Origin of the sequence: Paenibacillus sp. CF384, assembly GCF_900106745.1 — a bacterium.
In the GTDB taxonomy this organism is placed as follows: domain Bacteria; phylum Bacillota; class Bacilli; order Paenibacillales; family Paenibacillaceae; genus Paenibacillus_Z.
The window spans coordinates 288,358-346,028 of record NZ_FNNV01000001.1 but is presented as its reverse complement, the minus strand read 5'-3'; the positions used below and the strand labels follow the sequence as shown (position 1 = coordinate 346,028).

Genomic DNA, 57,671 nt, shown 5'->3' with positions numbered 1-57,671 from the left:
GCTTGGCATATTTGATGACCATCTCTTGTATGGCCCGCTTCGTCATGCGAGAGCCTTCCTTCTTGCCATTGGGAATGGCGAGGAATAGCGCTTTCTCCCGTTTCGGTGCTTTGTACTGCGAATCCCGCTGAGACATATACAGCTGAAGGTCACGCATCGCCTCCTGGCGGAAATAAACAGGCGTCTTAAACGTGTCATCATTCTTACCTTTACGATACACGTAGAGCAGCCGCTTCTTTAAGTCAATATCGTCGACGTTCATATTGAACACCTCAGATACGCGCAGTCCGGAGTTGAGGATGAGACTCACAATAGAAGTATCGCGAGTGCGGTTGTTCGTATACGAGTAAAGGGCTTGTTTGTTCGTGGCGATCTCCATACCGTAATCCTCATTGATGTAGCGGATAAACTCATCAATCTCCTGCTCCTGCAGCAGCTTGCCTTCGAGCTTAGCTGCAGTATCCTTCGGTTTCGATGTTCGTTTGATCGATACCTTCGCCATCACGTTGCGTTTCAACAGCGGATAGAATTGCTCATCCTCGGCAATTTGGCTCAAATAATGAAAGAGCGAGCGAAGGGAGGAAAGCTTGCGGGATATGGTCGTTCTGCTGTTGGCTTGCTGCTGGCGGGTAGCCAGGAACATTTTGAAATGATCGATACTGTCCATATGCAGTCGTTCCAGCTCAATCAACTCTACATCGCGCAGCGTCGGTCCGGCAGCCAATCCTTCTGCGAGCAACCAGGATAGAAACGCATCATAATCCCGCACATATTCAAGCAGCGAAGAGGGCGAGAGGTCAGGAAGTTTATAGTTAATGAATTTCTCGATATACCAGGGCATTGATGGCGTTCTGCGGTCAAGCTCCTGCCGATCTTTGATTTTGATAATATTCATGCGCAGCCACCTCCATTATTTCTCATTTTAAAGCAGTAGGGGGTCAAAGTAAACCGCGCATTGGAACGAATGTTCGCACTAGGCGAAAGCGGAAATTAACAAAGTGCTATTGACGAATCAGTTCATTGCTTATATAGTTAGTTGCATGAGTAACTAACCAATGTGGTGGTGTAGCGATGAGTATCAAAATCGATGACAGCCGTCCCATATTCGTCCAGATTGCAGAACGAATTGAGGATGACATTATAGGAGGCGGAATGCCGGAGGAATCACAAGTGCCTTCGACGAATCAGTTTGCCGCCTTCTACGGTATTAATCCGGCCACAGCAGCTAAAGGCGTGAATCTGCTTGTCGATGAAGAGATTCTATATAAGAAACGGGGAATTGGCATGTTTGTCGCAACCGGCGCTAAAGCGAAGCTGATGGAGAAGCGGAAAGAGCAATTTTTCGAGCAATACGTCGTCACGATGATTCAAGAAGCAGAGAAGCTTGGGATTACGATCGAACAATTAACGGATATGATCCGCAGGAGAGGATGAGTTTGACTTATGAAGACCGTTATTGAAGCGAAGCACTTAACGAAGATGTTCGGGAACGACAAAGCAATCGATGATATCAGCTTCCGTATTGAAGAGAACAAGATCTACGGGCTGCTTGGACGCAACGGTGCAGGCAAAACAACCATCATGCATATGATAACCGCGCAATTGTTCCAAACAAGCGGTGAGCTTAAAGTGTTCGGTGAAGAGCCGTACGAGAACAATCGCGTGCTGCGTCAAATTTGTTTTATCAAAGAGAGCCAGAAGTACCCGGATAACTTCAAAGTGGTGGATGTATTAGAGACCGCTGCTTTATTTTTCCCCCAATGGGATGGCGCCTATGCTCGTGAATTGGTTGCGGATTTCAAGCTTCCCATGAAGCGCAGAGTGAAGAAATTATCCCGGGGCATGCTGTCTTCCGTCGGTATTATTGTTGGCCTTGCCAGCCGCGCGCCGATCACGATATTCGATGAGCCTTACTTGGGACTGGATGCTGTTGCACGGACGATATTCTACGATCGGCTGATGGAGGACTATGCGCTCCATCCGCGTACAATCATTCTGTCGACACATCTCATTGATGAAGTCAGCCGATTGCTGGAGCACATCATTGTCATTAATGAAGGTAAATTGATGCTCAATGAGGAAGCCGATTCGCTTCGTGGCCGTGCTTATACGGTTACTGGTCCAGCAGCCAAAATCGAATCCTTCTCCTCTAACAAGAAGGTTATTCACAGTGAGGGGATGGGCGGATATCGCTCAGCGACGATCTATGGCAGCTTAGTGGCAAGTGATCAGAAGGCCGCAGAATCACTGGGATTAGACATATCAACGGTAACGATCCAACAGTTAATTGTCTACCTGACGAGCAATCAAACGCGTAAAGAGGTGAAGCTAGGATGAACATGGTACAAAACGTTGTCAAAATGTATGCAAGAGACAAATGGGGCTGGTTTATTCTGCCTTGGGTCATTCTGTTGTCCAGCTTTTTTGTAAACCTGTTTATTGCCGCTTTCCTTCCTGTGGATGAGCAGATCGTCACCGGCGGACTGATATCGATCTTTATCTATATGATGGTGATTGGCATTGTTTCGTTGTCACAAACGTTCCCGTTCGCACTGGGACTAAGTGTCAGAAGACGGGATTTCTTCTTAGGTTCGATGCTTATGATTTCCTTGCTTAGCGCTGCGATTTCTGTCATCTTATGCGTGCTTTCTTATATTGAAGGAAGTGTGATTGAGGGCTGGGGAGTCCAGTTGTCTTTCTTCCATCTGCCCTACGTTTCGGACGGTAATGTCCTTGCGCAGTTTGTAATCTTCTTCTCGTGTATGATCTCGCTATATATGACAGGTTTTCTATGTGCCAGCGTTCATCGTCGTTACGGACGAAATGGGATGTACGTATTCTCAATTGTTGCGGTTCTTGTGATGACCGTCATTCTTTATATCATTAAATATTTAGGTTGGTGGTCTGCGATCTTCGATTTCCTCGGTGACCATTCTGCAGTTCAGTTCGCCGTTATGCTCTTACCACTTGCGATTTGCTTGTCATTCGCGTCGTACTTGCTGCTGCGAAGAGCCACAGTGTGAACAAGTCTTCGGTTCTAATTCGCATAGGATGAGAGATTTTTAAGTTCATTAGAATTTCCCCTTAATCCGTATGGCAGGCGTTGATTCATGTTACAATCAGCCTCATACCAAAAGATATGGAGGGGTTTCTACACCATGGTAAGTCACAAAAGAATCGCGGCAGCGCTAGTGTTCTTCGTGCTTCTATCGGGAGGCTCGTTGTACAGCACCCAAGCACATGCTGCAGCAGCACCAACACTTAAAGCAGGAAGTCAGGGCGGAGATGTATCGGATCTACAGTTCCGATTGCAGTCACTCGGCTACTACAAAGACAAAATCACGACCACATACGGCATGTCGACACGTAATGCAGTTTCAAACTTTCAGCGTGCTAACGGCTTAACTCATGATGGTATTGCCGGTCCCCGAACATGGGCAAAGCTGAAGAAGCTTTCGGTTAACAAGCCAGAGCTATCCAAGCTTGCCCGTATTATTTACTCGGAAGCGCGTGGTGAGGTGTATAAAGGTCAGGTTGCTGTAGGCGCAGTCGTCATGAATCGGTTGAAATCGCCGCTGTTTCCGAAGAACTTAACCGAAGTGATCATGCAGCCCTATGCCTTCACTGCTGTAGCAGACGGTCAGTACTGGCTGCTGCCGAACAATACCGCATTCCTAGCCGCTAAGGACGCAGTTCGAGGATGGGATCCGACAAAAGAAGCGCTGTATTACTACAATCCGATTACTGCCAAATCGAAATGGATTCTCACCCGTAAAGTGACAACGAAGATTGGAAGCCATGTTTTCGCGATTTAATCGAAGCCAAACCGCCCTATGCAGGCGGTTTTTTTATGCCAATTTATCTGCAACAAATGATGAAGATCTACCGTCAGAAGGGTAGATGAAAACGACGGAGTCGCAAATGCGCCATTTCCATACAGTTAACGACAGTAAATGAAATTTATTCCTAAACGGCCCCCGTAAACATACCCATGGCGACGAAATGTATCTGTAGTGAGCGTTTTCACTAATTTATGGTGTAGGGAGAGAGGATCATGAAGAAGTGGACAGTAATCATGCTTGTCCTTTCCATGTGTCTACTTGGCAGCAGCACCGCACTCGCACATGGGAATAGCCACGGAAGTGGCAACGATAGTCGCCAGCAGCAACTGCAGTCTTGTAAAGATGCTGTAAATCGCCTGAATGCCGTACTGGTTAAAGTAAAGAATGAGCGCACACGTGCAATTCTCAAACGAATGATTGCAAACTTCAAAGCGGAATGTGAGTCTGGTACTAATGGCGACAGCACGTATCAGAAAGACCTTGCGAAAGTGAATGCTGACAAGAACGCGCTGTCTATTCAATTCATTGGCAATGACAATGCTAAATCCGTAACATTACCTATCATTCTTAGTTCCAAAGGTAAGAACGGTTCTGCTATAACTTGGACTTCCAGCAATCCTTCAATCTTAGCGAGTAATGGATTACTGCTTAATCGTCCTGATTACAATGATGTTGCAATCGATATGACGGCAACTATTCGCTATGGTAACGCTCAAACAACCAAGACGTTCCGAATCATTATCAAATCTACTGCACCGGTAATGTCCGATATCGATCGAGTGAAGAAGGATTATGCCGCATTGTCGATCGTATTCGGCGGTTCTGACACCATCGATAGTGTTACACAACCGTTCAAAGAGCTTCCGAGTAAAGGTGTAAACGGCTCAACAGTGACTTGGGAATCGACGATGCCTTCCGTTATTTCCAATGACGGTAAGAGAGTAGTTCGACCACCGACAGGCTCTGGCAGCACAATAGTCATATTTACGGCACAAATCAGATCCGGAAGCTATAAAGAAACGAAGGTATTCATCGTCAAGGTCAAAGAACAAATGCCTGATGCACAACGAGTTGCGGCGGATAAAGCAGCGCTTCAAATTGATTTTGGCGGATCAGACTCTGCTGGCCGTGTAACCCGTCCGGTCGATGCATTTCCAGCTTACGGCGTGAACGGTTCTTCGATTAAATGGATGTCGAGTTCAACTGCCGTATTGTCCGATGACGGCAAAACGCTTCACCGTCCAGCGGCGAGTACAGGTGATACCTTCGTTCTTGTGTCAGCCGTAATCACAAGCGGATCGGCAGTCGATGTGAAACAGTTTACGTTGACCGTGAAGGCTGAGTATACGAGTACGGAGAAGGTCGCTGCAGATAAAGCTGATCTGGCGATTACTTATAAAGATTCCGACAATGCCGGCTATGTCACGAAGCCGCTCGGACTTCCTTCTAAGGGCTACTACGGCAGCTCTGTCATTTGGTATTCGAGCAACACCGCGGTGTTGTCAGACAACGGAACGGTTCTGCACCGTCCCGCACATGGTCAAGGTGATATTTCCGTGAATTTGACCGCTTTTGTAAGCCATAACGGCATTGGCGATGTGAAAGTGTTCACGGTAACGGTGAAGCAGCAATAATAAGGGGAGACTTTCGAAAGGATCCTCTTGAACCTATTGAACTCTTGACCGACTGGCGCTATGATTAACGAAGCTGAATGAGGATATGGACATCTCTTTGCAGCTCGAATGATGGCAATTCAATATCGGACAATTCGGGAGAGTTCATTAATGGGGATTAATTATTGTTTAACTTGTGGAGCTCCGCTTGAAGTCAGAGATGTAGATGGTACGCCTCGGAAAGCATGCACGGCTGAGGATTGCAATTTCGTGCATTGGGGTAATTACAGTGTCGGTGTCGGCGCCTTGGTTGTGCGAAGCGAGAAGGTACTTCTTGTTCGCCGAGCTCAAGAACCGGGCAAAGGGTATTGGACGAATCCCGGCGGCTACATTGAACAGCATGAGCTCATTCATGAAACGATTAAGCGCGAAGTAATGGAAGAAGCCGGCGTTGAGGCAGAGGTTCGCAATATCGTTGCCGTCCGCGATCATCCAAGAAACATTCATAATGTCTATCTTGCATTTGCAATGGATTATATATCCGGCGAGCCGGTTCCGGATGGTGTCGAAGTTGATGCTGCAGGCTTCTACAGCTTGCAAGAGATGGAAACGATGAATGTGGCTGGGTTCACGAAGTGGTTGGTCGATGTAGCGCTGCATGGTCAAGGCGAAGGTTTGAAGGAAGACAAAGAACCGATCGTGCAATTCGATGGTTATGGGTTGTTCCGAGTCTAGATCGATTTGGTTAGTAGGAATGAAAAAGAGCCTGATAAGAGGAGATGCGGACCGATTCCGTATACCATCTTAACGGGCTCTTTCTTTGGTTAACTGAGGACGCGTCTTGCCGTAACGAAAGATTTCTTCCAATAGCCTGTCGACATATCGGAGATCTTCACACTTTTACCGGCACTATGCAAAATCTTATTATCTCCGGCATAGATTGCAACATGGCTAATACCGATTCCATTGGTGTTGAAGAAGACCAGGTCTCCTACACTTAAGTAGCCTTTGCTTATCTTCTTGCCCTTCGCTGATTGATCGGAAGATGAGCGTGGAAGAGAAATATCGAAATTATCATATACATATTGGGTAAACGACGAGCAATCGAATGCATTAGTCATATAAGGGATCGCACCGTATAGATAAGGAGTACCTATGTATTTCTCACCATAAGTGATCAATTCCTTCGACTTCTCCGTTGCAGCGCTTGCTTGTGTTGCCGTGCTTAGTGAAAGTGCAGTAAATCCAACCGTGGCGCAAAGGCTCACACTTAGGATGCTCTTGAGTAAACGTTTGTTAGTTGCTATCATCTGTTTATTCCCTCCAGCTCTTCAAGGTGCCATTTGTCTTTACACACTATAACACATTCCAAAACACCCTTTTTGCACCATTAGGAGTCAACTGTGAGTGTTTTAAAGCGATATCCGTCTTTATGAGAATTACGTGAGAAATTTCTCATGTTTGAAGGCGGATAAATGAGAACGGCGTCGTTTGGAATGAAAGCCTGGCTTTGATATGATAGAAACAGAGTAAAATCGACATTGTGAAAGGGGATTCCTGGACATGGCAGATCAAGTGAATACAACGAATAACGAATCTTCGAGCAATATGGAACAAGCAACCTTCGCTGGTGGCTGTTTCTGGTGTATGGTGACTCCTTTCGAGGAGCAGCCCGGAATTATCAGCGTGATTTCCGGTTATATGGGCGGTCATACGGAGAACCCAACCTATGAAGAAGTGTGTTCCGAAACGACCGGACACGCTGAAGTGGTTCAAATTACATTCGATCCCTCCATATTTCCCTATGAGAAATTGCTTGATGTGTATTGGAGACAAATCGACCCGACAGATGCCGGTGGTCAATTCCATGACCGCGGTAATTCGTACCGGACGGCGATCTTCTATCATAGTGAAGAGCAGCGCGTGATTGCGGAGCGATCCAAGAGTGAACTCGGACAAAGTGGTCGCTTCGATAAGCCGATTGCAACCGAAATCGTTGCAGCAACGCCATTTTATCCGGCTGAGGACTATCACCAAGGCTACCATCACAAGAATCCGCTTCGTTATCGGTTGTACCGTGAAGGTTCCGGCCGTGATTCGTTCATTAAGAACGCCTGGAATACGAAGGCCGATCGTGAAGCAAGACGCGAGAAGCTGACGCCGATTCAGTATGAAGTCACTCAGAATAACGGGACTGAAGCGCCTTTCGAGAATGAATATTGGGATTTTAACGGAGAAGGAATTTACGTGGATATCGTATCCGGAGAACCGCTGTTCAGTTCGGCGGATAAATTCGATGCGCACTGCGGATGGCCTAGCTTTACCAAACCGCTTGTAGGCGGCAATGTGAAAGAAAAGCAGGATTTGAGCCACCGCATGATTCGTACGGAAGTACGAAGCGTGAATGCGGATTCGCATTTGGGTCATGTGTTTAATGATGGACCAGGACCAACCAAGCTGCGTTATTGCATCAACTCTGCGTCGCTGCGTTTCATTCCGAAGGAAGATATGGAGCAAGAGGGTTATGGGTATTTGCTGAATTCGGTGTAAGTGGACTTGAATTGGAGTCAGCATGGTTTACATAACTATAGTTAAGTAAACCAAGTTGTGGTTGTGTCGCTGAAATGAAAAACTCTCGTTCGATTGAACGAGAGTTTTTTTGTTTGATTGTTATGAAGCTCGCTTCTTTCTCGACTTGGGTTCCGTTAAGAAAAATAGGAAGGCCAAGAAAGGAAATGCTCCACCTACACATGTACTCCATACCCAACCGCCATGAGCGTAAGATAATCCGCCTAAGAATGATCCGAACGCTCCGCCAATGAAGAAAATAGCCATAAACAATCCGTTCAGCCTACCGCGTGCTTCATTTCCGAGTGAATAAATGATCCTCTGACTGGTTACCAGATTAGCGGAAACGGCCATATCCAGCGTAATCGCCACTAGGAATAGCAACCCGAGCGATAGATGCGATTTGTCATGAACAATAGCAATGAGCAGGAAAGACGCGATCGCAGTTATGATGGCGGATGCGGTAATGATTTTGGTAAAACCTTTGTCTGCCCATCTGCCACCAATTGGTGCGGCTATAGCTCCGGCCACTCCAACTAAGGCAAATAATGCGATCCCTCGTTGAGACATTTCATACTCATCGACTAATCGGAGTGGAACGGTGGTCCAGAATAAGCTGAATGATCCGAACAGACATGCCTGGTAGAAGGCACGACGACGTAGAATCGGGTAAATTTTTAATAAACCAATTAAGGAACCAACGAGTTGGAAATAGCTTAATTTGCTTTCCGGGTACCTCGTTGGCAGCGCTCGTGTCAGCATAAGAGCTAATAACGCCATGAGAATAGCTGATAATACGAATATCGTCCGCCATCCCCAAAGTCCAGCAACAAGACTGGAAATCGGACGGGCTAGCATTATTCCAAGCAGAAGTCCGCTCATGACGTTCCCGACAACGCGGCCGCGCTGCTGTTCACTTGACATAGACGCAGCTAGAGGGACTAGAATTTGCGCTACTACAGAACCGGATCCGATCAACAAGGCAGCTGTCAGGAAGATTACTGCTCCGGGAGATACAGCAGCCAGAATTAATGCCAAGACAACAACGAAGAGTAAACTCACGATGAGCCGGCGATTCTCAAGCCTATCGCTGAGCGGAACAATGAAGAGCAGACCGGTCACATAACCGATTTGCGTTAAAGTTACGATTAAACCGGCAACACCTGGCGCTAGACCGAGCGCCTTGCTAATGGGACCAACCAGTGTCTGCGAATAATAAAGATTAGCTACGACTAAACCGCAAGCGACAGCCAAGATAACCATCATCGCTGTTGTGATATTGTTTTGTTGCTTTGAAGCAGCCTTGCTACTCATGTTAATGGATGTTCCTCTCTATAATTTGTATTAAGTGAACGGAGCGTTTACTTAATGAATATGTGGTAATCAATATATACTGAACGCTGCGTTTTGTAAATACGTCGATTTCCTATATACTGAAGGCAAAGGAATGAAAGAAGGAATTGAATTGGCACAAAAAGGGCGCCCCAGAAATGTAAAGCTGCAGCAATCCATATTAGCTGTTGCTTATGAGCTGCTGCTCGAATGCGGTTATGAGGCTGTGACAGTCGAGAAAATCGCAAAGCAGGCAGGCGTAAGCAAAGCGACCATCTACAAATGGTGGCCGAACAAAGCAGCTGTCGTGGCGGACGGTTTCTTCGAAGCAGCAGCCAATCAGATGCCGATACCGGATACAGGTTCTGTTATGGAAGATATTAGAATCCATGCAAGCAATTTGGCTTTATTTATGGAAAGTAAAGAAGGAAACATCATCACAGAATTGATCGGCCAAGGCCAAATGGATGAATCGTTGATGCAAATATACCGAGAGTATTATGTAAAACCAAGACGCATGGAATCTGCGATGATTTTGACCAGAGGCATTAGTCGCGGCGAACTCAGTCATGAACTGGATGTGAATTCCAGTATTGATTTGATTTACGGGCCGTTATTTTATCGTTTGTTAGTTTCAGGTGAATTATTTACAGCGGACAAAATTAACGGACTTATCTGGATGGCGTTCAATGGATTGAGGAATTTTGGATCCGGGGAAAGTAAAACTGTAACTGAAATTAGAAACTTAGAAAGTGAAGAGAAAAAATAGATCTAAAGAAATAAGACACAAAGAATAATCCAAGCCAAAAGCATAGCCAAAAAGGCCGCGGAAAAGCCCTGGGGCTTTTTCTACTATAGTACTACTTCACAAAACCCGTATTTTATACAGATGTCAGCGCCGCATACACTTCATTAACATACTTTGCCTATAGACCACTTGAAATGCTTCTTTATCTCCATTGCACATCAATAGTTAGTGTAAATCGAGATACAGAAAGGCATAATAAAGGAAATCTCAGCGTGCGTAGGTGAAAACGATGACAGCAATTTCTAAAGAAGCTTTAATGCAGCGCCTCTCCCTATTGGAGGACGCGGAGATAATTGATCGAGAGACTCCCGACGGACTTCGTTTGACATTTATTTATCTTGGAACCTTAATCGATCAAGAGCGTCTTAACGAATCGATTGAGCCTATCGTTCGATCATTCCAAAGTTCGGTGGAAAAAAGCCTGACCACCGTCAAAATTAATCGATTATCCAATTTGGAGCAAACCCTCCAGTATCTCATGAAGGGATCAGTGCTAGTTCACGACCCATCCAGCGGGCGATGGCACGCTATTATGCTCCCAAACTTGCTCAGTCGGGCCATTGAAACCTCAGAGACGGAAACAATAATGTTCGGCCCGAAAGACAGTTTCAGCGAGCAGCTGGAGCAAAACATCTTGCTGATTAGAAGAAGGATTCCTTTAACAGCGCTTAAAACAGAGAGATACACCGTCGGCTCCTTAACCCAAACAACCGTAGTCCTTATGTACATCGACGGGTTGATCAATCCAGAGTTTGTTGCGGTAGCGAAAAAAAAGCTTTCCAGCATCGACTTCGATATGTTTTTGGACTCTTCACATGTTGCAGCGTTTATGGAAGACCATTATCATAGCATCTTTCCTCAATATCTTCAGACCGATCGACCAGATTCCTGCGCGTATGCACTAGGCATCGGGAAATTGGTCATTTTAGTCAATAACACTCCTTTTGCTTTGGTCGCTCCGATTACGTTGTTTCATTTGTTTCAGTCGCCGGAGGATTATATAAACCGCTGGTTGGTGGCTAGCTTCTTGAGACCGTTACGCTATCTCAGTTTCCTTCTTTCCATTACGCTAATTCCACTTTACGTGGCATTAACGACTCATCATTATCAAATGCTCCCCCTCCAAATTTTATATGTAATCATCGAGTCTCGTAGCAAATTGCCACTATCCCCCTTCTGGGAAGCGTTTATTATTCTTGTTACGCTAGAAATTATCAAGGAAGCCAGCCTAAGAATGCCGACCAAAACGAGTCAAAACTTGGGGGTTATTGGTGGAATCGTTATAGGACAAGCTGCGGTAGCAGCCGGATTCGCAAGCAAAGTGCTAATCGTATTGGCAGGCATTTCGGCGATTTCCACTTTTCTCGTTCCAAACTATCTGGTCACCAAATCCAGTTTGCTGCTTCAATTCATATTCTTGATTCTCGCGACCTATTTGGGCGTTCCCGGTATCTTGCTTGGACTCGTCGCCATGTTTGCCCATCTGAACGGGCTTACGTCTTTGAACCAGCCCTACTTGGCGCCTGTATCTCCGTTTTATTGGAGAGATTGGGTCGATCTCTTCGTCCGAGGTCCGTTACACGCTATGCGCAATCGTCCTGAAGCATTGCGTCCTTTGAACAAGTATCGTATGAACCGAAGGAGTAAATGAACCCATGCAAGCTCTATCGCTGTTTCGAAAAACTTCACATCAAGAAAGCGGTTTTTACGCGCTCTTCCTCACCAATAGGATTCAAATGCTTTATTACATGATTGTCATGCCCTCAGCCCTTGTTCAACCGTATATGTTGTTGGCGATTGTAGCAATGGGCATAGCCTCACAATTTTGCTTATATATGCTGTCCAAGTGGTTCGGGGCCCCCTGCTCTGCCCAAGGGTACCAGGGTTTTGAACGATTATTCGGAAAAACAGGCATCAAAATATTAGCTTTGGCAAGCTTGCCGCTCCTTTTGCTCAAGATCTCTTTCATTTCAGTCAGTTATGCCGATATCATGCACCAATTTGTTTTTCCTTCTATGGACCGAGAATGGCACATTGTGTTTCCTTTTATCCTTAGCTGCTATTTGGCGCTGTTTGGAATGGAAAACATGGTACGGTTCGTAACGGTCGTGTTCTTTGGAACGATTTGGATCTTCTTTTTGTATATTCCGTATTTTTTGGTGCAATCCAATTCGATTCACGATCTATACCCTCTCATTCCGATTGGACCAGAGCCGTTTGCATGGAAATCCCTGCTGCTCGTTTTTTCGTCGTTCTCCGGACCTGAATATTTAATCGCTATTTCATACTGGCTAAATCCGCAACGGAAAATGCTAAAATATTTGACGATCGCTAACTCCATCTCGGTCGGCGAGTATCTCTTTATTTCCATTGCGTCCTTGCTCTTCTACGGCTCCAAATACTTGCCAACCATCCAATATCCGAACGTGGAGATGGGGCGATATCTGCAATCTCCTATATTCGAAAGGGTCGATATTATCCTGATCTCTGCATATATGTTCAGCTTCCTTTACTCGATCGCCTTGTTCGTGTTAATGATATATGGCGCATATCGTTTGCTAGGCAAGACGAAGACAAACACAACGCGTATCGGGCTGATCGTTAGCGGCTGTGCGGCGATGGCCGTCACTCTTACGATCAGTAAATGGTTTTGGGAGCCCGGGCTCGAACAGGACTTTTGGCTCGACCTGCAGATGTGGGCAAGTTCCGCCTCTTACTTGTTAGTGCCTCTTCTCGTCTGGATCGCGTTCAAGCGCAAAACTAGGACAACGTCATGAAATGTATCCTTCGAACAACGATTGTACTACTATCGACTTCTATGTTAATACTCGTGAGCGGTTGCGACCTCTTACCGGAAAACAATATGATTGAAGAAATCACGCCGATCATTTTCTGGTCCGTTCAGGGTGGAGGAGAAGAAGACGGAAAGATAACAATCAGCACGCTCGTCCCTCCTCTTATCAAGGAGAAGAAGCGAGTCCTTACCCTTAAGGTCTCGCTATTGAATGAAGGCAATAAGGGGTTTAATTTGACCTATTATAACGAACTGAAAGCCGGTCAAATCCGCTTGCTGTTCGTGGACGAAGCTTATGCGAAACGGGGATTAACCCGTCTGATCAATACCGTTCTGACCGATCCAAACATTTCGCAACGGCTGTACTTAGTCATTACGAAAGGCAACTTTAATGAATTCCTCGCCAAGCACTTAGGTGAAACAGATAATATCGATTATTACCTTTATCGCATGTTCAAACATTACGAGAAGAAAAAACAAGGCGAAATTACAGTCGTCAATTTGCACCAGTTTATGAAAATGCTGTACTCCCAGGTTTCCGATCCCCAGCTGCCCGTATTTCGCGCGGAAGGCGAACAGTTCTTGTACGAAGGCACAGCATTTTTCGACCGGGACAGTATGGTTCAGAAGATACGTGGAAAGGACGATCAAATCATCCAATTGTTGTATAGGGACAGATTCGTACGATATTTAGTTCTTCCTGACCTCGCGGTTACGCTAGGGCATATTCGCGCGCATACCCGTAAGAAACTAACCCCGGATTTATCATCCCTGTCCATCGAAATCGACGTGAAGGGAAGAATTGATGAATTGGATTCGCTCGCAAGAATCGAAGATAACTTCCAATACGCCGCTCTCACACAAAAAATCGAACGGTACTTGGAGGAGAATGTCATCCGTTTGCTATCCCAAATGCAAAAATTGCAGATAGACCCCCTTCAAATCGGGGCGTTGACTGCTAAACCGTTCTCCAAACCAATAACCAGAGATTCTTGGGATCGGCATTGGTCTACTATGAAGATTCATGTAAAAGTGCGGCTACATTTGGAGCCTCTGACGAAGGTGAAATAGGAAGTTGGAATCTTGTTCAAAGACTGTTGCTGTCTTATTGACTTCAGAGGGAGATCACAATAGTTTCAAATTCTAATCCCTTTTGAGGAATGACGAGTAGATGGGTAAAATCACATCAACAATGGTTCCTTCGTTGACCGTGCTTTCGATGTGAATACTCCCTCCATGTTCGTGGACAATCTTGTTGCTGAGCATTAGACCTAATCCAGTCCCCTTTTCTTTGGAACTATAAAAGGGTTCTCCAATGGATTTAATTCGTTCCGCCGAAATGCCAATTCCATGGTCTATAAATCGAAATTTGATATACTCTGAATTGTGGGATAGAATCTGTGTTTTGATGATTCCGCCGTTTGGCATAGCGTCAACCGCATTCTGGAGAATGTTAATAAACACTTGCTTGATTTGATTCTCATCGCAGTAGATACGTGGTACTTCCGAGTCGTGTTCTTCAATAATATCAATCTTGTTTAATATGGATTGTGTACTCAATATCAACACCGCCTGTTGTAAAACAACCTCCGCATCAACTTCCTTCAATTTCGGAGCTTGAGGTTTGGCAAGTGTTAAAAATCCCCATAATATAGCTTCCAATCTCCGAACCTCAGAGAGAATCAATTCAATATACTCGGGTTTTTCGTTACCTCGGTGTAACAGCTGGGCGATTCCCTTGCTCGAAGTTAGAGGATTTCTAAACTCATGTGCAACTCCTGCTGCCATTTGACCTACTATCGAAAGCTTTTCAGTTCGTAGAAGGAGTTCTTCTGCCTTCTTTCGTTCCGAAATATCACGAGACCCGTACACGCATTGCACTACTTTGCGATCTTCATCAAATATAGGAGTGCCCCTGGTCTCGATATATACCCAACTGCCATCCGTCTCCAAGCTGTCGTCGTCCGCTTCAATTCCCGGAATTCTAACCGTCGTCGCCTTGTCGCTCGCTGGTGCAGGCATTCGGAATGCACTTCCGGACGGGGTGAAAGGCTTATCGTTGCTGCTGCCCCCGGCACATCTCGTCATCGCCGAGTTAAACCGGTCGCCAGTTCTTTCTCTGCCAGGTCTCTATGCGGCTTGCGGCTATTGTCTCTTATACGGAATCGCTGCGTGCACGATATTCGTTTTCCTATATAAGCGCAAAGGCTTGCTCTTGTAACAAGGATGAGCGGCCTTCCTTCGCGGCTAAGACATCAAGTTCTTGTCATTTTCGGACATGGGATTAAGTTCTTGTCATTAGGTTTTGACAAGAACTTGATCCCATAAATACAAAAAGCCGCGATATACGCGGCCTTTAATGAGATAATGTTCTTGTCTTCCGACAGAGATAATGTTCTTGTCTCCCGACATTACCATAAAAAACTTCCTCCTATTTTATAGTTCAGTTCTAAATCAGACCGCCAAAGGACAGCTAAATGCTGCCCTTTGGCGGTCTGATTATTTCACCAAGCAGTCGCACCACCGTCGACGGCGTAGTTAACTCCAGTGATGTAAGCGGCTCGCTCAGAAGCGAGGAATACCGCGAGTTCTACAAGCTCCTCAGGTTGTCCGAACCGCTTAAGAAGCGTCTTCTTCGTAACGGCGTCCCGCGCCTCCTGATTGTCGCCTAGATCGCGGTCACTAGCCGGAGTGAGAAAAGGTCCGGGACTGATGGCCACCGCTCGGATTCCATGTCGTGCGCCTTCCAAGGCTAACTGCCGGGTCATGGCAATAACGCCACCTTTCGCAGCTGCATGCCCCACCATCGGAGGAATATCGCCGGCGATCATGCCGGAAATGGAAGCGACGTTTAGAATGACGCCGCCGCCTCTTTTCACCAAATGCGGCCAGGCGTATTTCGATACGAAAAAGGGAATATCGAGTTCTCCGGCAATCGTCCTCCGCCAATCCTCGATCGAGAAGTCCGGCATCGGTCCGAATTTCTGTATAGCCGCATTATTGTAGACCACATCGAGTCCGCCGTAAGCAAGAGCGGCTTCTTCGACCAGCTTCCTTGCTTGTTCGTGATCGGTGAGGTCGATCGGTGCGATACCTGTCATTTCGCCTCCGGCGCTTCGCACGAGTTCGACAGTCTCGTTATTTGCCTCTACGTTTATATCACTGCCGACTACTTTCGCGCCTTCGCGGGCGAAAGTCAAAGCCGCGACGCGCCCCAGTCCTCCCGCGGTTCCCGTTATCAGTACAACTTTATTTTCAAGAATTTTCATGATTTATCCTCCTGGTATTTGAATGTTCCTTGCCTACAGGACGAGGGAATATGCCTATATTCGCTCACTAAATATCCTATTGTTAGATATTCTAATAATAGTTTATTTATTTGTCAATCTGTTTGCAAAGAACTTAATCGCATAAATAAAAAAAACCGCGATTTTCGCGGCTTTTAAAGAGATCTTGTTATTGTAATCGATATTCACTAAAGCTTGAATCTGAGCAAATGATCAGTCAAATGTTCTCGCTTTAAGATTTCAATCTGCTTGTTACCTATCAGGTCGTAATGTGGATATTCATCACGAAGATGTATGTAATTTGGATTTAAACCATTCGACAAGCACCATTCCTTCAAACGTTCCAGATCAGAACAGCCCACCTTAGTGATCGTCTTCACTCCTGGAAAGCGAGGTTCTACCCAATAATGTGTCAAAAAGGAAATTTCTCCCTGAGAGCATTTGCTCTTCCATTCATTCAGTTCTTGTCTGGATATTCCGAAAGCCATGTCTTATATCTCCTATTCGGTGCAAACGTCCTGGAGCATAATTACACCAATAATATTCACAGCTCCCTGTCTCCTTATAATATACATTAGTATGAAAATTTTTCTTAAAAATATCAGGCCAGTTCAGTTTGTTGTGGTCACATTTTGCAAGGTGATCAAACTATCCTTCCCGCCCAAAATCAACCGCCGAAATAGAAAAAAGGAAGCGGCATCTGCGCTTCCTTCTCTCCTTGCCAAGCTGCTTATTCGGTTAGCCCTAAATCCAAGCTCGCATTCAGCGCACGCAGGATGAGTACAACAGCCTCTTCGCGCGTTGCATTCGCGTTCGGTGCAAAGGTATGTTCCCCTCTGCCTTTCACGACGCCTGCTTCAGTCAATGCATCAATCGCATTAGCTGCCCAATGATTATTCAAATCGGTAAACGTGCTGGTATGAGTGGCTTTGCCAAAGTCGATGACCTTAGCAAGAATCGTTACCATTTCTGCACGCGTAATCTGCTGGTTCAGCTTAAAGGTGCCGTCCCCGTAGCCTTTAATGAAGCCCAAGGCTTCCAGTGCGCTGATCGCGCCATGTGCCCAGTGGTCGTCTGTCACATCTGTGAACGAGACCTTGGCCGATCCAGTCAGGCCAAACGCATTCGCAAGCATCGAAGCAAATTCGGCGCGCGTCACGTTCTTCTTCGGCAGGAACGAGCCGTCCGCATAACCTTGGACAAACCCGGCTTTCGAAGCCAATTCGATGGACGAAGCGCTCCAAGAAGTAGACTGAACGTCGCTGAACGTAACGGACGTCGCATCGGCCTTTGCTTTGCCGATCCGATCTTTCACCGCCGCACCATCCACGGAAGCGTTCAATACAGGCGTTTCTGGCGTAGGCGTAACCGGAGTCGGATCCGTTATTGGAGGCGACGGCGGCGTTACAATCGGGCCCGAACCGCCCGAATTAGCTTGCGTAACCGTAATCGTCAGGTATTCATTGAAGCCCCAATAGTAAACGCGCAGCTTCGCCGTACCCGGCTTAACGGCGGTTACGAGACCATCTTTGCTGACGGTAACCACGTCCGGATTTTTCGATTCGAACATCGCGAGATCCGTCACAACAGGTTCGCTTAGATCGCTCATCGTTGCCGTTGCCTTCAACTGTTGCGTTCCGCCGACCGTCATCGATTTCAAGTCAGGCGTAATAGTCAAGCCCGTAGCCACAGGCGTCGCTTCCGAATACGTCGCGATTACCGGTATTCTAACTCCGATGCCCTTGTACTGGCCTACGACGTTTGTTCCGCCTTTACGGTTCGTCCGCGTAATTTTGCCGTCTTCCGTAAGATCGGCAATCGTCGGCTCGCCGCTGAACCACGTCAGATCCGCATTGTTCAGTGTCTGAACGGTCGCGTCACTATATATGGCTTTGACCACCGGAACAACCGGCTGATCGTCGGCATCATCGAACACGTAAAACGTTGGATCTGCGACAAGCGTCATGATTTTCGGCTTAATCGGGTTCTTTGTCACCGTCACGTCGAATGCGATCGTATGGCCGAAGTACTCCCCACTCACCCGCGTTATACCCTCTTTCGTCCCAGCGACAAAACGAACATAAGGCTGCTCGTTGTAAACGGCGACTAGATCAGGATCATCGATCTGCCAATCGATGAACCCGGATAGAGGGTCGGTATACGATTGCCCGTCTTTATCCGTATACGTTTCATTCAAGCCGACGAGCGAGGAACCTTGCGGATGAACGTCGACAGAATAGACGCCAGCCGCTTCGTCCACATCGGCTGCGATGCCTTCCAGGTTCACAACCTCGAAGTGAAGTGTACGCTTATAGGTCACACCGTAACGCTCGTATGTGAACACAGCATCCGTCTCCCCGGTTCCTACGGCCTCAAAGCCGTAGTCCATGTTGACGTTCACGACGCCCGGCTGCGAGAATGTCCACGCTCCGTCATCCACTGGGGAGGTATCACCCGTCGTATCCAAAGCGAATGGCTTCAGCTCGTATGGCGATTGTCCGTTGTACAATCTGAAGGACGCGCCGTCAAAATACCACGAATAGTCGGAAGTCCGGAAGCCGATGTCGAGCACGTCGGGCTGATCCGGCTGCTCGCTAACGGACACGTTCACGATCGTCGGCGTAAAATCGCCGTATCCGACGGTAAGCGTCGTTCTGCCAAACTTCTGATAGCCCGGATCTGGATTAACGTCACCCGTCGATTTTCCGAGGATGCTGACTGCGCCGTTATCCTTCACCACGTCGGCAATTTCGGTATCATAGACCGACCATGCTGCTTGGTCACTCACGTCCTCTGTCGTGCCGTCACTCTTGACAGCGAGCAGCTGGACGGGGTATTTAGCCCCTTTTTGCACCAAAATCTTTGTGGTCGACAGAAGCAGCGCGTCAACCGTCGGTTCCGCTGCCGCGCCTTCGTCTGCCACTCTGACGTTGGAGGAGTAGTCGCCTTCCTTAACGGTGACGCGAACTGCGATGACTGCGCCGTCCAGTACCAGATGCACGCGGGTAGAGCCCGGAGCCACCGGCGTCAAGACGCCGTCCTTAACCGTAACCACGCCGGCATCTTGCGTTGACCACTTGCCTTGCGCGGTTACGTCCGCACTCGTGCCGTCACTGTAGTCAGCCTGGACGGTAACCGGGCGAGGGCCAGCTGTAACATCCAGCGTTATTTTCGGGTCACTTACAGTAATACCGGTAATCTGCTTCGGTGTCTCTGCAACCGGCGGCAATCCCTCGGAAGCAGCAACCTCAATCGTGACCGATTGCTTCTGTCCGCCGTACGACACCTCGATAACTGCCGTTCCTTTGCCGACTGCTGTGATCTCTCCCTTGCGGTTAACGGAGACCACCTGCAGGTTGGTCGAGCGATAGACAGCTGCCTGTGTTTTATTCAGCGTCTCGCCGCCGGACATGACGGCTTCGACTGACAACGCTTCATGCTTGCCGAGCTGCAAGTTCAGCGATTCTGGCGTAACGGAAAGGGAGACCGTCGTCTTCGGATCTGCTTGCTTCACGATAACTGGTATAATGGCAACTTCATTCTTGTAGAGTGCGCCGAGAACGGCCGAGCCGACGGATTCAGCAACGATCGTACCGTTGTCGCTGTGGTACGCTACCGATGCATCGGAAGCGAGCCAATCGCTGTCGGCGATTTTGGACGTGACGTCTTCAACTGTACCGTCATTGTAAATGGCTTTGATGATTGGCGCTTGAACAGGTTTGCCATCCTTAATTTCCACTAAAGTCGGCTCAGCTACCAAATTCAGCACCTCGTTTGCAGCTGCGGCCTTCGTCACCGTCACGTTGAACGTGAACGGTTCGAACGCTAAATAATGGCCCGTAATTGTTGTCGTGCCTTCCTTGCCGCCTGCAAAGATACGGCCGGAGTCGTTGATGGTCACGATGGATTTATCCGCGACATTCCATTCGATATCACCCGTGACGTCATCTTCGTTATAGTTTTGGCCAGTCCGAGGATCCTCGGAGTAGACGCCCATGATCGTAATTTCCTGATAGCTTCGCGGCGGGAGTGAAATAGGTGTGTCCAGCTCCAGCTGCGCCATCATGTCCGGCGTATAGCGCTCCAGCTTGAACGGTCCGCCGACGAACACCTGCACGGAATTGACAAGCAGGCCGTCGTCATAGCCTTCTTCGCCTTCCGTGCCGGACGGCGCCGTATACTTATATTCGAAGTAAATATAGGCCATGCCTTTGCCGACCGGCGTAATGACACCGTTCTGGTCGACAGTGGCTATGGATTCATTAGACGAATACCATTTGCCAAGATTCGTCACCTCGTAAAGATCCTGATCGGAATATTCTAGGTCCGCATAGATTTGATGTGGCGCGTCGGTCTCCATGATCTTCAAGACGCTTTCCGACATCATAAGACCGAACAACTGAAACGGAATCGGATCCTTCTGAACGGTTACCGAGATCGACAGTGTCGGCATGCTGCCGTATTTTACACGGATGAACGTCGAAGCCCCGCCCTTGATGCCCTTGATCATGCCGTGCGAAACGGTCGCAACCGCGGCATCGTCCGTGCTCCAGACGGCATCGGCCGTAATATCCCGCGTCGACCCGTCCGTGAACGTCCCATGCAGATGAAGCGGATAGTTCGTATCCGCCTCGACGAACACGTTCAGCGTGGATAGCAGGTATGTGACAAGCGTCGGCTCCGAAGGCTCTGCCGCTTCCGGCGCTCCGGCGCCTGCGGTGATCGTAACAGGAACGTTGACGACGGCGTCGCCGAGATTGAGGCGCACTTCCGTCGTTCCGGCCGCTTTGGCCGTAATGACGCCCCGGTCGACGACAGCGACGGATGGATTCATGGACATCCAAGCGCCTTGCGTCGTCACGTCTTTCGCCGAACCGTCCTTATACTTCGCTTCGACCGTCACCGTATGGCTTCCCTCCGACAAGGCGAAGGCTACCTTCGACTCGCTTGGCGTCAGCGTGTCGAACTGCGCGGACGCGGCATCCTGAACGGCCGGTTGTTCATGCGCGGTTCCCGGCTCGACGCCGATACTCTTGCTTGGCGAGGCAAAAGCCATGCTGCCGAACAACGAACCAATGAGTACTGTTAATGCGAGCGATAATGATAGAGTTTTTCTGACAACCTTCCGACAATGCATGATCTTCCTCCTAAATCAATTTTATATGTAACCCTTTTCAAAGAAAGGTTCATATACATTTAAAAAGTTGTTTTCTATCTACTAGAAGGTAGATCAATAATTGAACATGATATAAAACACTTAATTTTCTGATATATTGTCAGGTACATGATACCCGAACATTTTCGATTTATCAATCATCTCTTAGCTGAAACTTATCATTTAACTGCCATAGAACTAGGTTTTACGCTCCTTTAGGTATTTTGATGCAACAACGTGTCATTATTTGTCACATAAAGACGTCAGGTTATTTACCTGCACTTATAACAGAAAAGAGACAAAGGGGAATCCCCTTGCCTCTTACGTGTTACTATCCAGCTTTAAATAATGTTCTTGTCACTTTATTTTTATTTTATGAAAACGATCCTTATTGTGGTAATGTACCCGCTAGTTTAGGCCGAATCGTAAGGAGACCCGTCAGTCGAGGTAGACCGGCTTCCCGGTTTCGGCGGAGATATAGACCGCCTCCAGAATTGCCGAAACAACCATCGCCTCTCTGGGCTTCACGAGTGGCTCCTCATCGTTCACTATGCAGTTGATCCACTGCTTGGCTTCGTACTCGAAATCCGTCAGATTCTCGCCTCTGAAGCGTTCCCTTGCCTTGGGATCTACGTCGATGACGTTCAGGAACAGGCTGCCGTCCCGCTCGCCATTGATTCGCAGGCCCCCGTTAAAGTCCGCTCCACCCTTCGTGCCGCACAAATACGACCCTTCCGGCTTGGCGACATTAAGCGCCCAACTGGTTTCAATCGAAACGACGGCGCCGTTCTTGAATTTCACATAGCCGAAGGCCGAATCTTCCACTTCGAATTCATTCGGATCCCAGGAGCCCCACTCATTCGCTGCGTTCTCCGCATGTTTTAATTTATGGAAGACACTGCCTACGACACTTTCCGGCTCGTAATTGTTCATCAGCCAAAGGATGAGATCCAGAGAATGGGTGCCAATGTCGATCATCGGTCCTCCGCCCTGCTTCTCTTTATCCAGAAACACACCCCATGTGGGGACGCCCCTCCGTCTGGTAGCGACTGCTTTGGCAAAATAGATTTCGCCAAGTTCGTCGTTCTCGATCATTTTCTTCAGCAGCTGGGACTGAGCCTTGCTCCGGTTTTGGTAGCCTACAGTCAATTTTTTCCCTGTCCGGACATGTGCGTCGTACATGGCTTTTGCTTCGGCTCCGGTCTTTGCCATCGGTTTCTCGCACATGACATGTTTTCCAGCCTCCAATGCCGCTATTGAAATCTCAGCATGGGAGATGTTCGGTGTCAGAACATGAATGACTTCGATTTCTGGCATGGCGAGCAGCTGCTTGTAATCCGTGAATACCATGGCATCAGGCGCGCCGTACTTCTCGGCGGCTTCACGCGCGCGTTCCTCTATCAGATCGCAGAACGCAACCATCTCTGCCTGTTCCACTTTGTTCAGGCTCGGCATATGCTTGCCGTTCGCGATCATGCCGCATCCGATGATTCCTATCTTGACGGTCCGCATTGCTTACATCCCTCCCGTCTGTTTGAACTCTACTGTTCGTCGTTCGCGATGCGCAATATAGGCCGTTTCCAGCAGCTCCGTCAGCTTCGTGCCGTCCTCCAGGCCAAAAGGCATCGGACCGTCATTCATGACGCCGTTTACCCATTGCGTCAACGGCAGTGGCTGAGCTTCGGGCATCCGGTAAGGTGCAATCCAGCCCTGCAGCGGTGAATCGGCATACTTGGATGCGACTTGCACGCTGTCTCCTGAGATGATAAGTGTTCCTTCCGTTCCGTAGAGTTCGAAAGCCGGCGGCGTCCGGTAAGTAACCAGACTCGTTTCCAAAAGCGCGACAGCATTGTTAGCGAATTCAATCGAGCATTGCGCGTTGTCTTCCACTGCCCTGCCCGTGAAATGGTTGAACATGGACGTGATGCGCTTCGGCTGGCCGAGTAGCCAGCTGGCCAGGTACATCGGGTGGCAGCCGAGATCCATCATGGCGCCTCCGCCTGCAAGTTTCTCATCATACCAGTAGTCGGGCAGCCAATTACGGAGCGCGCCGTCATGTCCGTTCCGAATGCGCAATAGCGTGATCGCGCCTAACAGGCCGTCGTCCAGCAGCTGTTTGGCGAACAGATGATGCGGTCTCGTCCGGGCGGGGAAGGAAATGCAGAACTTGACGCCAGCCTGCCGGACGGCTGCGGAGATAAGATCGCATTCCGTTACGGTAAGCGCCATTGCTTTCTCGGTGAAAATATGCTTGCCCGCGTTTGCGGCGGCAATCATCACTTCGGCGTGCATGCTAGTTGGGGCGTTGACGACTACGGCGTCCACATCCTCCCGGCGTAGCAGCGCGTCCAAGTCGGTCTCGAGCATGGCTCCGAGCTCATCCGCCCAGGCGATACCGCGTTCCTTGTTCTCATCCCATACGGCCTTTATGTTAACGTTTCCAAGTGATTGCAGGTGCTTGGCGTACCCATCGGCATGAACATGCCATTTGCTGAGCATAGCAACATTTAGCATTCGAGAATCCCTCCAACTCCATAATATGAAACGGCGGCTCGTTGCTTATTCGATTTTGGATATATGCGTCTTGCAAAGGTTAGGAAGTGCGGGCAGTCATACAGTGGAAGCGGGCGATTAATTGTTGCATTCAGGTTAGTAGTGGGAAATTCAACATGGAGAAATCATTCAGTGGATTATACGCTTCAACGCCGAACAGACTATCGGGCTCGGAATCAAAAGAGTCAGCGTGGACTTGTGGTACAGCACCTCACTCTGTGCAGCTAGATCACCTCCAATGTGTTCGTTCAACGAGAATATATCATACATATTAAATATGAAACAATATTACATATGGACAGAAATACCATAAGATCACGACGAAAGTCTGCTCTTATCCGTATCTCGCCGAGCAAACCGACCTGAATGTCAGGGCTCTCGATCCAAGTATCATTGACGGCTATCAGACCTGGCATTACTTTGAGGGCAATAATACGGGAGTAAAATTGGGAGATAGCGATAGTAGCCATTAGTATCGTATGAACAATATTTCTGTCGTTCTTCAATCATGCAAAAGCATCCCTCCTCATACCTTTCTATATACCCAAAGGAGGTAACGGGATGAACGAGAATAATGACCATCGCCCGAATAACAGGCCGGGCAAGACTCCGCCTGCCCAGCACTCTCAAACGGTCGGCGAACGAGGCCCCGTCCTCGAACAGGACAGCTTGCTGCATGAAACGCTGGAGACATTCGTGTATTCGACCTTACTGGAAAGGCCCGTGCATGTCAAAGGCTGCGGTGCGTTTGGCTACTTTCAGACGACACATGCCATGTCGGCGCACACGAAGCTTTGTTTTCTGCAGCAGCCGGGGCAGCAAGTCCCTGTCACGGTGAGATTTTCGCTGGCCGTCAGCAACAAAGGCACACCGGATACGTCCCGAAACATACGTGGCTTCGCCACTAAGTTCTATACGGATCATGGCGTGTTCGATTTGGTCTTCAATCATATCCCCGTGTTCCTAGTCAGGGATGCCGTCCGTTTCCCGGAAGCGGTTAAAGCGCTCTCGCCATCTCCCATCAACAACCTGATTAACCCCGAAATTTTCTGGAACTTCATCGCCCGGGCGCCGGAAGCGACCCATCTTATCCTCTGGCTCTTCTCCGACGCGGGTACGGTCAAGAGTCTGCGCCATATTCCGGGCCACAGCGTCAATACATACGTCTGGGTCAACGCGCAAGGTTTCCGAAGCTACGTCAAATATCATTGGCTGCCTCTCGCCGGCACACAGTATATTGACAGCAGGGAAGCAGCCCGGCTCGCAGGCGAGAATCCGGATTATGCCGCGCAAGACTTGTATGACACGCTGCACGCTGGCAAGACGGTTGAATACGGGCTCTACGTGCAACTGATGAACCCCCAAGACGAGGTCACCCTCCCTTATGATCCGCTAGACGATACGAAGCTATGGGATGAACGGCAGTACCCGCTCCTCCCGGTCGGGAAGCTGGTCTTGAACCGCAATCCGAGCAATTATAAGGAGCAAGTGGAGAAACTCGCGTTCTCCCCATCCAACCTGCTGGAAGGCGCAGAACTATCCGACGATAAAATGCTGCAAGGCCGCGCCAATATTTACACAGATTCGCAGCGGCGGCGGCTTGGACCGGACTTCCGGAGTATTCCGATTAATCATCAGTTGAACTGGACGCCTGAATCGCAGATCACCAGCGGCAACGGGAGATTTGTTGAAGGACGCCTGATGCGATCCCATATCCCGAAGCAGGATGATTTTACGCAGGCCGGTCAGTATTATAGGGCACTTCCGCCAATTCAGCAGGAGCATCTCGTCGATAACCTGAGTGCCAATCTGGCTGCTGTCTCTCCCGGCACGCAAACAGTTGTTCTCGGCTACCTCACCCAAGCAGATGTCGGGCTCGGTCAGCGGGTCGCCCGCAAGATTCAGGCACAACCTAAGGGCTAGAGCCGCCTGTAAGTTACTTCAATAAAACAAGGAGCAGTTGCCGATGGCAAACTGCTTCTTGTTCGTTTAACTATCATTCTACTTTTGGCTAACTCAGGTTCAGAATATCTGTGGCAAATCGCTCTGTTTTATTACATTTCGCTTTTGTGTACAATAAGGATGAATGTTGAATCCGTACTCGATAGGCGGACATTTGTAGACTCATCAAAGGATCCCCCATTCGATTGTTATGATTAGGAAGGAGAATTGACAATGAAACAGGAACAAATGAATCGCATTCAAACCGGAAGTGGTTTTATCGCTGCACTTGACCAAAGTGGAGGAAGCACGCCGAAGGCGCTGTTGGAGTACGGCATACAAGAAAACAGCTACTCAAATAACGAAGACATGTTTAAATTGGTTCACGAAATGAGGACTCGAATCATCACAAGCCCGGCGTTTAGCTCGGAATTCATCCTTGGCGCGATTTTATTCGAGAATACTATGAATCGTACCATTGAGAATCAATTCACCGCAGATTATCTTTGGGAGAAAAAAGGCATCGTGCCTTTCTTGAAGATCGATGATGGCCTTGCCGAGTCCCATGACGGCGTCCAACTCATGAAGCCTATTCATGATTTGAACGGTCGTCTAGCTCGGGCGAACGAAAAACAAATTTTCGGAACGAAGATGAGATCCGTAATTAAAGAAGCAAACCAAGAAGGGATTAGGAAAGTCGTCGAGCAGCAATTCGATATTGGAAAGCAAATTCTATCGGCAGGACTCGTCCCCATTATCGAACCTGAGGTCGATATCCGAAGTGCAGACAAAGAGAAATCGGAACAACTGCTCAAAGAGGAGATCCTTAAACAGTTAGCGGCCCTAGATAAAGACGCAAGAGTCATGCTCAAGCTTTCCATCCCGTCTGAAGATAATTTGTATAGTGATTTAATGAACGATCCCCATATTGTGAGGGTTGTAGCTTTGTCAGGCGGGTATGATCGAAACTTAGCGAATGAAAAACTAGCACGGAATCATGGTTTAATTGCCAGTTTCTCGCGTGCCTTGGCTGAAGGGTTATCGGCTCAGCAAACAGATACCGAATTTAATGCTAAGCTATCGAATACCATTTCGTCGATCTACCAAGCGTCCATTACCTGATACTCACTCCAAATAAAAACACGCCACTAATGGCGTGTTTTTCATTTCTCCCCTTCTACTCCATCCACTGTGCTATATAACATAGTCATTTACCCGAGAAACGAATATTCGGGTACGAGGATGAAGCGGTTCGTGGAATAACTGCTGCGGAGGGCCTTGCTCAACAATCTTGCCATCTTCCATAAACAGAACTGTATCCGCAACGTTCTCCGCAAATTTCATCTCATGAGTGACAATGACCATCGTCATCCCTTCTGCAGCTAATTGTTTAATGACTTGGAGAACTTCTCCCACGAGCTCGGGGTCTAAAGCTGATGTAGGTTCATCAAATAGTAACAGCTGTGGATCCATAGCCAATGCTCTTGCGATCGCAATTCGCTGTTTCTGTCCACCTGAGAGTTCACTTGGATAGAAGTTCGCCTTATCCGCTAATCCAACTTTCATCAGAAGCTGTTCCGCCTTAGCTATGGCTTCCGATTTGTTGGTTTTCTTGACAACAACCGGCGCTTCAATAATATTCTGCATCACCGTCAGATGAGGGAACAGCTCGAAGGACTGGAATACCATCCCTGTTTTCTGCCGAAGTGCGATGAGGTCAGTCGATGAAGGCTTTCGCTTGCTGTTGAATTGCAACTCCCTGTCTCCAAGCGTCACACTGCCCGTTTCAGGAATTTCCAAGGCATTTATGCAACGAAGTAGCGTTGTTTTACCTGAGCCTGATGGACCAATAATAGTAAGTACTTTCCCTTGTTCCAAATCAAGGTTGAAGGGGTGCAATATGGTCTGCTTGCCGAATTTTTTGGTAAGATTACGTATACTAAGCAAAGGAATCAAGCCCTTTCATGACGAAAACTAGCCTCTAGTCTTGCTTGCAAGAAGGATAACCCACTACAGAAAAGCAAGTAGATCGCTCCTACTTCGCAATACAACACAAGCGGTTCATAATACAAGGCCGTAATCTGTTGTGACTTCTGAAACATCTCCGGCACGGTAACTACAGCAGCCAGTGAAGTATCTTTGACCAAGCTTATGAACGAATTAAATAAAGGAGGGGTTGCTACTTTAAGTGCCTGAGGAACAATAATTCTGCGAAGCGTCTGGGCTTTATTCATGCCAAGTGAAGATGCTGCTTCCCATTGCCCTTTAGGGATGGACTGAATGGCTGCGCGAACAATTTCGGAACCGTAAGCTCCGATGCTAAGCGAGAAACTTATCACGGCTGCCGGAAAAGGATCCAATAGAATGCCAGCGCTCGGCAACCCATAAAAAATGATGAATAATTGAACAATTAACGGCGTACCTCGAATCAACCACACATAAAACCGCGCGGGAAACACTAAAGCCTTTACCCCGGATATACGAGCCAATGCCGTTGCGAATGCAAGCACTATACCGAAGGCAAACGATAGTAAAGTGAGCGGAACAGTAAAAGAAACCCCTGCTTTCAACAGGGGGAGAAAGGATTCTATTATTATGTGAACGATTCTCTCATTCATGCGATGACTTCCTTATTCATTTATTTATTTAGACACGTCTTGGCCAAAATACTTCATCGAAATTGCCTCATATGACCCGTCACTATGCATATCATCCAATGCTTTATTCACAGCATCCACCAGCTCTGTGTTTCCTTTGTTAAACAAAGCGGCGCTGTAAGAAACGTCATCTGCTTCGGCTACGACTTTAACCGGGGCATCGGGCTTTTGTTTCTTGAAATCCAGGAATGATAGCTTATCATTAATGGTTGCATCCACGCGTTTGGATCCGATCAAATCAATCGATTGATTAAATCCGTCGACTTGTACGATTTCCGCCCCGAACGACTTTGCAAGATCCGCTAGATTCGAAGTTAAGGATTGGGCAGACTTTTTCCCTTTCAAATCCTCAAGCTTCTGGATTTCGTTGTTATCACTTGCAACAATAAGCACGGAACGTGATGCAATATAATCCTTCGAGAAATCGTATTTCTCTTTCCGATCATCTTTGATAGTGACTTCGTTAAATACAGCATCGAAACGCTTACTGTCTAAGCCTGCAAACATACCATCCCATTTTGTTTCAATGAACTCCGCTTTCACGCCAATTCTTTTCGCAACCTCTTCGGCAATCTCCACGTCGAAACCAGTTAATTTGCCGTCTTTGTCATGGTATGTAAAAGGAGCATAGGTCCCCTCGGTTCCAATTTTAATAATCCCAGCCTCTTTAATTTGATCGAATGAGTTCGCTTTGCTCCCGCATGCTGTCAGCGTAAGAGAGAATGTTAGAGCAATTGCAGCCACAACTAGATTAGACTTTTTCATGATGAAATCCCCTTTAACTAACTAATTTAATAAAACTATTAGTATCATAATTTGCACCAACCACGTTGTCAAACCTATTCTTACCAGTTTAGTCGGAATTAAAGAAATCCAACATGCATTCGACTAATGTATCCCGTTTGTTGAATGCCAATGTGCTGGTTGCTTAAGCAACGGAGGTACCTTAGTCCGTGAATCTCCCTTAGCTGCGTTAAGTTGGGCTTGAGTAAGAAAGATACTCTTTGAAAGGTCAGCACCTCTGAGGTTTGCATCCCGAAAATCTGCACCGATAAAATCAGTTCCTCCAAGATCGACCCCACTAAGGTCAGCAGCAATAAGGTATGCTCCTCTTAAGTTGGCTCCTCTAAGGTCCATCTTTCTGAGGTCAGTACCAATAAGGTCGGCACCACGACCAATGGTCTTCCGAGTCTTTTGTCCTGAACGGACCTTCTGTTTGTTACGTGCTTCATATCGAACTAGTTCACTGACCTTTAAAAGTAGAGTATTTACGGAAGCCTGATGTGCCCCAACGTCCAGTTCCAGAAGTGAGTCAGGTTTGAGGTATGTAAGCCGTTCCGTCTCTTCAAGCTTAGAACGGAGTTCACCTAGAATAGACTGTGCCGGTGGTAACGTGAGCGTTTCAGTCAGATACCAAAGTAATTCATGAAGCTTCATCATGATTATGAACACTTTGAACATTCGATTTGCAGAATCAGGGGATTTCCGCCAATCTTGTCCATCAAAGCTGATTTGGGATACCTTTTGTCCCGCGCCAAAGCATTCAAAAGCTATACAGCCTTTAAGTCCTCGTTTGCCGAGGCTTTCATGTATACCACAGCGATAGTTTGATTTTAGATTGATGCAGGGCTCGCCTGCCTTTTTGTCGGTTGGGAAGCCTTCCGATGCTGAGAAACTTAATGCGATACAGCACAGTCCAAAACATTCATCGCAGTTAGCTCGAAGGTTATCGCTACTCACGTCATTTAACGAATTTGGTAGATTAGACAATACGCGCACTTCCTTAGGTTCCGGATTACTTACTTTCGCTTCTCTTGACGATTAAAGTTATGATAGATGTTCGCATACGCTCCGACTATTGTTTATGACTTTTATTTCGCACCAGCACTCCGTAAATCGGCTTCGATTTCGGTATACCCTTTCTTCTGTGACCAAGACAACGGAGTTGCCCATGTCGCGCCAGCTTTGTTCGGATCTGCACCTCTCGCTAGGAGCAGCGCAACTATTTCCCTCTGGCCCCATCTAGCGGCAAAGCCTAAAGGAGTCGAACGATAATCCTCATCAATAGCGTTGATATCAGCACCATAATCAAGCAGCAGCCTCGCCTTCTCCAAGTCCCCCTCCTGTGACATCTCGTGCAAGAGCGTGATGCGCTGCCAATTCATATGATCGGGATTCATTCCGCAATATAAAAGCAATGCGCCAAACTCGTAGTGTTTGAAATAGTAGGCACGGCCCCACTTGGAGACGTCAGGAACTCGTGCGCCATAACGAATCAGAAGCTGCAGCATCTCTCGATGACCGTTGTTAGCCGGTACGCTTAGAATGCCCTCTCCCCAAAAAGCGTTAGCTTGTTTGGCTAAATCTGGCTGTTCCTTCAGCAGCAATTCAACGTCTAGGATTTCATTATCAGCTACTAACCTTTCGAAGAGTTCTAGGTCTCCGTTATTCTCTTCTGCACCATATTTGAGGAGAAGGTCCTTCAACTTTGGTAATTGTTGTGCGTGGTGAAGGGCACTCCCACTAGACTCTGGTGCGGTATTGGGATTTGCGCCGTACTCAAGGAGCAGCTTGGCCATTTCATATTCATTCTGATAAACGGCGAACCAAAGCGCCTGCCCTAACGGCGCACCTTCTTCCGGAAGGGACGGGTCGGCTCCTTGCTCAAGAAGCAGCCTCGCCATTGGAAGATCATTTCTGCGCGCGGCAGCAGAGATCGGGCGTCTGTGCGATGTATCTTCGAAGTTTGCAAGAGCGGGATTATGAATGAGAACTTCTCGAATATAGGCATCATCACCAAGTTCCGCTGCTAGATAGATGTTGTATAAGGCCCCTCTTTCAAGCAACATCTGTACAAGACTTCCAACTAGATGAGGTGATTTGCCGCGTGGATTAAGCGCGCAGGTAATCGGTCGATTTCCATCGGCTCGGACTGCATCTATTGGTGCGCCAGCATCAAGAAGCAGCAGCATGATTGGACCATGACCGCCCTCAGCAGCTTGGTGAAGAGCCGTATCGCCGGTTTCGTTAGAAGCCCACGCCAGTCCGGGATTGCGCTCAAGTTCCGCCTGAATCTGAAGCAAATCCCCGTTCCGAGCAGCGTCCAAAATGGCGGTCATGTTAGCTGAGACAGTATATCGGAGTGACAGCTTCTCCAACAGAAGCTTCGCAATCTCATGATGACCGCGATTTTGCGCCATGGTCAGAAGCGATTCCTGAAATGGATAACTGCGGTAAGCAATATCTGCTCCCATTTCCAGTAGGTAACGAACCATTATCAGATGACCTTCACGGACGGCAAAGTGAATGGGCGGCGTGTAGTTGTATTCACAACGAATCAACGATGGGCGACGGGATACTAAAGACTTTACGCGCTCGAGATCCCCATCCTTGCATGCTTCGAACATGCTCCAAACGTCATCGTCTTGTAAGTCGGCAGGTCTGATCATATCGTGTATGCACACCTCTCCTGTAAACTAGTCGTGAAAGCCTACGGTAGTACGCGGATCCCAAATTTCTAAAGTCAGCCCCTCTTGTGATAAAACATATCTTCTATTACATTTACCTGCTATTGAATCATAATCTCGCGCAGCTGCACATGCACGGCTACCGTGTCTCGCAAGGCTTCGCCGCTAATCCATGCGCTTACTTGCATACCGACTTTGAGGTCCGCAGGAATAAGTCCTGTTTCATGAGACGCTGAATGAACATACAGATCATCATCTGGCGTGCCTAACCAGACGGATAAATCCGCTTCATCTGTACCAGCTTTATCCGGTCGGATTGTGATTCTACCAGATTTATCGATTGACGTAATCGTACCTATAACTTCAGGCTGCTCGTTTCGGACTTCATCTATGATACGAAGTGGGAATGAACGCCCTACTAACTCGTAGATGGACTGTCTTAACACTTCGATCGCTTCATTCGTAATTGGTTGACGATTCCAAGCAATGTTGCGCACCGTAAGCACCATCTCCTGAGCATTTATACTTACATCGACTGGATGCAATCTGAAGTCCGTAAACATATCCTGTCTTCCATAAAACTTCGCTACAGCCTGGCTTAATTTCGATTGCAGCGCATAACCGGTCGGATAAACTGGCTCGGTTTGAAAGTTCGGTGTAGCATGAACGAGTACATATGCAGCTTCGAAGGGCACGTCTGTAACGACAGTCCGAGTAAACTCGCCAATAGCTGCAAGCTCCTTGATGGAAGTGGCTGTTTTACCGTTCTTGTCTACAGCAATGATGCGCAGCGTTATCGATGACGGCCGTTCGCCATATCCTTCTTCTCGCTCGAATGTGAAGCTCAGACGGTTGGCGGAAGCACCTAAACCTAGCCGTATCCAGCGTTGGGTCAAAGCCGTCGGGATGAGCGGGTATGGCGCGTCCGACATGATTGGAGCGTACTCGGGCTGATGGACATCACGAATATTCACTTGCGACAAAAGCCGATCAAAGGTAGGATCCATAATCGCCAGAGCAGTGTGATTTCTACCGACAGTCCTTGTTTCGTACGAGTAGGAATATCGCAGGCCACTAATTATAGGCGTTGCAGGGACATACAGCTCCCCCGCCCGGTATTCAGGTGCCACTGGAAGCCCGTAGCCCATATCGCCTCCATAGATGGCACTCGCGATACCGTCTCTCAATCCGCCAACTTCATCCACCGAAGCGATAGGTCGGATCTTATAAGAACTCTTCATAATGGTCTTGTTCTGCTGAACGACCGGATAGGTTCGTTCCGTCACAATTGCGCCAATCGTGTCTGCAAATGTATGCAGCGGCACCATCAGCTTGTTATTTTTCAAGTAAGGGGCTTTATCGCCGGGAAATAACACGAATTGGTCATTCATCAGCAAGGGAATTACCTGTTTTCCAGCTTGTGTTTGCGCCTCCGAATCTGCACGCACAGCCGGCGCGACTGTCAAAATGCTTCCAACCATGATTACGATGAAACTTGTATATGTCTTCTTAAACTTGGCGATCAATGACAACAACACCTTTCTTCATGTATGATCTGCGAAATAGGCATAATTGAGTTTCTAATTATTGTATATCTTTCAGACGACGAAATCTTCCAAAAGTTGCTAATCCCACCAAATAAAAATGGGCTCTCGGATTGCTCCGAGAACCCTTCCCCTCTAGTACTTTAAAATTTGGTTTTGACAAGTTCCGAGTTCTCAAGTCCATTTATTTCGTAGATCTTCAGCCTCTCTAACCATTCTCTGAATCAGCTCAGAGACTTTCGGAATATCTTGAATCAGACCAACGGCTTGTCCTGCCCATCCAAAACCCTCTTCTTGAATGCCATCATAAATCCAGCGCTTGTTCGCTTCTCCACTAATATAGGGCATCAGCGCTTCACGGTCATTCGTCTCACGTTCAAGCTCCATAATCTTGTCAATCAAAGGGCTTCGAAGCACTCTTGCAGGAAAACCGATTGAGCGCTTGATGACAACGGTATCCGACGAAGACGCCTTTACTAAAGCATTTTTATAGGAAGGAGACGCAAAAATACATTCCTGAGTAGCAATAAAACGCGTCCCCATTGCGATTCCCTCCGCACCTAATGCATGGGAAGCCATCCAGCCCCGCCCATCGCTAATCCCGCCTGAAGCGACAACGGGGATGCGGACAGCATCCACGACCTGCGGAACAAGAACCATCGTTCCCACTTCGTCACGTCCTAAATGCCCTCCTCCCTCATGCCCAACAACGATTACTGCGGATGCGCCAAGCTGCTCGGCTTTTTGAGCTTGTGTTCGAGACGAGACTAGCACCAGCGTTGGTAGATTTGCTGACTGCAGTAAGGGCATGAATGGCGCAGGATTTCCACCAGTGAGGGAAACAGCTGAAACCTTTTCCTCTAAAGCGATACGAAGCCGTTCCTCAATATCACCTCGGTGCATCCCGATAGCAAAGTTGATACCAAAAGGTTTGTCTGTCAGCTTGCGAGTACGTCTGATTTCATGGCGCAGCGCATTGGCATCTGGAAGGCTCATGGCTGTAATCTGGCCGAATCCGCCGGCATTGGAGACAGCAGCCGCTAGATCGGAATAGGCCAAATAAGCAAGTCCCCCTTGAATAATCGGATACTCTATTTGAAGCAGTTCAGTCAAACGTGTATGCCACTTCATTGTAACTTCTCTCCCGAGTCGTAGTGAAAGCATTTATTGCTTCTTTTCCCGCTGCTTCCATGCTGCAAAGAAAGCATCTGCTCCGTTAACGGACATACCGGGCTCGGGCTTATGCCAATGGGTTATTTGAGAACCGTTCACACCAAAGACTTCACCGGTCAGATCCGGATCTCGCTGTTTCAGGAGCAAACCTACGAACTGTGCGACATCATCCGCTTCTCCAACCTGCCAGAATGCAGGTAGCGTTTCGTTGCGTTTCGCGTATTTTTCTTTTAAATATTCAATAACAGGTCGTGTCATATCCGTTAAGGCAGCAGGAGCAATAGCATTGATCCTGATTTGATTGCGACGCAGTTCGGCTGCGAGTGTCCATACCATCCCTAGCAATCCGGCTTTTGCCGAGCTGTAATTGACCTGACCTACGGAGCCCATTAACCCTGCTGTTGAAGTCATGAGAAGAATGTCGCCGCCATGAGAAGTCATTAAGGGGAGGACTCGCTGAATACAGTAGAAAGCCCCGTTCAAATGAACATCCAGAACCGAGTTCCATTCTAGATCTGTCATCTGCTCGCATTTACGATCATGCAAATGACCGGCATTATGAATGAATACATGAATTGCACCATAACGCGCCTCTACGGCCTGAACCATCGCCGTCACCGCCGATGGATCCGCAACATTCGCGCAATACCCTTCGGCTGTGCCGCCTTCGAGACGAATGGTTTCCACAACGGCGTCAATCCGCTCTTCATGCAAACCATTAACAGCCACCTGATAGCCATTTCGCCCGAGCTCCAATGCGATGCTGCGGCCAATCCCCCTGCTTGCTCCGGTAATGAGTGCCGTTCTCACAGTGATCAGACTCCCTCCTTAACGATGAACACGCCTTTTGCGATGACTTCTCCATCTTCATCTTCTTCCAGAATCGTTACTTGAATTCTATCGTTGCATACTTCATAGACAAAGTAAGCCGAAGCATTTTGAACGAGCGGCTTGTGAAACTTCATGCTATAGGACTGAATCCAATGTGTCCGATGCTCAGCCAAATAAATAGATTGTGCCATCCCCATAAGATACATCCCATGAGCAATAGGAGCTTGATACCCGGCTTGTCTCGCAGCTTCATCCTGAAGGTGTATAGGCGCATGATCCCCGGTAAGATCCGCATATTCCCGAATGGCTGCTGCAGTTATCTGTTTTCTCATCCTATGTTGCCAACGGAAATTAATACAGTTTCCGCAGTCATGATAGGTTGGCCAACGTATGTACAGGTTAGGGAATGGGTATATAAAATCAACTTGCCTCGACGCCCAATTTTGTTCTCTACCTTGGTTAAAGATAGCAGGCAATCCAAATCCATTCCTGCGGTCAACGGCGCCTTATAAGTAAATTGTTGTTTTCCATGAATCAGCGACTCGGGCATGTCCAGCCAAGGGGCGTCTATTTGTTTCCAGAACATGATCGGCATCGTTGACGGTGCGATCAAAGCGCCGTCAATCCGCTGCAAAGGTGCTCCAATTCCATTGGCATATTGGACGATAGAGTCCTCAGCAAGATGAACTTGGAATCGAACGCTATTCATACAACCCCCTCCACTAGGACAGCAAGCCCCATTCCTCCGCCAATTCCCAATGTAGCGATCCCTCGCCTAAAGGGATTCTGCAACATCTCAGCATATAGGCGTGACATCAGAATGGCGCCGGATGCTCCATATGGATGTCCGAACGCCAATGCACCGCCCCCAGGATTAACCTTCTCCTGTGGAATTTGCAACTCCTCCAGCGATGCCAGAACCTGGGAAGCAAAAGCTTCATTAAATTCCATCCTGTCTATATCGGATATTCGGAGTAGCTGGCGGCTTAACAGCTTATTTACAGCAGAAACAGGACCTATTCCCAAATAATGAGGATCAACTCCGGAAGTTTGCGCATCTACGAAACGTAGTACAGGATTCAGTTTTAGCTGCTCACACTTCTCACGTGACATGAGCAGCACAAGTGCAGCCCCATCATTGATGGGACACGCATTGCCGGCCGTTACGGTGCCTTGTTCCATAAAGACAGGCTCTAACTTTTGCAGCTTCTTGATGCTAGTATCCGGCCTTGGACATTCATCTACTGTGACCCATTGACCGTTTACTTGAAGAGGCACGATCTCCTGCCGATACCTGCCTGTTTGTTGTGCGTTGACGGCCTTTTGATGACTTCTCAAGGCGTACAAGTCTTGTTCTTCTCTGGATATGTTGTATTTCCGAGCAACATTCTCTGCTGCCACACCCATATCAGGATCACCGTATGCGCTTGAGGTGAACGGAGCTCGTGTATAAAATCGAGGTGTACCTGCCAGATTCTCTGGTTTAAACATTTTCCAAGGTGCCCGGCTTGTGCTCTCAACTCCTCCGGCCAGGTACACCTCCCCGGCCCCGCTCTGAATGAAACGGGCAGCCAGATGAATCGCTTCTAATCCCGATCCGCACTGGCGGTCAATGGTTAGACCCGGCACGGTAACGGGAAGCCCAGCTTCTAAGGCAGCCACCCGCGCAATATTTCCCCCGGGTCCTACGACATTACCGATGATGACATCATCAATCCACTCCGGAGGCAATTGTGCCTCCGAAACGATATAACGAATTAATGGCGCAAGCAGCAGCTCAGGTTCAAACGTGCTTAATTGACCGCCGATTTTGCCGATAGGGGTACGTTTGGCCATGACCATTACAACCTCTGTCATTCCACCACTTCTTTCACATATTCTTTCATCTGCTGACGCGCAATCTTTCCGCTGCTGGTATAGATGAACTGATCCACGGTGATAAGCCGTTTGGGGGCCTTGTAGCTTGCCAAATATTTACGGCAGTATTCCTTCACTTCATTCAGACTCAAGCATTGATCTCCGTGCCATTGAACAATTGCGGTTACCTTCTCTCCCCATCGCTCATCTGGCATTCCCAATACCATAACCTTCTGAATGGCGGGAAGCTGCTGCATAACCGTTTCCACTTCTTCGGGAAATACATTCAATCCGCCGGTTACCATCCTATTCATGGAACGTCCGACCAAGTATAAATACCCGTCGTTATCGGCTGACATGTAATCCCCGGTCTTAAGCCACCCCTCTTGAAATACTGCTGACGTCTCTTCACTTAATTGATAATACCCTGTGAATGTCATGCTGCTTCGAACGTAAAGCTGCCCGACTTCTCCGGCAACAACCTCCTGACCCTTCTCATCGCGAATGGATATTTCAACATCAGAAAAAGGCCGTCCCACCGAACCAGGTTTCCGTGCCTCATATATGTCTATATAGCTGATATAGCTCGCCTCTGAAGAACCATAGTATTCATACAGCTTGGCCTGACCGCCGAACACTTCCTGGCATTGTCGCTTCGACTGCTCCGACCACTTTCCTCCTGAACTGATCAGGGCTTGAATAGACGCTTTACGGGGATTCACCTGCTGGAGCAGCGATTCAATCATTGTAGGTACGACAAACAAAATCATTCCGGGAACAGCCTTACATACCTCCATCACCGTATTCGCATGAAATTGCTGTACGAGATGAAAAGTCGCGCCAAAGTACAGACTTTGTAGCAAGGCAAACAACGACAATGAGTGTACAAAGGGACCTGGTGCCATACAATGCCTGATATCGAGTTGGAAGGCTTCCCTCGTGGCTTCGAAGCTTGTTATCCAGGAAATCGGGGTTCGCATGAAGCCCTTCGGAATTCCCGTGGTTCCTGAAGTAAATCCGATAAACAGCAATTCATTGTTCGGGTTTATTTCAGATTTTGGAGGGAATGAGGCCACCCATTGCTCATAAGCAACTGCATTCTCTTGCGTTAAGACAATGATTTCAACTTGCCCAATTAAGCCGATTGGCAAATCAATATGATGAGCATACAATTCCTCCGCAAAAATAATCCCCGGCTCACATTGAGCTAAAACAGCATGTATTTCAACAGAACTCCACTTTGGATCCAAAGGCACAGGCACATACCCAGCGTAGATGGCTCCTAGAAAAATCTCCACAAACTCGACCCGATTGCTGATCAAGATCGCTACCCTCCGATGGATATGACCACGTTGCTTCAGACCGTTAGCAATTCGCTGAACCCGCTCCACCAATGAAGAATAAGTAAGACTGTTCCGACTGTCGGTGATGGCGACCCGATTTGGCATTTGTGAAGAATGATTTAGTAGAACACGTAGTAGATTCACTTGAAAATCACCTGCCTATAGAAATTTTCCATTGTTGCTGTAATAGTGTTAAAATCACTGATGTATTGTTAACTATAACAACCAAACTAGGTTAACATATAACCACGAACATTCTATCAGCCATCAAATAATCTGTAAAGTCCTATTCGGAAAATCAGGACTAATTACGTTTAATAGAATCGGCAAAGAACGTGGTCCCATAAATGCAAAAAAGCCGCGATATACGCGACTTTTAATGAGATATTATTCTTGTCACCGGACATAACTGAGGTTCTCCTAGACTAACTCAAGTAACGATTTCGGATGACCCCCATGTGATGAAGCTCGTGTCCTGCTATGCCGTAAGCAAGTGCACGTACCGAAATGCTTACGTCGTTGGCTTTGCCCATGCTAGACCACGCCTCCGTCGGTAACCCGCGCAGAAGTGTGAGCGTCGATTGCCGTACGGCCCGGTAGTCTTCGGCCAATTGAGCGGTTGTCCAGCTTCCGAAAGGAGGAATGAACGTTTCCTGGTCGTAACCGGGTAGCGGCGTCTGATCCCCTCTTGCAAATCGGAGCAGCCGGTAGGACATGACGCGTTCACTGTCTGCGATGTGGCCTACGACTTCTTTCAGCGTCCATTTTCCTTCCGCATATCGATAGGAGCTCTGGCTCTCGGTCAACGATGCGAGCAGCTCGGCCATTTGTTTTTCCTGGGCGAGCAGAATGTCGACAATGTCACCTTCCGGCACCAACCGGATATACTCGCCGGCGTCCCCGGCGTATTCTTCTTCTGACGGTCTGCGGTTCATGCGTAATCACCTTCCTATGAATATTTAGAAATCACTTTCCAAAGCAAAGAACTTGATCCCATACATACAAAAAGCCGCGAAAATCGCGGCCTTCATATAATAATATTCTTGTCATCCGACATGACCATCGGTCTCTCGCTTGGGAAGAACCCAGTTGTGGCGCGGAAAGTGGCAGGTGTAACCGCTCGGATAGCGCTCCAAATAGTCCTGGTGCTCCGGCTCTGCTTCCCAGAAGTCGCCGGCAGGCGTCACTTCGGTGACAACCTTGCCCGGCCACAGATCCGACGCGTTCACGTCGGCGATCGTCTCTTCCGCCACCTTTCTCTGCTCGTCGCTCACATAGTAGATTGCCGAACGGTAGCTTGTGCCGATATCGTTCCCCTGACGGTTCCGCGTCGTAGGATCGTGAATTTGAAAAAAATACTCCAGGATGCGACGGTAGCTGGTCTCCGCAGTATCGAAGACGATTTCGATCCCCTCCGCATGAGTGCCATGGTTTCGATAGGTTGCGTTCGGAGTGTCACCGCCCGTATAGCCGACGTGAGTCGAGACGACGCCGGGAAGCTTGCGGATTAAGTCTTGCATTCCCCAAAAGCATCCCCCAGCGAGTACAGCACGTTGATGCATGTTAAAGCTCCTCTCTGTTTTTTACAGCTGCATATTCTCTCGTAATATGTGTTAAATACAGCTTTTTATACTATTATACTTGCCCTGCAATGTTCTTCAAAGTCTCAAGAGCTTATCCGACGTTTAACCACCCCATCCCCCCCCAATGGCTTTCGCTGTTATCGTACGCTGCCGGATTCCGTTTGATATCTTGCATTAATGCATTCCCCTTGTTCTGCCAAGTCTGAAGCGCATCCTTCACTGTTGTCTTTCCGTCTATCACATCCTGGAACAGAGGTTGACCGAGTTTGAATGCAGGGGACAGATTCGGGGTATCCCAATACAACTCTTGGCGTTCTTCCAATGGCGGGACGGGATCAAGTGCGAAGAAGGCGTCAATGTTGTAGCTCATACCGTCCTTTGGTTTCAGAAGCGACCTTCGGATCGGGAGGTTGCTGCTGCTGCGCGATTTCAGCTTCGCCATTCGCTCGCTATTGTTGTACTGAATGAAGTCCCAAGCCGTTTTTTTGTTTGGCGCTTTTGCGCCGATTGCCATCAAATTGGTTAATGCCACGCTTCCCCCGATCTCAGGCGCTTCGACAAAGTGTGGAAGCGAAACAACGTCCCAATCGAGCGACTTCGTTACGGGATCGGAAGAATAGGTATGAGCAGCGGCCAGTGTGTTGATATAGTCATAGCCTCCGATTAACATGGCAAGACGCCCTTTCAGAAATAAATCACTGTTTCCGTTGTCGTTACTGCTGTTCAAGTCAGATTGCGTAGGAACGGTCTTATCGGTATAGAGCGCGGCAATATCATTCCACGCACGGTTCCACTGTGGAGTATCGACCGTCATTTTCCATGCTTGTTTGTCGAACATCTTGACTTGAAGCGGAGCGGAATAGGACAGAACATCGTTCAGGCCATTAGCTCCCCACCGGTCGAAGGAAAGACCGAATTTGCGGTTCTTACCTTCGCCTGCAGCGGCTTTCTTCGCAAGCATCAGGACATCTGGCCACAGCATGTTGTCGGTAGGAGGAGCAATGCCAGCGTCGGCGAACAATCGCTTATTATAATAGAGCGCGGTTCCTGCAAACGTCGGTGTCAATGCATAAATGGAATGATCGTCAGTATCTCTGAGGCCGTTAACGACTTTCGGTAAATAATCGTCCAAGTCGAATTTATCTTCTTGTAACAAAGGATCTAGTGGAGTAAGAAGATTGTCCTGCGTCAGCCGGTGCAGATAAGTGGCATCATCCAAAATCACCACGTCGACAGGGTTGTTGCCTCCCAACATCTGTTTAAGCGCCTCGTAAAGTTTCGGGCGGTCGAGGTTGCCGGAGAACGATTCGATGCGCTCATCGTCCATGTTGATCGCAGACGTCAGCTCGATATCGACGTTCGGGTGCGTCAATTCGTAATCATCGGTCAATTCCTGGCGAATGCCAGATTCATTGTCTTTGCTGTTATACAGGACGCCGATACGCAGCACTTCGCGCTTCCCTTCATCGTCGACACCTCTTGAGCAAGCAACGAGCACATTCGTTGCGAGGATTAAGGTAATTCCGAGTGAGACACTGCGGCCAACGGTGAAACGATTGTTCGTTCTCATTTTACACTTCATGAATGGTTCCACCTCCGGAGCGTATTAAGATCTTTCCATTTCATTTCGATTCCTCCATCACACTTAGGAGTATACCGGGAATAGCTTAACAACCCTCCCCAAAAAAGCTTAACAAAAGCTTATCTTTCTCTTATCTTATTTCTGACAAGCTGCCTATAAAAAAGGAGCCCTCTCGGGTAATTCCCGAGAGAGCTCATCCTTATCGAATCCATTGGCTAACCGACAAAGGGTCCGGAATATCCTCTACGAATAGGTTAACTCCAGCAACTCCGCAACTTTCATTGGAGATATGGTTATCGATTTCCTACCAGTTTGAATGACGTTTTCTTTCATTAACGCCCTCAGGATGACAGAGACACCCTCGCGTGTTGCCCCTACCATGTTTACGATTTCCTGATGTGTTAATGGTAGGTCAATTCTGATCCCCCCTCTGCCTCGACTCCAAAACGTTCAGAAAGCTTTAGTAATAAGTGTAATATCCGATCCCTGACATCGCCAAGGGCTTATTTCTCGAGCATCCCGTCACGTTCTATGAGGATCTTGATGGTTTCGATGTATAATCCTTTTGTTCCAAAAGAAAACGTGTCAATTTCCCCGAAAACATTTCCTTTGCTCAAGATGCCCACCGTAAACTGCTTTCCTTCAGAAGTTATTTTGTACAATCGAAGTTTGCCTTCTTTTTAAAAAAACAAACCGTCCTGTGAGTTGAGGTATCCGGTGACTGAATAATTCTCCCTTTAGGAATAGCATTAAAATGGGTCATTGGCGATATATGATCCAATTCAGTCAAATCATTCGGAGTCAGCACGTCAAATATGCTCATTTTGATAAGTAATACCGTTTATCTAACATCGCTTAATGTCCACCTGTCTTTATTGATACGTACAGATTTACAATTCATTTGAGCAGACCTACGGATTTCAGCCAATCGTCGGCCACCTCGCGTGCCTTCTGACCCTCGAGATCTACCTTCGCGTTTAATTCGGACATGACTTTTTCGTCGAGTTTGCCGTCCAATTGATTGAGTATCTGTTCTAACTCCGGATGAGCTTTCAAGGTATCTTCACGAATGATGGGAGCAGCGTAATACGGAGGGAAATATTGTTTGTCATCCTCCATTACCTTCAGATGAAATGCCGTTATGCGTCCGTCCGTGGAATAGGCATCATTAACGTCGACTTTTCTATCTCTTACGGCAGCATACGTAATTCCAGGGTCTAAACCCTTGGTCTCCTTGAACTTGATTCCGTATGCGGTTTGCAAGCCTTTATATCCGTCGGGTCTCTCTAGAAATTCTTGCGTCGCTCCGAACACCAGATTAGGTGCATAGCGAGTCAATTCCGAAATGGTATTGATGTTTAATTTCTGAGCATCATCATTTCTCAGTGCCAACGTATACGTGTTATTGAATCCGAACGGTTTGAGCCAGGTAATTTGGAATTGTTGTTCATAGGCGTTCTTTACTTTTTGATACGTTATTTCCGGGTTCCCGCCGACCGGTTTCTCCTCGAGTATCTCCGTCCAACCTGTTCCGGTGTATTCTGGATAAACATCGATATTCCCACCAATGATTGCGCTGTGGGTAACGGCAGATCCGCCTAGATAGGGTTTGCGGGTGACTGTCAAATCAGTCTTAGCTTCAATTAAAGAAGACATCACGTGGACTAGAATATCCTGTTCTGTGAATGCTTTACCGCCTACGACAACGGTATTCGCGCTGCCTGAGTGCCCCAATCGCGTTATTAAACCTGCTGCAAATGCGAGAATCAGTAACGATGCCAGCGCGATTTCCACACCTTTTATGATTTTCATTTTTCGTGTTTTTTTCAGGAGTCCTCGTGGTGTTAGTGCCTTCTCCATTCGCCCTAGCAGATAATCAAACAACAGAGCCATTAATGCTGCCGGTATCGTGCCGGCCAAGATCAGATCCGTATTGACGGTTGATATACCGCGAAAAATCAAGTCTCCAAGACCGCCAGCTCCGATAAGCGATGCGAGCGTAGCGACTCCGATAATCATGACCGTCGCTGTACGGATACCTGCCATAATGACATTCAGCGCTAGTGGAAGTTCTACTTTGAACATTAACTGCAAGCTGGTCATGCCCATGCCGATTCCGGCTTCCTTAATCGGTTTTTCCACATTCATGACTCCCGTATAAGTATTCCTGAGAATCGGTAGAAGAGCATAAACCGTCAAAGCTACAATGGCCGGTTTGATGCCGATCCCGAATACCGGAATCATGAAACCCAATAAGGCCAAACTTGGAATGGTCTGAAATAGAGAGGCTACGCCAATCAATGGAGCTGCAAATCGTGGATAGCGAGTCAGCATCAGCCCCGTCGGGATCGAGATTGCGATTGCGATGATTAACGCGATTAACGAAATTTGAATATGTTCCAATGTTGCACGAATGATCTCTTCTTTTCGGTTGATAAACACTTCCCAAAGATTCATGGCTGCCTCCGCATCAGAGTTGTTTTAATAGAGCAGTTATTAAACAAGAATCTGTCAACAAACCAGCTAGTTGGCCGGCTTGATTAATAACGGGCAAGTTATGAATGCCATGTTGCTGCATCAGTTCCACGGCATCGTTGATGCTGGTTCCGATAAGAACAGAAATGACCACGGAATTCATGATATCCTGCATGACAAGTTCCTCTTGGCTAAACTGTTCCTTTAACATGTCTTTCGTGACTATGCCTTGTAAAACCCTGTTGTTATCGATGACGAGCAGTCCATTCACGTGGTGCTTTCTCATCAGTTTTGCTCCGTAAGCTAATCCCCTCGATAGAGAAACGGTGACAGGATTAGGCAACATCACATCTTCGACTGCCAATTTTGTAGACGGGTTCAAGCGTTCTTCCCCGATAAAAGTTCGGACAAAATCGTTTTTGGGACGCCTAATGATATTCTCCGGAGAGTCTGCTTGGACAATGACTCCCCCTTGCATCAGAACGATGCGATCGGCAATTTTCATTGCCTCGTCCATATCGTGTGAAACAAAGACGATCGTTTTCCTTACTTGCATTTGCAAGCGGATAAGTTCGTCTTGAAGTTGCTCCCTGCTAATTGGATCTAGTGCGCTGAAGGGCTCATCCATCAGAATAATCGAAGGCTCAGCTGCCATTGCGCGGATGACGCCGATTCTTTGCTGCTGACCTCCGCTTAATTCCGCCGGATAACGATTCTTATATAGACTCGGATTTAGCCCTACCATATCCATCAATTCGTCGGTTCTCCGTTCATAGATAGCCTTGTCCATTTTTTTTAACTTCGGTACGATTTCCACATTGTCCTTAATTCTCATATGCGGGAATAGCCCGATATGTTGGATCACATATCCGATATTCCGGCGAAGCTCGATCGGATTTATTTTCGAGATGTCTTGCCCATTCACGATGATATTGCCCGAGGTGGGCTCAACCAGACGATTAATCATCTTCATGGTTGTCGTTTTGCCGCAACCGCTCGGACCGATCAGTGTGATCAACTCGCCCTCCTCTATCTCTAAATTGATTCCTTTCAAAGCAGGAGTGCCATCTTTGTATGTCTTCACTACGTTTTTGAACTTTATCAAGAAGGACACCTCGGTTTCCGGATTAGTTTCGAGTTCGCCAGCGTGGGATCGATTATTTATTCGGTCATCATGAAGTTACAGTTTTTAGCATTTCCACTAAGCTACAATCATAATCGAATGTACGCCTCTCTCTTCTTCCATTCACTTTACTGGGGCAAAGACCATACAATGCAGGAATAGTCAACAATTCCTAAGGAGTGAATGAGATGTTCAAATTAACGTTAGATATTGCAAAATATTTGCTTGCAGTGGCAGAGCAAAAAGCTCGACAAATGGGCTTGTCAAGCGATATTGCAATCGTTGATGAAGGCGCGAACTTAATTGCTTTTCATCGAATGGATAATGCCAAGATTGCTGGGATCGAAATCTCGCAGAACAAGGCTTGGACTAGCGTAGCCATGCAGATGCCAACTTCTAACCTAGCGCAATCGGCGCAACCCGGTGCTCCTTCATTTGGTATTAATACTACTAATCAAGGTAAACTCGTTATTTTAGGTGGAGGCATCCCTCTTGTGAGTGATGCTAAAGTCATCGGCGGCATTGGAGTAAGCGGAGGTACGAGTGCTCAGGATATTGAAGTGGCCAATGCCGCCGTGATAGCCTTCACCCATTTACTTGCAGGTGGAGAACCCGTCATTCCAAGTACTCCTGCCCGTAATCATTCATTTCCATTATTAAAAAGGTAGTTTAGAAGACAATCGATTAAACATGCAGCACAAAAAACGGATGGGCTGAACACCGCCATCCGTTTTTTTGTTCATGTATGAATTGCTCCTCTAGAATCCGTAAACCCGGCAAAAGAAGGATTCGATCAGTCTAGCAACCGTGAAGCTCTCTTCTTCGAGGACAAAGTGCCCACCGCATAACAACACAAGTTCTACACATGTTAATTCCCTTTCGAGCGCATACGCGCCTGCCAAGGTGAATATAAAATCGTTTTTACCCCAAACAATCAAGGTAGGCGGCTGATAGGTCCGCAAGTACTGCTGCCATTTCGGATATTGTTCCACATTACTTCGGTAATCGTAGCCTAATGCCAATTGAATAGCCGCATTTCCGGGTCGATCAAGGAAATACTGGTCCATTGTATACCCATCCGAACTAATCAGAAAGGGATTGCATACGCCAAAAGTATATTGCTTCTTGGTGAATTCGATATCGACAAGCGTGGCAAACGCTGTCTTGTTTGCGGGACTCGGATCTGCCCAAAGCGCCTTAAACAAATCAAATGGCTGTCCAAGCCCGATAGCATGCGCAACTGCGTTCTGAATTACAAAACCCAGTACTCGCTCCGGATGGCGTATGGCAAGTCTAAAACCGATAGGGCCGCCGTAATCATGGCAGTACAAAATATACCGATAAATACAAAGTCGATTAATCAATTGTTCGATAATCAAGGAAAGATGTTCAAATGTATACGAGAACTCCTCTACTGTAGGCATACTACTGTTTCCGTATCCAGGATAGTCCGGTGCTATGACATAATAACGATCAGACAATTGAGGTATCAAATCCCGAAACATGTGGGAAGAGCTAGGAAATCCATGAAGCAGAATAATGGCTGGGTTCCGTGGATTCCCTGCTTCGCGAAAGAAGACTTCTTGCCCTTCGATGTTCATCTTCTTATACTTCACAGCCAAGGACATCTGTAGTTCTCCCTCCTTGCAGCGTTTAACCGTCTTCCTATAGTTATGAACTGGTAGCCTACTTAAGAATCAGAAAAATGCTTTTGAAAACTAACGATTTCTCAACCATTGGATTGATATACTTTTTTTGCAGGTTGCGCAACCTCGATAGACAAACTTAAAATTAGAGGAGATATCCATATGTTACTTAAGAAAACAAAGATTGTAGGCATTGCTTTAACCGCGATTATGGCTATTGGCGGTACCTCCGCATTTGCGGCAACAAAGGTTGCCACATTGACAGTAGCCAAAGGCGTGAACTTGAATGAGGTTATAGCGAAATCTCATCAGGGTAATGCAAAGGATTTAAAAGTCGCGGGTACCATCCAACTGTCGGAGTTGAAACAAATGACTGGGAAAACGACTGCTCCGGGACAAAGTAACCCAACTTCGCTCTCAATCGCCGACACCAAGAGCATTGACTCAGATGAGATTATCGGCAGTGCCAATGCAGGAACTTTAACGGTTACAAAGGTTATTCCCCTTGAAGATCTTACTGGCAAAACGCAAGCAGCAAAATAACCAACCGACTAGAAGGTGGGCAGCGTTAAGTTGCTCACCTTATTGCATATATGGAGGCATCATGAAAATATTGCTTGTTGAAGATGAGGAAGACTTATCAACGATTGTTAAACGCGGGCTGCACAAGAGCGGTTACGCTGTGGACCAGGCATACGATGGCGAAGAAGCGTTGGACTACTATAAAGTCAATGCGTATGATGTGATCGTCCTCGATATCAATCTGCCCGAACTTGATGGCTTAGAGGTTTTGCAGTACATCAGGCAAAAGGATAAAGAGACAAAAATATTGATTTTGTCCGCGCGGAATGCGATTGAAGAACGAGTAAAGGGCTTGGACTTAGGCGCAAACGATTATTTGACGAAACCTTTTGATTTTCTCGAGCTAGAAGCAAGAATACGAACCTTGTCACGTATTACATATATTCAGCAAGGAAATGAACTTACTTGCGGTGGCCTTCGCTTAAATATGTCTACGAAAATGGTTTCTTATCATGAGCATAGTCTTCCGCTTACCAAAAAAGAGTTTGCCATATTGGAATACCTAATGCTTCTAAAAGGACAAGTTATCAGTGCGGCAAGATTGATTAATCACACCAGTGAGAGCAATGCTGAAATATTTCCTGACACTTTAAAGTACCACATTCATGCGATAAAAAAGAAACTGGTCGAAGCTCATTGTGAAAAAGAACTGATTTCCAATGTTCGCGGCAGGGGTTATAAAATTGAGGAGGCATTAGAATGAAATTTGCACGTGGAATTTCCTTACGATTACGTATCACCTTGCTTGCCGGTGCCATACTAATCTTTTGTTCTATTATCCTAACCATTACCGCTTCCTATAATGCACATTCTCAATTCACTTACTTAACGGCTGCTGGCCCGATTTCAGCACACCTTTCCATAGCAGAGATTGATACTCCTCTACCCTTGATAACAGTCCCTCAGGCCGAATTGTCCGCAAAGGCGGTTACTGAAGCCAAACAAAAGTTTGATAAAACCAGTATAATCATTATGTTTATTGTTACCATACTCGGAATGGGTATGGTGTATCTCTTCGCAGGCAGGTCACTACGTCCAATTCATAACTTAAGCCATACGATCTCTGCCATAACCGAGGATGATTTACGTGATCGCGTTCCTATATTGAATACAAATGATGAGGTAGGTAGACTGGGACATTCATTCAATATTATGCTGGACCGGTTAGAAAAATCATTTTCACAACAAAAACGATTTTCTGCTAATGTAGCCCATGAACTTAAAACCCCATTGGCTATAATTAATGCCGGTATACAGGTCCTTCATATCGAGGAGCATCCTTCACTATCAGATTACGCAGAAACACTAGCGACAACAGATCGAAATGTGAATCGATTGATTTCCGTAGTCGATGATCTAATGACTCTGTATGACGAGCAGGAGCGGTTGGACATCGCTTCCATTAACCTGCGCGAGATGTTTGAATCCATTACCAGTGAACTCCATCCGATTCTTGAAGAGAAGCAGATTGAAACAGAGCTTGGCTGCGGACTCCTGAGTGTACTCGGCAATCAGGTCCTGCTGTATAGGGCTTTTTTCAATTTGGTGGAGAATGCAGCCAAATATAATAAGCATGGCGGACAAATTCGGATTAAGACTGAAGTTGAAAACAATACAGGGAAAATAACGATATCGGATTCAGGCAATGGCATTCCAAGCGATGAAATGCAACAGATTTTCGAACCCTTTTACCGAATTAATAAATCGCGTTCTCGTAAATCCGGAGGAGTCGGACTTGGTTTATCCATTGTCAAAACGATTATTGAGAAGCATGGTTGGAGAATATCGGTGGATAGCGAATTTGAGCAAGGGTCTACCTTTACTATAACACTCTCAAACTTGAATAAGAGCGCGTACTAAACGCCTTCATCTTCATTGTACCCTCTTCTTCTTAATCAATGTCATCACTACTAACACTAAGGGGAAAACGATACAGGGGAGCAAGGAAGAGAGCGTATAAATTTTAGTGCCATAGGTGAAGTGATCTGCGGTGCGAATAAAGCTCTTGGAGGCATGAGCAAAGAATAGGAGCCCGATTACCAATACAAACGGCCTCATCTTAGATATTCCGAAGACATGCCCTGCCACAAGAGTAAACACGTATTGCATCACGATAATATAAACCATGTTAAGAACGGTCCACAGCCCGATTAAAAGGATTTCAATCCTTTCCAAATACTCCCCTAATTTCACCAATTGAATCGTTGAGAAGAACGGGTATGTCGAGGTTTCGACGTAATTAAACCCTAAAGAACTTAGAGTCAAGTAGGAAATCATCACCAAGTATAAACTCGACATCAAAATTGCCAAGGAACCGGACGAGAAAATTTTATTCTTATTTTCAACCCGCGACATGAGAAAGCCAAATGTAATCATCTGCGAGAAGGTAAACGTAAACAAATGCATACTTCCGATAACCATGTTCTCTTTTGAGCTTTGGAGCGGAGGAAGGAACGGGTTCGTTTGAACCTCTGGAATAATAAATAAGCAAGTGGCTAGAAAACCGATTAAAAAAAACGGGATAATAACCAAGTTTGTTCGTGCTAATGTGCCCAGACCAATATATACGGCATAAGTCGAACAAGCCGCGTAGATTAATATTAGATAATCCGATCGCGTATTAGGCAGGATCACCGTCGTGTAGAACATGGATACTGCACGAAAACCTCCCGAGACGGATTCCAAGTTACTAAGTAAATATAAGCATAGAAATGCTTTGCTAATCCATTTTCCGAATAGTTTATCGCAAATTTCAGTCAAATTGTGGTTCGGGAACTGACGTTGGACATACGTAATGATCCATAACAACGTGATTCCGGCTATAAAATTGAATACATTAGCAATCCAAACATCTTGTTTCATTAGCTTCGCTTCGGTTAGAAACAAACTTTCGAAACCGGCAATAAATCCGAATAACAAACAACCTAACTGAAAATGAGATATTTTCTCCTGCACTTGTTTAATCCCCTTTACTTGCTTCATGACCAAAGAGGTAATGGTACGTGAATGATTTCCAATTCTCCCTTTCTTTATCACCTCCAGTATGTCCCAGTTGTAGTATTTGATGCGCACTTGGTTCCTTGTCTCATGACAATTTCTGTTTCAACAGGATCCCTTCTATAAGACCGGGTTATAGGGCGACATTTCCGTATCTCCCCACCTCAGTTCAGTGGCATTATCCAATTGAATTACATCTCTGATTTCATATCTAACCAGTAATCCCGCACCGGGGAAGGAAGCCGTTGCTGATTCACCCCAAATTAAACTGGCTACCCCAGTCAACTGAAGCAAATGACCGTGGTCATAGTCAATAAATAACAATCCTGTTGAAGGGTTGGATTGGATATTTCCCAATGTGTTATACAACGAGTTGCCTTGATAATCAGGAATCAGCAGCGTCTCTGCATTAACGACATGAATAAACCCCGGATTCCCTCCCCGGTGGGACACGTCCATTTCCCCATTATCATTCGCACTGCCAATATAGAATGTATCCGCATTTGAAATCCATCGCTCCTGCTCTCGGTTCAGTCGTTTATCGCGATGTTCGGATGTTAGTAGTGCCGCATTAGGATTCTTTTCTTGAAGAAGCGCTCGTTTCTGAATATACTTCGGACAGTTCCCATAAATCTGTTGCGCAACAACAACGATTCGATTCGATTCTCTAGTCGCTTCCCCGTTTAACCGCAGCCTGATCCTTCGTTCCGTATCGATAATAAGCAATCCGATTTGATGCGACTCGGACACAGAGTTTGACCCGTCGTCTGTCAAGACGCCTCTAATCTCCGCCCGGTGCTCATCCATCACGTTTATAAACCCGGGTTCTCCGGAAATGAAGCTCACCCATACGCTTCCTTGTTGGTCCATGAACGACATGACCCCAAACCGCTGCGACTTCAGGAAGTTTATCACCCCATTCGAAAACCGGTTGCTGATCATTTGTGCGTTCTGCTGGGCAATCCAGCTTTCTCCCGTCAAACGTTGAACCATCCGTTCACCCTCATGAAACACGTCCTGCATGTTGTTTCCCCTCCGTACGCCGAAATATGGAAATAAGGCAGGGAGCTGTATGATACAGACTCCTCTGCCTAATTGAATGGAATGAAAGATTAAATTTGGGCCATGAATGACTTATACCTTCGTTATTTGACTTCCCCATTCGGCCTTCGGTTCTAGCCAACTAATGCTTCTGTCAACGATTAAATTACCCAGTGTTCCTTCGTAATTCTTGCGATATGGCTTTGTGAATTCTTCAGCAAGCCAGCTCTCTCTCGTGCCTTGCCATGTTTCATAAATGACCAAGACATCAGGCTGATCCAAGTCATCAGAGACGATGGCGCTGATGAATGACTTCTCGGATGACATCTCTTCGATAAGAGAAGATAACTCCTTGCGAAATTCATCTTTTTTCCCCGGTTTAGCCGTAAATCTAATATTCAGTTGGACTTGTTGATTGGACATGATGACTCCTCCTATTGTGTTGTACTTGGTTCGAATCCTAACTTTGACTGTGATTATTATTTACTTCACTAATCACGATGATACTTTGCAGCTGCAGCCTTTTTGGTTCCAAAAGGATGAAGAAATCATAACTCGAAATGAATGATTTCTCAGTAATTTAGATTACCGGAGCAGCTTGCATCATAAATTCAGTCGATAAAGTAATGAGTCCCGGTCCGGATAGTCATAATGAACCGGCAAGTCTTGTTTGGATATTCCCTTAAATCCGTTCTTTTCGTAAAAGCGATGCGATCGTGTTGCAATGGAAGGCGTATCTAGGATGACCGTCTTTATACCCTGCTTCTTCGCATAAATAATTAATTCATTGAAAAGTTCAAGCGAAAATGCCTTGCCTCGGTAATCGCTATAGATAAAAAACTTCTTCAAGATGTAAAGCTCCTCGGTGAGTTGCTGCAATCCAATGGTTCCGATCACGTTCCCGGCTTCATTCAAAGCGACCCAGAAGTTGCCTCCGTCAGCCAAGTAATACGTTGGTATGTCAAGAATATCGGATTGCTCCTCAATGCCGATATTCAAATGAAATTCCGAATTCTGAACGTAAAGAACCAAATCGACGATTTCCTGTTTATATTTCGCCTCATACGTTTTAATCATTCCCCAGTTTCTCCCCGTTCTCCCGCCGATTCTGCGCTTTGATTATTGTCGTGACGATCCGTGCGAAATCAATTGAAATAAATCATTCAAGGATTCGCTCATCGAAGGATGCGTGAAGATATGATCCCTTAGGAAGGTATAGGACTGTTCGGTTTGCATCGCAATTTGAACGATATTAATCATCTCGTGAGAGTCGGCACAGAATAAAGAACAGCCTAAGATTAGATCTGTTTGTGCATCTACGACCGCTTTCAAGAGCCCCTCTGTCTCTTCGCTTAATTTGGCCCGAGGTATGGCGGCGGCTTGTAAAACCGCAATTTTCACTTCATATCCTTGTGCGATGGCTTCTTGTTCGGTTAATCCTACGCGAGACAACGGTGGGTCGATAAAGACGGAATAAGGAACGAATTTTCGATCACGGGTTGTCCGACTTTTGTGTCCATATAAATGATCCATGATTATCCGTTGGTCATCCAGCGAAATATACGTGAATTGCAGACCGCCTGTGACATCGCCCATCGCGAAAATATGAGGGACAGTTGTTTGCAAATTCTCGTCCACTTGGATTGCGCCTCGATCGGTAATCGCTATACCTGCGCTTGAGAGCTGTAAGCCATCGATATTCGGTTTTCTTCCGGCCGCCACTAAGACAGCATCCACTGATACTTGCCGCACCTGATCGTCTTCCATATAAGTAACCGCTGTTTCATGTTCTGTATCAATCACGGATTGAATGATTGCCCCGTAACGGAAGTCTACACCGCGCTTCTCTAATGTGTTTCGTATCGCTTGCGCAATGTCCCGATCTTCCCTTTCTAGCAGATCGCGATGCGAATCCAGAACGATAACCTCGGAACCAAATCCGGCATACATGGAGGCGAATTCCAATCCGATATAACCGGCACCAATAATGACGAGGCGCTTGGGAAGAGCTGTCTCTTCCATCAATGTCGTGCTGGTGTATACACGCTGGCTTTCTTGAATGCCATCAATATCGGGAATGATAATGGAGGCGCCGGTATTGATGTAGATCCGCTCGCCATGTAACGAGATGGCGCCACTCTCCGTTTGGACAGAAATTTCATGTTGGGATGTAAATGAAGCTTTACCCGAATAGAGCGTAACCGCTTCTTTCTTATCGAGGTTCTCGAAGTTCTTTTGCCTTAATGCAGCGATTAAATTCGTTTTCTTATCGATGGCTGAATGGTATTCAGCCGCTTTTTCCTCGAAACTCGACAGCTTCTTGAGTCGGGAAAGGTTGGAATGATGCACCAACGACTTTGTCGGTATGCACCCGATATTAATACAAGTTCCCCCATACATCATCTTGGATTGCTCGATTACTGCAACTTTCTGACCACGATCGGCTAATGCTGCGGCTAACGTTTTCCCGCCTTTTCCGAACCCGATAATAATGACCTCATAGTGCTCCATACCGGTTGCTCCTCCTTAAAAGTTATAGTGGGAATGTTTCTCGAGTAACTTAACCAATAGGTGATTGTTACATTCATCATAAACTACCACATTTTCCGCATCTGTAATCCAGATTACAATGCGAAGAATCCGGGCACATATAATGAAGAAACATCTCGTACTACAACAAGAATAAGAACGAACACATAACAAATACTTATGATGCAAGCGGAGCTGCGTGATGATGTATTTCATTTTGTAATAGAGATTACAGATAGATAGACGACTAGAGACTATGATAGGACTCAAGCAAGAAAGGAGCGATGCTGTTGTTGGTTTACGACAAATAACTGCTTTAACAAACTTGATTCATGGCTATTTGATATTTTAGTATCACAACCAAATGAAAATTAATGGAGGAATTTATATGTCGAATTTTTTAGATGTTATGGGACCACGTATCAAACTATTGACTGACTTAGCGGAAAATCGGGATTATAGCGTTATGGAAGCTGAAGTGCCGCCAGGTGTGGTCGTTCCCGTTCATAGTCACGATGATCGCGAAACCTTTGTCGTTCTCGAGGGTCAACTTGAAGCTTTTACAAATGATAGCTGGCAAACTGTAAATGCCGGACAAACCGTTGATATTCCTGGACACGTAAAGCACGCATGGAGAAATGCTACGAACAAAACCGTTAAATTGGTAGTCGCATCGACTGCGAAGATGGGTGATTTCTTCGTTGAAATCGGACGTCCGGCTGAATCCATTCAACCGGGGCCTCCTTCACCGGAAGTGTTGAACCATTTTGTTCAAGTAGCCATCGCTTATGGATATTGGCTCGGAACACCAGACGACAATGCATCGATTGGCATCAAATTAGGCTAAACAATTAAAAGCGGCTGATCAGGATGATATCCTGATCAGCCGCTTTTCTCGTTCAATTATTGTCGAGCCGGAGGCAAAGGAGTTAACGTCATCGCGATAGGAAGGTTGCTTCCCGACGCAATCGTGAAGATGATGTTAACCGACTCTTCGCTTTCGCCGGTTCGATGCAATACGGCTGCCTGAGTATTGCTCCTCAGTGCCTGGTTATTCGCGACCATTACCAACTTTCCTTTAACAAAGAATGCACCGGTGTATATTCCTCCTCGCCCATTCAAAGAAATCAATGTATGAGGGGACACATGAGACAAATGTAAGCGATACAGTACGCCATAATTGCCTCGATTGTACTCCAGTTGTCCTGTTGTCTCGTCAATCCCGTCTAGTATCGTATCGACTCCCCCGATATCTCCAAACATGATACGCTGTGGCGTATCGCCAAGTTGATCTTCGATATTGATAGAACGATCGGCATAATAGAACGTACCTCTGACGTGTACGCCATCCCGTGGCATAACCGACAGGTTAGGGAGCGATGCTATTGGTTCTTTGCCTGCGGCAATGACAACGACGTTGTAGAGGATTTCTTTATCCGAATAAGCATCAATGTAAGAACTTAACGCTTCTCCCGGCTTTAATGAAGCTTTTGAAATGTCAGGGAGGATTTCTTTGGTTTCTCCGGGGCGGATAATTGACCATTCCTCCGCGGGGCTGCTTGCCAGCGATGTCAAATAACGCGCTGTGGATAGTTTTCCCGCAAGTTCTGGTGAAGGTGTCGGCCCGCCGATACCACTGGCGCTTTTATTATAATTAACTACGGAACTTCCCGTATTAGTCGCCAATAAATGAATGGTGACAGGATAACCCATTTTATTGATATTATGAAACATGAAACGGACTTTTCCAGTCAATTGCGCGCGGTACTCGATTCCTTCTTGAATGAGCATTTCCGGGCTGTTACTTCTAACCATCTGAGCATTATCCGAGTCAATTCTGTATTTGTACGATGGGTAATTTAGCACCGATTGTGCATCAATTGCATAGATATCGCCTGTAGGTGTAAACAATCGTGCATATTCGTCTTTCGTATACAGGACATTGTTCGTGACCGTGATCGTCTTCGTTACGGTCGAAGTCAACCCCTGCTTATCTTCGACAACTAACGTGACAAGCTTCTCGCCGGGTTCGAAGAACACTGGATCGTTGCCCGTAAACGTACTTCGAACGATAGCATTCTTATCATCCGTGCTGGTGTTGGTGTAGGTCACGGATTCACCAATTCGATATTGTGGCTTATCCATGGCGAAGTCCGCCACGGGAGGCTGGTTCGGCGCTTGAACCTTCACCTTAACGTAGAACGGATCGCTCCATACTCCGTCAGTATCCTGCACCTCTCTCTTGATGACATAAGTGCCTTCCGCCGGAAACACTTCCATTTGCCCTTCCCAGCGTTCGTTCAAAATTGGCTGTCCTGTCTCGCTTGTCGTAAGATCCAAATAGGTGACCTTCGTCTGTCCTGCGTATATTTCGACTGGACTGACTTCAAAATTCGCTTTAGGTTTCTGAGAAATCGGAGTGGTTGACCACTTCATCATAATTTGATTGCCTGTTACTTGAATCGTGCTGTCTGTCATTTCGCCCCAGGAACGTAGCGGAACCATTAGGTAGCCTTTCGAAATATAAGGCGCAGCATTTAGTTTAACTAATGAACCATCACGTGAAGCGAAACTACTGCCAGCTTTGAAACCGAGTTCATGGCGATCGCTCTTCACGGTGGCCTCTTTCTTCTGAGCGTTATAGACAAGTTGGAAATGATAACGGAGCGCAATCGCACTGAGCGGGATGAACGCATTGCCATTGGTTGCCGATACAGGCTGTACTGACTTGTAGGTTTCTCCATTATGAATCATAATTTGGCTTCCCATTCTGATCAATAAATTGTCCATAGCATACGATGAATGCAGAGATTCGAGTCCTTCCGCTGATGATACATGCAACGTTTCCCCTAAATTTATTGGCATGAGTAAGATCAATAAAACCACCAAACTTTGTAATACTTTCATGACTGTGTCTCCTATCCTCTTGTTAGCGTTAGATTTAACTACCTTCACTTTATCCATCCCAATGAATAAACCACCCCATTTAAATCGACGGAAGATCATCGTAGCCACCCAAGGAATCATCAATGCCGCCAATCCCCCGGCCCAGATAAGCAGGTGGTACATCAATGGATCATTCGTCATGACCTTGCTTCTCCAGAAGTTGAGTATAAAAGGGTGAATCAGGTAGATACCAAAGGAGGCAACGCCAAGTTCCTTCAACAACTTCGTCACTCCCCATTTCTTAGCGTGTAACATGGCTGAGATATGAATCAGGAAGTAACAACAAACCGTCGCGTAACCGTGCACCGATACATACTTCATGTAAATGAACCACGAATACTTAGCGTCCAGTGGGTCATAGAGCTGAACAAAGATTTGCACGACATGGTTAATCCCGAGCAG

52 protein-coding genes (2 of these 52 only partly in view) are annotated in these 57,671 nt (G+C 46.9%); 18 read left to right on the top strand and 34 right to left on the bottom strand.

Annotated elements, in window-relative coordinates:
• Positions 1–895, bottom strand: the 5' portion of a protein-coding gene (xerS, locus tag BLW29_RS01615) for a tyrosine recombinase XerS (protein ID WP_090975589.1). The gene continues 188 nt to the left of window position 1, outside the view; the window shows 895 of its 1,083 coding nt (coding positions 1–895); it begins with the start codon at positions 893–895; its stop codon lies beyond the left edge, outside the window.
• Between the two features lie 176 nt (positions 896–1,071).
• Between xerS and BLW29_RS01610 the strand changes: the two genes are divergently transcribed.
• The 6 genes from BLW29_RS01610 (at position 1,072) to BLW29_RS01585 (ending at position 6,190) form a co-directional block, all read left to right on the top strand.
• Positions 1,072–1,434: a GntR family transcriptional regulator gene (locus tag BLW29_RS01610; RefSeq protein ID WP_090975588.1), complete on the top strand. Its 363-nt coding sequence runs from the start codon at positions 1,072–1,074 to the stop codon at positions 1,432–1,434.
• Between the two features lie 9 nt (positions 1,435–1,443).
• Positions 1,444–2,337, top strand: coding sequence for an ABC transporter ATP-binding protein (locus tag BLW29_RS01605; RefSeq protein WP_090975587.1), 894 nt, complete (start codon positions 1,444–1,446; stop codon positions 2,335–2,337).
• Positions 2,334–3,023, top strand: a complete 690-nt coding sequence (locus tag BLW29_RS01600) for a hypothetical protein (RefSeq protein ID WP_090975586.1) — start codon at positions 2,334–2,336, stop codon at positions 3,021–3,023. Before BLW29_RS01605 ends, BLW29_RS01600 begins: the two co-directional genes overlap by 4 nt.
• 135 nt (positions 3,024–3,158) lie before the next feature.
• Positions 3,159–3,815 carry a cell wall hydrolase gene (locus tag BLW29_RS01595; protein ID WP_090975585.1) on the top strand — a complete coding sequence of 219 codons (657 nt, stop codon included), beginning with the start codon at positions 3,159–3,161 and terminating at the stop codon, positions 3,813–3,815.
• 239 nt (positions 3,816–4,054) lie between these two features.
• Positions 4,055–5,476 carry an immunoglobulin-like domain-containing protein gene (locus tag BLW29_RS01590; protein WP_090975584.1) on the top strand — a complete coding sequence of 474 codons (1,422 nt, stop codon included), beginning with the start codon at positions 4,055–4,057 and terminating at the stop codon, positions 5,474–5,476.
• 150 nt (positions 5,477–5,626) lie between these two features.
• Positions 5,627–6,190, top strand: coding sequence for an NUDIX domain-containing protein (locus BLW29_RS01585; RefSeq protein ID WP_090975583.1), 564 nt, complete (start codon positions 5,627–5,629; stop codon positions 6,188–6,190).
• An 89-nt stretch (positions 6,191–6,279) separates the two neighbouring features.
• Here the strand turns inward: BLW29_RS01585 and BLW29_RS01580 are convergent, their stop codons facing one another.
• A complete protein-coding gene (locus BLW29_RS01580; protein ID WP_090975582.1) occupies positions 6,280–6,765 on the bottom strand; it encodes a C40 family peptidase in 486 nt (161 codons plus the stop codon).
• A gap of 253 nt (positions 6,766–7,018) precedes the next feature.
• On the opposite strand from BLW29_RS01580, the gene msrA (BLW29_RS01575) reads away from it, so the two are divergent.
• A complete protein-coding gene (msrA, locus tag BLW29_RS01575) occupies positions 7,019–8,005 on the top strand; it encodes a peptide-methionine (S)-S-oxide reductase MsrA (protein ID WP_090975581.1) in 987 nt (328 codons plus the stop codon).
• Positions 8,006–8,125: 120 nt separating this feature from the next.
• On the opposite strand, the gene BLW29_RS01570 is transcribed toward msrA (BLW29_RS01575), so the two are convergent.
• The gene (locus BLW29_RS01570) at positions 8,126–9,337 is read right to left on the bottom strand and encodes an MFS transporter (protein ID WP_090975580.1); all 1,212 of its coding nucleotides are present in this window, start codon (positions 9,335–9,337) and stop codon (positions 8,126–8,128) included.
• A 133-nt stretch (positions 9,338–9,470) separates the two neighbouring features.
• On the opposite strand from BLW29_RS01570, the gene BLW29_RS01565 reads away from it, so the two are divergent.
• The 4 genes from BLW29_RS01565 to BLW29_RS01550 all read left to right on the top strand — a co-directional run bounded on the left by BLW29_RS01565 (position 9,471) and on the right by BLW29_RS01550 (position 14,028).
• Positions 9,471–10,124, top strand: coding sequence for a TetR/AcrR family transcriptional regulator (locus tag BLW29_RS01565; protein WP_090975579.1), 654 nt, complete (start codon positions 9,471–9,473; stop codon positions 10,122–10,124).
• Positions 10,125–10,392: 268 nt separating this feature from the next.
• Positions 10,393–11,814, top strand: a complete 1,422-nt coding sequence (locus BLW29_RS01560) for a spore germination protein (protein ID WP_090975578.1) — start codon at positions 10,393–10,395, stop codon at positions 11,812–11,814.
• Positions 11,815–11,818: 4 nt separating this feature from the next.
• On the top strand, positions 11,819–12,940 hold the full coding sequence (locus tag BLW29_RS01555; protein ID WP_090975577.1) for a GerAB/ArcD/ProY family transporter: 1,122 nt from the start codon (positions 11,819–11,821) through the stop codon (positions 12,938–12,940).
• A gap of 86 nt (positions 12,941–13,026) precedes the next feature.
• Complete coding sequence (locus BLW29_RS01550; RefSeq protein ID WP_256208253.1) at positions 13,027–14,028, top strand: Ger(x)C family spore germination protein; 1,002 nt, start codon at positions 13,027–13,029, stop codon at positions 14,026–14,028.
• A gap of 72 nt (positions 14,029–14,100) precedes the next feature.
• Here BLW29_RS01550 and BLW29_RS01545 read toward each other — a convergent pair whose 3' ends face one another.
• The 6 genes from BLW29_RS01545 to BLW29_RS01520 form a co-directional block, all read right to left on the bottom strand.
• Positions 14,101–14,979, bottom strand: coding sequence for an ATP-binding protein (locus tag BLW29_RS01545; RefSeq protein WP_256208252.1), 879 nt, complete (start codon positions 14,977–14,979; stop codon positions 14,101–14,103).
• Between the two features lie 482 nt (positions 14,980–15,461).
• Positions 15,462–16,226 carry an SDR family NAD(P)-dependent oxidoreductase gene (locus tag BLW29_RS01540; protein ID WP_090975575.1) on the bottom strand — a complete coding sequence of 255 codons (765 nt, stop codon included), beginning with the start codon at positions 16,224–16,226 and terminating at the stop codon, positions 15,462–15,464.
• A 206-nt stretch (positions 16,227–16,432) separates the two neighbouring features.
• A complete protein-coding gene (locus BLW29_RS01535; protein ID WP_090975574.1) occupies positions 16,433–16,732 on the bottom strand; it encodes a hypothetical protein in 300 nt (99 codons plus the stop codon).
• 242 nt (positions 16,733–16,974) lie between these two features.
• Positions 16,975–21,381: an S-layer homology domain-containing protein gene (locus BLW29_RS01530; protein ID WP_090975573.1), complete on the bottom strand. Its 4,407-nt coding sequence runs from the start codon at positions 21,379–21,381 to the stop codon at positions 16,975–16,977.
• A gap of 456 nt (positions 21,382–21,837) precedes the next feature.
• On the bottom strand, positions 21,838–22,911 hold the full coding sequence (locus BLW29_RS01525; RefSeq protein ID WP_090975572.1) for a Gfo/Idh/MocA family protein: 1,074 nt from the start codon (positions 22,909–22,911) through the stop codon (positions 21,838–21,840).
• A 3-nt stretch (positions 22,912–22,914) separates the two neighbouring features.
• On the bottom strand, positions 22,915–23,913 hold the full coding sequence (locus BLW29_RS01520; protein ID WP_090975571.1) for a Gfo/Idh/MocA family protein: 999 nt from the start codon (positions 23,911–23,913) through the stop codon (positions 22,915–22,917).
• 600 nt (positions 23,914–24,513) lie between these two features.
• Here BLW29_RS01520 and BLW29_RS01510 point away from each other — a divergent pair.
• Together BLW29_RS01510 and BLW29_RS01505 are read left to right on the top strand one after the other, a co-directional pair.
• Complete coding sequence (locus BLW29_RS01510; protein WP_090975569.1) at positions 24,514–25,875, top strand: catalase; 1,362 nt, start codon at positions 24,514–24,516, stop codon at positions 25,873–25,875.
• A gap of 252 nt (positions 25,876–26,127) precedes the next feature.
• On the top strand, positions 26,128–27,015 hold the full coding sequence (locus BLW29_RS01505; protein WP_090975568.1) for a fructose bisphosphate aldolase: 888 nt from the start codon (positions 26,128–26,130) through the stop codon (positions 27,013–27,015).
• A gap of 72 nt (positions 27,016–27,087) precedes the next feature.
• Here BLW29_RS01505 and BLW29_RS01500 read toward each other — a convergent pair whose 3' ends face one another.
• The 18 genes from BLW29_RS01500 to BLW29_RS01415 form a co-directional block, all read right to left on the bottom strand.
• On the bottom strand, positions 27,088–27,840 hold the full coding sequence (locus tag BLW29_RS01500; RefSeq protein WP_090977024.1) for an amino acid ABC transporter ATP-binding protein: 753 nt from the start codon (positions 27,838–27,840) through the stop codon (positions 27,088–27,090).
• Positions 27,841–27,845: 5 nt separating this feature from the next.
• Positions 27,846–28,511 carry an amino acid ABC transporter permease gene (locus tag BLW29_RS01495; RefSeq protein WP_090975567.1) on the bottom strand — a complete coding sequence of 222 codons (666 nt, stop codon included), beginning with the start codon at positions 28,509–28,511 and terminating at the stop codon, positions 27,846–27,848.
• A gap of 24 nt (positions 28,512–28,535) precedes the next feature.
• Positions 28,536–29,315: an amino acid ABC transporter substrate-binding protein gene (locus tag BLW29_RS01490; protein ID WP_090975566.1), complete on the bottom strand. Its 780-nt coding sequence runs from the start codon at positions 29,313–29,315 to the stop codon at positions 28,536–28,538.
• 123 nt (positions 29,316–29,438) lie between these two features.
• Positions 29,439–30,320, bottom strand: a complete 882-nt coding sequence (locus tag BLW29_RS01485; RefSeq protein ID WP_371264659.1) for a pentapeptide repeat-containing protein — start codon at positions 30,318–30,320, stop codon at positions 29,439–29,441.
• 101 nt (positions 30,321–30,421) lie between these two features.
• A complete protein-coding gene (locus tag BLW29_RS01480) occupies positions 30,422–31,999 on the bottom strand; it encodes an ankyrin repeat domain-containing protein (RefSeq protein ID WP_090975564.1) in 1,578 nt (525 codons plus the stop codon).
• 119 nt (positions 32,000–32,118) lie between these two features.
• A complete protein-coding gene (locus BLW29_RS01475; protein ID WP_090975563.1) occupies positions 32,119–33,543 on the bottom strand; it encodes a hypothetical protein in 1,425 nt (474 codons plus the stop codon).
• Between the two features lie 192 nt (positions 33,544–33,735).
• Positions 33,736–34,692 (bottom strand): NAD(P)H-dependent flavin oxidoreductase, encoded by a 957-nt coding sequence (locus BLW29_RS01470; protein ID WP_090975562.1) that lies wholly within the window; start codon positions 34,690–34,692, stop codon positions 33,736–33,738.
• Positions 34,693–34,725: 33 nt separating this feature from the next.
• Entirely contained in the window at positions 34,726–35,544 is an 819-nt protein-coding gene (locus BLW29_RS01465; protein WP_090975561.1) for an SDR family NAD(P)-dependent oxidoreductase, read from the bottom strand.
• Between the two features lie 5 nt (positions 35,545–35,549).
• A complete protein-coding gene (locus tag BLW29_RS01460; protein ID WP_090975560.1) occupies positions 35,550–35,897 on the bottom strand; it encodes a MaoC family dehydratase in 348 nt (115 codons plus the stop codon).
• The gene (locus BLW29_RS01455; RefSeq protein ID WP_090975559.1) at positions 35,894–36,274 is read right to left on the bottom strand and encodes an FAS1-like dehydratase domain-containing protein; all 381 of its coding nucleotides are present in this window, start codon (positions 36,272–36,274) and stop codon (positions 35,894–35,896) included. The genes BLW29_RS01460 and BLW29_RS01455 overlap by 4 nt, the downstream gene beginning before the upstream one ends.
• Positions 36,271–37,422 (bottom strand): thiolase family protein, encoded by a 1,152-nt coding sequence (locus BLW29_RS01450; protein ID WP_090975558.1) that lies wholly within the window; start codon positions 37,420–37,422, stop codon positions 36,271–36,273. Before BLW29_RS01450 ends, BLW29_RS01455 begins: the two co-directional genes overlap by 4 nt.
• Positions 37,419–38,870 carry an AMP-binding protein gene (locus BLW29_RS01445; protein WP_256208374.1) on the bottom strand — a complete coding sequence of 484 codons (1,452 nt, stop codon included), beginning with the start codon at positions 38,868–38,870 and terminating at the stop codon, positions 37,419–37,421. The genes BLW29_RS01450 and BLW29_RS01445 overlap by 4 nt, the downstream gene beginning before the upstream one ends.
• Before the next feature lie 320 nt (positions 38,871–39,190).
• Entirely contained in the window at positions 39,191–39,700 is a 510-nt protein-coding gene (locus BLW29_RS01440) for a DinB family protein (RefSeq protein WP_090975556.1), read from the bottom strand.
• A 111-nt stretch (positions 39,701–39,811) separates the two neighbouring features.
• Complete coding sequence (gene msrA / locus BLW29_RS01435; RefSeq protein WP_090975555.1) at positions 39,812–40,327, bottom strand: peptide-methionine (S)-S-oxide reductase MsrA; 516 nt, start codon at positions 40,325–40,327, stop codon at positions 39,812–39,814.
• Positions 40,328–40,439: 112 nt separating this feature from the next.
• Positions 40,440–41,930 carry an ABC transporter substrate-binding protein gene (locus tag BLW29_RS01430; protein WP_090975554.1) on the bottom strand — a complete coding sequence of 497 codons (1,491 nt, stop codon included), beginning with the start codon at positions 41,928–41,930 and terminating at the stop codon, positions 40,440–40,442.
• Between the two features lie 243 nt (positions 41,931–42,173).
• A complete protein-coding gene (locus tag BLW29_RS31650; protein WP_256208251.1) occupies positions 42,174–42,311 on the bottom strand; it encodes a helix-turn-helix domain-containing protein in 138 nt (45 codons plus the stop codon).
• Between the two features lie 516 nt (positions 42,312–42,827).
• Positions 42,828–44,387: a glycine betaine ABC transporter substrate-binding protein gene (locus BLW29_RS01420; RefSeq protein ID WP_090975553.1), complete on the bottom strand. Its 1,560-nt coding sequence runs from the start codon at positions 44,385–44,387 to the stop codon at positions 42,828–42,830.
• 13 nt (positions 44,388–44,400) lie between these two features.
• The gene (locus tag BLW29_RS01415; protein WP_090975552.1) at positions 44,401–45,510 is read right to left on the bottom strand and encodes a betaine/proline/choline family ABC transporter ATP-binding protein; all 1,110 of its coding nucleotides are present in this window, start codon (positions 45,508–45,510) and stop codon (positions 44,401–44,403) included.
• Positions 45,511–45,716: 206 nt separating this feature from the next.
• Between BLW29_RS01415 and BLW29_RS01410 the strand changes: the two genes are divergently transcribed.
• Positions 45,717–46,196 carry a GlcG/HbpS family heme-binding protein gene (locus BLW29_RS01410; protein ID WP_090975551.1) on the top strand — a complete coding sequence of 160 codons (480 nt, stop codon included), beginning with the start codon at positions 45,717–45,719 and terminating at the stop codon, positions 46,194–46,196.
• A gap of 90 nt (positions 46,197–46,286) precedes the next feature.
• On the opposite strand, the gene BLW29_RS01405 is transcribed toward BLW29_RS01410, so the two are convergent.
• Positions 46,287–47,156: an alpha/beta fold hydrolase gene (locus BLW29_RS01405; RefSeq protein ID WP_090975550.1), complete on the bottom strand. Its 870-nt coding sequence runs from the start codon at positions 47,154–47,156 to the stop codon at positions 46,287–46,289.
• Between the two features lie 180 nt (positions 47,157–47,336).
• Here BLW29_RS01405 and BLW29_RS01400 point away from each other — a divergent pair, with 180 nt between their 5' ends.
• From BLW29_RS01400 to BLW29_RS01390, 3 genes are all read left to right on the top strand, one after another.
• Positions 47,337–47,717: a hypothetical protein gene (locus BLW29_RS01400; RefSeq protein ID WP_090975549.1), complete on the top strand. Its 381-nt coding sequence runs from the start codon at positions 47,337–47,339 to the stop codon at positions 47,715–47,717.
• A 61-nt stretch (positions 47,718–47,778) separates the two neighbouring features.
• Positions 47,779–48,459, top strand: coding sequence for a response regulator transcription factor (locus BLW29_RS01395; protein WP_090975548.1), 681 nt, complete (start codon positions 47,779–47,781; stop codon positions 48,457–48,459).
• Positions 48,456–49,616, top strand: a complete 1,161-nt coding sequence (locus BLW29_RS01390; protein ID WP_090975547.1) for a sensor histidine kinase — start codon at positions 48,456–48,458, stop codon at positions 49,614–49,616. The genes BLW29_RS01395 and BLW29_RS01390 overlap by 4 nt, the downstream gene beginning before the upstream one ends.
• Positions 49,617–49,628: 12 nt before the next feature.
• Here BLW29_RS01390 and BLW29_RS01385 read toward each other — a convergent pair whose 3' ends face one another.
• The 5 genes from BLW29_RS01385 to BLW29_RS01365 all read right to left on the bottom strand — a co-directional run bounded on the left by BLW29_RS01385 (position 49,629) and on the right by BLW29_RS01365 (position 54,305).
• A complete protein-coding gene (locus BLW29_RS01385) occupies positions 49,629–50,711 on the bottom strand; it encodes a GerAB/ArcD/ProY family transporter (RefSeq protein ID WP_177186435.1) in 1,083 nt (360 codons plus the stop codon).
• Positions 50,712–50,873: 162 nt separating this feature from the next.
• The gene (locus tag BLW29_RS01380) at positions 50,874–51,776 is read right to left on the bottom strand and encodes a PNPOx family protein (protein WP_090975545.1); all 903 of its coding nucleotides are present in this window, start codon (positions 51,774–51,776) and stop codon (positions 50,874–50,876) included.
• Positions 51,777–51,887: 111 nt separating this feature from the next.
• Positions 51,888–52,217 (bottom strand): putative quinol monooxygenase, encoded by a 330-nt coding sequence (locus tag BLW29_RS01375; protein ID WP_090975544.1) that lies wholly within the window; start codon positions 52,215–52,217, stop codon positions 51,888–51,890.
• 180 nt (positions 52,218–52,397) lie between these two features.
• Positions 52,398–52,871, bottom strand: a complete 474-nt coding sequence (locus tag BLW29_RS01370; RefSeq protein WP_090975543.1) for a GNAT family N-acetyltransferase — start codon at positions 52,869–52,871, stop codon at positions 52,398–52,400.
• Positions 52,872–52,913: 42 nt separating this feature from the next.
• Positions 52,914–54,305, bottom strand: coding sequence for an FAD-dependent oxidoreductase (locus tag BLW29_RS01365; RefSeq protein ID WP_090975542.1), 1,392 nt, complete (start codon positions 54,303–54,305; stop codon positions 52,914–52,916).
• 406 nt (positions 54,306–54,711) lie between these two features.
• On the opposite strand from BLW29_RS01365, the gene BLW29_RS01360 reads away from it, so the two are divergent.
• The gene (locus BLW29_RS01360) at positions 54,712–55,170 is read left to right on the top strand and encodes a cupin domain-containing protein (RefSeq protein WP_177186434.1); all 459 of its coding nucleotides are present in this window, start codon (positions 54,712–54,714) and stop codon (positions 55,168–55,170) included.
• A gap of 56 nt (positions 55,171–55,226) precedes the next feature.
• Here BLW29_RS01360 and BLW29_RS01355 read toward each other — a convergent pair whose 3' ends face one another.
• Positions 55,227–57,671 carry the 3' portion of an acyltransferase family protein gene (locus BLW29_RS01355; RefSeq protein ID WP_090975540.1) on the bottom strand. It continues 672 nt past the right edge of the window, so only the last 2,445 of its 3,117 coding nucleotides appear in the window; its start codon lies beyond the right edge, outside the window; it ends in the stop codon at positions 55,227–55,229.

Coding starts and splice junctions, on each gene's coding strand:
- BLW29_RS01610 (WP_090975588.1), top strand. CDS start 1,072: ATGAGTATCAAAATCGATGACAGCCGTCCCATATTCGTCCAGATTGCA.
- BLW29_RS01605 (WP_090975587.1), top strand. CDS start 1,444: ATGAAGACCGTTATTGAAGCGAAGCACTTAACGAAGATGTTCGGGAAC.
- BLW29_RS01600 (WP_090975586.1), top strand. CDS start 2,334: ATGAACATGGTACAAAACGTTGTCAAAATGTATGCAAGAGACAAATGG.
- BLW29_RS01595 (WP_090975585.1), top strand. CDS start 3,159: ATGGTAAGTCACAAAAGAATCGCGGCAGCGCTAGTGTTCTTCGTGCTT.
- BLW29_RS01590 (WP_090975584.1), top strand. CDS start 4,055: ATGAAGAAGTGGACAGTAATCATGCTTGTCCTTTCCATGTGTCTACTT.
- BLW29_RS01585 (WP_090975583.1), top strand. CDS start 5,627: ATGGGGATTAATTATTGTTTAACTTGTGGAGCTCCGCTTGAAGTCAGA.
- BLW29_RS01580 (WP_090975582.1), bottom strand. CDS start 6,765: ATGATAGCAACTAACAAACGTTTACTCAAGAGCATCCTAAGTGTGAGC.
- msrA (WP_090975581.1), top strand. CDS start 7,019: ATGGCAGATCAAGTGAATACAACGAATAACGAATCTTCGAGCAATATG.
- BLW29_RS01570 (WP_090975580.1), bottom strand. CDS start 9,337: ATGAGTAGCAAGGCTGCTTCAAAGCAACAAAACAATATCACAACAGCG.
- BLW29_RS01565 (WP_090975579.1), top strand. CDS start 9,471: ATGAAAGAAGGAATTGAATTGGCACAAAAAGGGCGCCCCAGAAATGTA.
- BLW29_RS01560 (WP_090975578.1), top strand. CDS start 10,393: ATGACAGCAATTTCTAAAGAAGCTTTAATGCAGCGCCTCTCCCTATTG.
- BLW29_RS01555 (WP_090975577.1), top strand. CDS start 11,819: ATGCAAGCTCTATCGCTGTTTCGAAAAACTTCACATCAAGAAAGCGGT.
- BLW29_RS01550 (WP_256208253.1), top strand. CDS start 13,027: ATGATTGAAGAAATCACGCCGATCATTTTCTGGTCCGTTCAGGGTGGA.
- BLW29_RS01545 (WP_256208252.1), bottom strand. CDS start 14,979: ATGCCTGCACCAGCGAGCGACAAGGCGACGACGGTTAGAATTCCGGGA.
- BLW29_RS01540 (WP_090975575.1), bottom strand. CDS start 16,226: ATGAAAATTCTTGAAAATAAAGTTGTACTGATAACGGGAACCGCGGGA.
- BLW29_RS01535 (WP_090975574.1), bottom strand. CDS start 16,732: ATGGCTTTCGGAATATCCAGACAAGAACTGAATGAATGGAAGAGCAAA.
- BLW29_RS01530 (WP_090975573.1), bottom strand. CDS start 21,381: ATGCATTGTCGGAAGGTTGTCAGAAAAACTCTATCATTATCGCTCGCA.
- BLW29_RS01525 (WP_090975572.1), bottom strand. CDS start 22,911: ATGCGGACCGTCAAGATAGGAATCATCGGATGCGGCATGATCGCGAAC.
- BLW29_RS01520 (WP_090975571.1), bottom strand. CDS start 23,913: ATGCTAAATGTTGCTATGCTCAGCAAATGGCATGTTCATGCCGATGGG.
- BLW29_RS01510 (WP_090975569.1), top strand. CDS start 24,514: ATGAACGAGAATAATGACCATCGCCCGAATAACAGGCCGGGCAAGACT.
- BLW29_RS01505 (WP_090975568.1), top strand. CDS start 26,128: ATGAAACAGGAACAAATGAATCGCATTCAAACCGGAAGTGGTTTTATC.
- BLW29_RS01495 (WP_090975567.1), bottom strand. CDS start 28,511: ATGAATGAGAGAATCGTTCACATAATAATAGAATCCTTTCTCCCCCTG.
- BLW29_RS01490 (WP_090975566.1), bottom strand. CDS start 29,315: ATGAAAAAGTCTAATCTAGTTGTGGCTGCAATTGCTCTAACATTCTCT.
- BLW29_RS01480 (WP_090975564.1), bottom strand. CDS start 31,999: ATGATCAGACCTGCCGACTTACAAGACGATGACGTTTGGAGCATGTTC.
- BLW29_RS01470 (WP_090975562.1), bottom strand. CDS start 34,692: ATGAAGTGGCATACACGTTTGACTGAACTGCTTCAAATAGAGTATCCG.
- BLW29_RS01460 (WP_090975560.1), bottom strand. CDS start 35,897: ATGAGAAAACAGATAACTGCAGCAGCCATTCGGGAATATGCGGATCTT.
- BLW29_RS01455 (WP_090975559.1), bottom strand. CDS start 36,274: ATGAATAGCGTTCGATTCCAAGTTCATCTTGCTGAGGACTCTATCGTC.
- BLW29_RS01450 (WP_090975558.1), bottom strand. CDS start 37,422: ATGACAGAGGTTGTAATGGTCATGGCCAAACGTACCCCTATCGGCAAA.
- BLW29_RS01445 (WP_256208374.1), bottom strand. CDS start 38,870: ATGCCAAATCGGGTCGCCATCACCGACAGTCGGAACAGTCTTACTTAT.
- BLW29_RS01440 (WP_090975556.1), bottom strand. CDS start 39,700: ATGAACCGCAGACCGTCAGAAGAAGAATACGCCGGGGACGCCGGCGAG.
- msrA (WP_090975555.1), bottom strand. CDS start 40,327: ATGCATCAACGTGCTGTACTCGCTGGGGGATGCTTTTGGGGAATGCAA.
- BLW29_RS01430 (WP_090975554.1), bottom strand. CDS start 41,930: ATGAAGTGTAAAATGAGAACGAACAATCGTTTCACCGTTGGCCGCAGT.
- BLW29_RS31650 (WP_256208251.1), bottom strand. CDS start 42,311: ATGGTAGGGGCAACACGCGAGGGTGTCTCTGTCATCCTGAGGGCGTTA.
- BLW29_RS01420 (WP_090975553.1), bottom strand. CDS start 44,387: ATGAATCTTTGGGAAGTGTTTATCAACCGAAAAGAAGAGATCATTCGT.
- BLW29_RS01410 (WP_090975551.1), top strand. CDS start 45,717: ATGTTCAAATTAACGTTAGATATTGCAAAATATTTGCTTGCAGTGGCA.
- BLW29_RS01405 (WP_090975550.1), bottom strand. CDS start 47,156: ATGTCCTTGGCTGTGAAGTATAAGAAGATGAACATCGAAGGGCAAGAA.
- BLW29_RS01400 (WP_090975549.1), top strand. CDS start 47,337: ATGTTACTTAAGAAAACAAAGATTGTAGGCATTGCTTTAACCGCGATT.
- BLW29_RS01395 (WP_090975548.1), top strand. CDS start 47,779: ATGAAAATATTGCTTGTTGAAGATGAGGAAGACTTATCAACGATTGTT.
- BLW29_RS01390 (WP_090975547.1), top strand. CDS start 48,456: ATGAAATTTGCACGTGGAATTTCCTTACGATTACGTATCACCTTGCTT.
- BLW29_RS01380 (WP_090975545.1), bottom strand. CDS start 51,776: ATGCAGGACGTGTTTCATGAGGGTGAACGGATGGTTCAACGTTTGACG.
- BLW29_RS01375 (WP_090975544.1), bottom strand. CDS start 52,217: ATGTCCAATCAACAAGTCCAACTGAATATTAGATTTACGGCTAAACCG.
- BLW29_RS01370 (WP_090975543.1), bottom strand. CDS start 52,871: ATGATTAAAACGTATGAGGCGAAATATAAACAGGAAATCGTCGATTTG.
- BLW29_RS01365 (WP_090975542.1), bottom strand. CDS start 54,305: ATGGAGCACTATGAGGTCATTATTATCGGGTTCGGAAAAGGCGGGAAA.
- BLW29_RS01360 (WP_177186434.1), top strand. CDS start 54,712: ATGTCGAATTTTTTAGATGTTATGGGACCACGTATCAAACTATTGACT.